At 69.7% G+C, this 55,085-nt stretch carries 59 protein-coding genes, 2 tRNA genes, 1 other RNA gene and 1 pseudogene (2 of these 63 only partly in view); 33 read left to right on the top strand and 30 right to left on the bottom strand.

The genetic code is table 11. The annotated features are described in order from the left end of the window. On the top strand, nt 1-414 hold the 3' portion of the coding sequence (locus tag ACH4U8_RS26705; RefSeq protein WP_020554920.1) for a Crp/Fnr family transcriptional regulator. Its footprint begins 261 nt before the window's first position; only the last 414 of its 675 coding nucleotides appear in the window; its start codon lies beyond the left edge, outside the window; its stop codon occupies nt 412-414. Between the two features lie 114 nt (nt 415-528). On the opposite strand, the gene ACH4U8_RS26700 is transcribed toward ACH4U8_RS26705, so the two are convergent. The 5 genes from ACH4U8_RS26700 to ACH4U8_RS26680 all read right to left on the bottom strand — a co-directional run bounded on the left by ACH4U8_RS26700 (nt 529) and on the right by ACH4U8_RS26680 (nt 3,532). After that, nucleotides 529-1,362 carry an MBL fold metallo-hydrolase gene (locus ACH4U8_RS26700; protein WP_360316016.1) on the bottom strand — a complete coding sequence of 278 codons (834 nt, stop codon included), beginning with the start codon at nt 1,360-1,362 and terminating at the stop codon, nt 529-531. Nucleotides 1,363-1,446: 84 nt separating this feature from the next. Then, nucleotides 1,447-2,322, bottom strand: a complete 876-nt coding sequence (locus ACH4U8_RS26695; protein WP_395780718.1) for an NUDIX hydrolase — start codon at nt 2,320-2,322, stop codon at nt 1,447-1,449. Between the two features lie 114 nt (nt 2,323-2,436). After that, nucleotides 2,437-2,904: a RidA family protein gene (locus ACH4U8_RS26690; RefSeq protein WP_360316013.1), complete on the bottom strand. Its 468-nt coding sequence runs from the start codon at nt 2,902-2,904 to the stop codon at nt 2,437-2,439. Then, nucleotides 2,901-3,068, bottom strand: coding sequence for a hypothetical protein (locus ACH4U8_RS26685; protein WP_360316010.1), 168 nt, complete (start codon nt 3,066-3,068; stop codon nt 2,901-2,903). The genes ACH4U8_RS26690 and ACH4U8_RS26685 overlap by 4 nt, the downstream gene beginning before the upstream one ends. Nucleotides 3,069-3,079: 11 nt before the next feature. Continuing rightward, nucleotides 3,080-3,532: an Lrp/AsnC family transcriptional regulator gene (locus ACH4U8_RS26680; protein WP_360316008.1), complete on the bottom strand. Its 453-nt coding sequence runs from the start codon at nt 3,530-3,532 to the stop codon at nt 3,080-3,082. A 181-nt stretch (nt 3,533-3,713) separates the two neighbouring features. Here ACH4U8_RS26680 and ACH4U8_RS26675 point away from each other — a divergent pair, with 181 nt between their 5' ends. The 4 genes from ACH4U8_RS26675 (at nt 3,714) to ACH4U8_RS26660 (ending at nt 8,296) form a co-directional block, all read left to right on the top strand. Beyond that, complete coding sequence (locus ACH4U8_RS26675) at nt 3,714-4,586, top strand: tryptophan 2,3-dioxygenase (RefSeq protein ID WP_395780716.1); 873 nt, start codon at nt 3,714-3,716, stop codon at nt 4,584-4,586. Nucleotides 4,587-4,609: 23 nt separating this feature from the next. Beyond that, complete coding sequence (gene kynU / locus ACH4U8_RS26670; RefSeq protein ID WP_395780714.1) at nt 4,610-5,905, top strand: kynureninase; 1,296 nt, start codon at nt 4,610-4,612, stop codon at nt 5,903-5,905. Nucleotides 5,906-6,116: 211 nt separating this feature from the next. Then, nucleotides 6,117-7,130 (top strand): ArsA-related P-loop ATPase, encoded by a 1,014-nt coding sequence (locus ACH4U8_RS26665; RefSeq protein ID WP_395780712.1) that lies wholly within the window; start codon nt 6,117-6,119, stop codon nt 7,128-7,130. Next, the gene (locus ACH4U8_RS26660) at nt 7,127-8,296 is read left to right on the top strand and encodes an ArsA family ATPase (RefSeq protein WP_360315997.1); all 1,170 of its coding nucleotides are present in this window, start codon (nt 7,127-7,129) and stop codon (nt 8,294-8,296) included. Before ACH4U8_RS26665 ends, ACH4U8_RS26660 begins: the two co-directional genes overlap by 4 nt. 201 nt (nt 8,297-8,497) lie before the next feature. Here ACH4U8_RS26660 and ACH4U8_RS26655 read toward each other — a convergent pair whose 3' ends face one another. Then, nucleotides 8,498-8,812 (bottom strand): WhiB family transcriptional regulator, encoded by a 315-nt coding sequence (locus ACH4U8_RS26655; RefSeq protein ID WP_020554910.1) that lies wholly within the window; start codon nt 8,810-8,812, stop codon nt 8,498-8,500. A gap of 369 nt (nt 8,813-9,181) precedes the next feature. On the opposite strand from ACH4U8_RS26655, the gene ACH4U8_RS26650 reads away from it, so the two are divergent. Beyond that, nucleotides 9,182-11,521, top strand: coding sequence for a transglycosylase domain-containing protein (locus ACH4U8_RS26650; protein ID WP_395780710.1), 2,340 nt, complete (start codon nt 9,182-9,184; stop codon nt 11,519-11,521). A gap of 158 nt (nt 11,522-11,679) precedes the next feature. On the opposite strand, the gene ACH4U8_RS26645 is transcribed toward ACH4U8_RS26650, so the two are convergent. Next, nucleotides 11,680-12,135: a GatB/YqeY domain-containing protein gene (locus ACH4U8_RS26645; RefSeq protein WP_395780709.1), complete on the bottom strand. Its 456-nt coding sequence runs from the start codon at nt 12,133-12,135 to the stop codon at nt 11,680-11,682. 269 nt (nt 12,136-12,404) lie between these two features. Here ACH4U8_RS26645 and ACH4U8_RS26640 point away from each other — a divergent pair, with 269 nt between their 5' ends. Together ACH4U8_RS26640 and ACH4U8_RS26635 are read left to right on the top strand one after the other, a co-directional pair. Next, on the top strand, nt 12,405-13,328 hold the full coding sequence (locus ACH4U8_RS26640; protein ID WP_360315988.1) for a metallophosphoesterase: 924 nt from the start codon (nt 12,405-12,407) through the stop codon (nt 13,326-13,328). A 49-nt stretch (nt 13,329-13,377) separates the two neighbouring features. Further along, nucleotides 13,378-13,454 (top strand) — tRNA-Pro (locus tag ACH4U8_RS26635). 275 nt (nt 13,455-13,729) lie between these two features. Here ACH4U8_RS26635 and ACH4U8_RS26630 read toward each other — a convergent pair. Together ACH4U8_RS26630 and ACH4U8_RS26625 are read right to left on the bottom strand one after the other, a co-directional pair. Beyond that, nucleotides 13,730-13,990, bottom strand: a complete 261-nt coding sequence (locus tag ACH4U8_RS26630; RefSeq protein ID WP_379989179.1) for a Txe/YoeB family addiction module toxin — start codon at nt 13,988-13,990, stop codon at nt 13,730-13,732. A gap of 10 nt (nt 13,991-14,000) precedes the next feature. Further along, a complete protein-coding gene (locus tag ACH4U8_RS26625) occupies nt 14,001-14,258 on the bottom strand; it encodes a type II toxin-antitoxin system prevent-host-death family antitoxin (RefSeq protein WP_360316068.1) in 258 nt (85 codons plus the stop codon). Between the two features lie 203 nt (nt 14,259-14,461). Here ACH4U8_RS26625 and ACH4U8_RS26620 point away from each other — a divergent pair, with 203 nt between their 5' ends. Next, on the top strand, nt 14,462-15,709 hold the full coding sequence (locus ACH4U8_RS26620) for a hypothetical protein (protein WP_395780707.1): 1,248 nt from the start codon (nt 14,462-14,464) through the stop codon (nt 15,707-15,709). 309 nt (nt 15,710-16,018) lie between these two features. On the opposite strand, the gene ACH4U8_RS26615 is transcribed toward ACH4U8_RS26620, so the two are convergent. After that, nucleotides 16,019-16,477 (bottom strand): ATP-binding protein, encoded by a 459-nt coding sequence (locus tag ACH4U8_RS26615; protein ID WP_395780705.1) that lies wholly within the window; start codon nt 16,475-16,477, stop codon nt 16,019-16,021. 147 nt (nt 16,478-16,624) lie between these two features. Here ACH4U8_RS26615 and ACH4U8_RS26610 point away from each other — a divergent pair, with 147 nt between their 5' ends. The 5 genes from ACH4U8_RS26610 to ACH4U8_RS26590 all read left to right on the top strand — a co-directional run bounded on the left by ACH4U8_RS26610 (nt 16,625) and on the right by ACH4U8_RS26590 (nt 21,509). Further along, complete coding sequence (locus ACH4U8_RS26610; RefSeq protein ID WP_395780703.1) at nt 16,625-17,467, top strand: helix-turn-helix domain-containing protein; 843 nt, start codon at nt 16,625-16,627, stop codon at nt 17,465-17,467. Beyond that, nucleotides 17,464-17,655, top strand: coding sequence for a DUF397 domain-containing protein (locus ACH4U8_RS26605; protein WP_395780701.1), 192 nt, complete (start codon nt 17,464-17,466; stop codon nt 17,653-17,655). Before ACH4U8_RS26610 ends, ACH4U8_RS26605 begins: the two co-directional genes overlap by 4 nt. A gap of 142 nt (nt 17,656-17,797) precedes the next feature. After that, on the top strand, nt 17,798-19,117 hold the full coding sequence (locus ACH4U8_RS26600; protein ID WP_395780699.1) for a CynX/NimT family MFS transporter: 1,320 nt from the start codon (nt 17,798-17,800) through the stop codon (nt 19,115-19,117). Then, nucleotides 19,101-19,616 (top strand): cell wall hydrolase, encoded by a 516-nt coding sequence (locus tag ACH4U8_RS26595; protein WP_395780697.1) that lies wholly within the window; start codon nt 19,101-19,103, stop codon nt 19,614-19,616. Before ACH4U8_RS26600 ends, ACH4U8_RS26595 begins: the two co-directional genes overlap by 17 nt. Before the next feature lie 12 nt (nt 19,617-19,628). Beyond that, nucleotides 19,629-21,509, top strand: coding sequence for a prolyl oligopeptidase family serine peptidase (locus tag ACH4U8_RS26590; protein ID WP_360315973.1), 1,881 nt, complete (start codon nt 19,629-19,631; stop codon nt 21,507-21,509). A 30-nt stretch (nt 21,510-21,539) separates the two neighbouring features. Here ACH4U8_RS26590 and ACH4U8_RS26585 read toward each other — a convergent pair whose 3' ends face one another. From ACH4U8_RS26585 to ACH4U8_RS26545, 9 genes are all read right to left on the bottom strand, one after another. Continuing rightward, the gene (locus ACH4U8_RS26585; RefSeq protein ID WP_360315970.1) at nt 21,540-22,331 is read right to left on the bottom strand and encodes an SURF1 family protein; all 792 of its coding nucleotides are present in this window, start codon (nt 22,329-22,331) and stop codon (nt 21,540-21,542) included. A gap of 43 nt (nt 22,332-22,374) precedes the next feature. Further along, nucleotides 22,375-23,364, bottom strand: a complete 990-nt coding sequence (locus tag ACH4U8_RS26580) for a DUF4232 domain-containing protein (protein ID WP_360315967.1) — start codon at nt 23,362-23,364, stop codon at nt 22,375-22,377. Continuing rightward, nucleotides 23,361-23,948, bottom strand: a complete 588-nt coding sequence (locus tag ACH4U8_RS26575) for a SigE family RNA polymerase sigma factor (protein ID WP_379989187.1) — start codon at nt 23,946-23,948, stop codon at nt 23,361-23,363. Before ACH4U8_RS26575 ends, ACH4U8_RS26580 begins: the two co-directional genes overlap by 4 nt. 220 nt (nt 23,949-24,168) lie before the next feature. Beyond that, a complete protein-coding gene (locus ACH4U8_RS26570; protein WP_360315964.1) occupies nt 24,169-25,236 on the bottom strand; it encodes an aspartate-semialdehyde dehydrogenase in 1,068 nt (355 codons plus the stop codon). Further along, nucleotides 25,233-26,501: an aspartate kinase gene (locus tag ACH4U8_RS26565; RefSeq protein WP_126639165.1), complete on the bottom strand. Its 1,269-nt coding sequence runs from the start codon at nt 26,499-26,501 to the stop codon at nt 25,233-25,235. Before ACH4U8_RS26565 ends, ACH4U8_RS26570 begins: the two co-directional genes overlap by 4 nt. A gap of 206 nt (nt 26,502-26,707) precedes the next feature. After that, nucleotides 26,708-27,328 (bottom strand): DUF5063 domain-containing protein, encoded by a 621-nt coding sequence (locus tag ACH4U8_RS26560; RefSeq protein WP_355530901.1) that lies wholly within the window; start codon nt 27,326-27,328, stop codon nt 26,708-26,710. Then, nucleotides 27,321-27,920 carry a recombination mediator RecR gene (gene recR, locus ACH4U8_RS26555; protein ID WP_020554882.1) on the bottom strand — a complete coding sequence of 200 codons (600 nt, stop codon included), beginning with the start codon at nt 27,918-27,920 and terminating at the stop codon, nt 27,321-27,323. Before recR ends, ACH4U8_RS26560 begins: the two co-directional genes overlap by 8 nt. 85 nt (nt 27,921-28,005) lie before the next feature. Beyond that, nucleotides 28,006-28,347 carry a YbaB/EbfC family nucleoid-associated protein gene (locus ACH4U8_RS26550; protein WP_360315959.1) on the bottom strand — a complete coding sequence of 114 codons (342 nt, stop codon included), beginning with the start codon at nt 28,345-28,347 and terminating at the stop codon, nt 28,006-28,008. A gap of 161 nt (nt 28,348-28,508) precedes the next feature. Beyond that, entirely contained in the window at nt 28,509-30,656 is a 2,148-nt protein-coding gene (locus tag ACH4U8_RS26545) for a DNA polymerase III subunit gamma and tau (RefSeq protein WP_395780695.1), read from the bottom strand. A gap of 91 nt (nt 30,657-30,747) precedes the next feature. Here ACH4U8_RS26545 and ffs point away from each other — a divergent pair. The 4 genes from ffs (at nt 30,748) to ACH4U8_RS26525 (ending at nt 32,261) form a co-directional block, all read left to right on the top strand. Then, nucleotides 30,748-30,846, top strand: an RNA gene (gene ffs, locus ACH4U8_RS26540) — signal recognition particle sRNA small type. Nucleotides 30,847-30,907: 61 nt separating this feature from the next. Further along, nucleotides 30,908-30,992 (top strand) — tRNA-Ser (locus ACH4U8_RS26535). Between the two features lie 136 nt (nt 30,993-31,128). Next, nucleotides 31,129-31,602 carry a hypothetical protein gene (locus ACH4U8_RS26530; protein ID WP_395780693.1) on the top strand — a complete coding sequence of 158 codons (474 nt, stop codon included), beginning with the start codon at nt 31,129-31,131 and terminating at the stop codon, nt 31,600-31,602. Then, entirely contained in the window at nt 31,599-32,261 is a 663-nt protein-coding gene (locus ACH4U8_RS26525; protein WP_395780691.1) for a hypothetical protein, read from the top strand. Before ACH4U8_RS26530 ends, ACH4U8_RS26525 begins: the two co-directional genes overlap by 4 nt. Nucleotides 32,262-32,351: 90 nt before the next feature. Here the strand turns inward: ACH4U8_RS26525 and ACH4U8_RS26520 are convergent, their stop codons facing one another. The 3 genes from ACH4U8_RS26520 to ACH4U8_RS26510 form a co-directional block, all read right to left on the bottom strand. After that, on the bottom strand, nt 32,352-33,569 hold the full coding sequence (locus tag ACH4U8_RS26520) for a tyrosine-type recombinase/integrase (protein WP_395780690.1): 1,218 nt from the start codon (nt 33,567-33,569) through the stop codon (nt 32,352-32,354). A 14-nt stretch (nt 33,570-33,583) separates the two neighbouring features. Then, nucleotides 33,584-33,826: a helix-turn-helix domain-containing protein gene (locus tag ACH4U8_RS26515; RefSeq protein WP_395780688.1), complete on the bottom strand. Its 243-nt coding sequence runs from the start codon at nt 33,824-33,826 to the stop codon at nt 33,584-33,586. 130 nt (nt 33,827-33,956) lie between these two features. Beyond that, nucleotides 33,957-34,514, bottom strand: a complete 558-nt coding sequence (locus ACH4U8_RS26510; protein WP_395780686.1) for a multiprotein-bridging factor 1 family protein — start codon at nt 34,512-34,514, stop codon at nt 33,957-33,959. Nucleotides 34,515-34,841: 327 nt separating this feature from the next. Here ACH4U8_RS26510 and ACH4U8_RS26505 point away from each other — a divergent pair, with 327 nt between their 5' ends. The 6 genes from ACH4U8_RS26505 (at nt 34,842) to ACH4U8_RS26480 (ending at nt 40,329) form a co-directional block, all read left to right on the top strand. Then, the gene (locus tag ACH4U8_RS26505; protein ID WP_395780684.1) at nt 34,842-35,735 is read left to right on the top strand and encodes a hypothetical protein; all 894 of its coding nucleotides are present in this window, start codon (nt 34,842-34,844) and stop codon (nt 35,733-35,735) included. Continuing rightward, complete coding sequence (locus ACH4U8_RS26500) at nt 35,732-36,439, top strand: ATP-binding protein (RefSeq protein ID WP_395780682.1); 708 nt, start codon at nt 35,732-35,734, stop codon at nt 36,437-36,439. The genes ACH4U8_RS26505 and ACH4U8_RS26500 overlap by 4 nt, the downstream gene beginning before the upstream one ends. Before the next feature lie 232 nt (nt 36,440-36,671). Beyond that, nucleotides 36,672-37,391 (top strand): DUF2637 domain-containing protein, encoded by a 720-nt coding sequence (locus tag ACH4U8_RS26495; RefSeq protein WP_395780680.1) that lies wholly within the window; start codon nt 36,672-36,674, stop codon nt 37,389-37,391. A gap of 90 nt (nt 37,392-37,481) precedes the next feature. Beyond that, nucleotides 37,482-38,117: a plasmid mobilization protein gene (locus tag ACH4U8_RS26490; RefSeq protein WP_395780678.1), complete on the top strand. Its 636-nt coding sequence runs from the start codon at nt 37,482-37,484 to the stop codon at nt 38,115-38,117. After that, nucleotides 38,114-39,838: a mobilization protein gene (locus ACH4U8_RS26485; protein ID WP_395780676.1), complete on the top strand. Its 1,725-nt coding sequence runs from the start codon at nt 38,114-38,116 to the stop codon at nt 39,836-39,838. The genes ACH4U8_RS26490 and ACH4U8_RS26485 overlap by 4 nt, the downstream gene beginning before the upstream one ends. Nucleotides 39,839-40,020: 182 nt before the next feature. Continuing rightward, complete coding sequence (locus tag ACH4U8_RS26480) at nt 40,021-40,329, top strand: hypothetical protein (RefSeq protein WP_395780675.1); 309 nt, start codon at nt 40,021-40,023, stop codon at nt 40,327-40,329. A gap of 81 nt (nt 40,330-40,410) precedes the next feature. On the opposite strand, the gene ACH4U8_RS26475 is transcribed toward ACH4U8_RS26480, so the two are convergent. The 7 genes from ACH4U8_RS26475 to ACH4U8_RS26445 form a co-directional block, all read right to left on the bottom strand. Continuing rightward, nucleotides 40,411-40,941 (bottom strand): hypothetical protein, encoded by a 531-nt coding sequence (locus ACH4U8_RS26475; protein WP_395780673.1) that lies wholly within the window; start codon nt 40,939-40,941, stop codon nt 40,411-40,413. 568 nt (nt 40,942-41,509) lie between these two features. Next, nucleotides 41,510-42,730 carry an endonuclease/exonuclease/phosphatase family protein gene (locus ACH4U8_RS26470; RefSeq protein WP_395780671.1) on the bottom strand — a complete coding sequence of 407 codons (1,221 nt, stop codon included), beginning with the start codon at nt 42,728-42,730 and terminating at the stop codon, nt 41,510-41,512. Then, on the bottom strand, nt 42,727-43,122 hold the full coding sequence (locus ACH4U8_RS26465) for an ATP-binding protein (protein ID WP_395780669.1): 396 nt from the start codon (nt 43,120-43,122) through the stop codon (nt 42,727-42,729). The genes ACH4U8_RS26470 and ACH4U8_RS26465 overlap by 4 nt, the downstream gene beginning before the upstream one ends. Before the next feature lie 251 nt (nt 43,123-43,373). Further along, nucleotides 43,374-44,213 (bottom strand): hypothetical protein, encoded by an 840-nt coding sequence (locus ACH4U8_RS26460; protein WP_395780667.1) that lies wholly within the window; start codon nt 44,211-44,213, stop codon nt 43,374-43,376. Continuing rightward, nucleotides 44,197-45,099 (bottom strand): aldo/keto reductase, encoded by a 903-nt coding sequence (locus ACH4U8_RS26455; protein WP_395780665.1) that lies wholly within the window; start codon nt 45,097-45,099, stop codon nt 44,197-44,199. Before ACH4U8_RS26455 ends, ACH4U8_RS26460 begins: the two co-directional genes overlap by 17 nt. Then, on the bottom strand, nt 45,096-46,286 hold the full coding sequence (locus ACH4U8_RS26450; RefSeq protein WP_395780664.1) for a JmjC domain-containing protein: 1,191 nt from the start codon (nt 46,284-46,286) through the stop codon (nt 45,096-45,098). The genes ACH4U8_RS26455 and ACH4U8_RS26450 overlap by 4 nt, the downstream gene beginning before the upstream one ends. 9 nt (nt 46,287-46,295) lie before the next feature. After that, a complete protein-coding gene (locus ACH4U8_RS26445; RefSeq protein WP_391586302.1) occupies nt 46,296-46,433 on the bottom strand; it encodes a hypothetical protein in 138 nt (45 codons plus the stop codon). 217 nt (nt 46,434-46,650) lie between these two features. Here ACH4U8_RS26445 and ACH4U8_RS26440 point away from each other — a divergent pair, with 217 nt between their 5' ends. The 5 genes from ACH4U8_RS26440 to ACH4U8_RS26420 all read left to right on the top strand — a co-directional run bounded on the left by ACH4U8_RS26440 (nt 46,651) and on the right by ACH4U8_RS26420 (nt 50,362). Then, nucleotides 46,651-47,796, top strand: coding sequence for a helix-turn-helix transcriptional regulator (locus ACH4U8_RS26440; protein WP_395780663.1), 1,146 nt, complete (start codon nt 46,651-46,653; stop codon nt 47,794-47,796). 17 nt (nt 47,797-47,813) lie between these two features. After that, the gene (locus ACH4U8_RS26435) at nt 47,814-48,563 is read left to right on the top strand and encodes a 5-formyltetrahydrofolate cyclo-ligase (RefSeq protein WP_395780661.1); all 750 of its coding nucleotides are present in this window, start codon (nt 47,814-47,816) and stop codon (nt 48,561-48,563) included. A 184-nt stretch (nt 48,564-48,747) separates the two neighbouring features. Next, entirely contained in the window at nt 48,748-49,104 is a 357-nt protein-coding gene (locus ACH4U8_RS26430; RefSeq protein WP_395780659.1) for a PadR family transcriptional regulator, read from the top strand. Then, on the top strand, nt 49,104-49,640 hold the full coding sequence (locus ACH4U8_RS26425) for a hypothetical protein (RefSeq protein ID WP_395780657.1): 537 nt from the start codon (nt 49,104-49,106) through the stop codon (nt 49,638-49,640). The genes ACH4U8_RS26430 and ACH4U8_RS26425 overlap by 1 nt, the downstream gene beginning before the upstream one ends. Before the next feature lie 2 nt (nt 49,641-49,642). Next, the gene (locus tag ACH4U8_RS26420; protein WP_395780655.1) at nt 49,643-50,362 is read left to right on the top strand and encodes a hypothetical protein; all 720 of its coding nucleotides are present in this window, start codon (nt 49,643-49,645) and stop codon (nt 50,360-50,362) included. Between the two features lie 274 nt (nt 50,363-50,636). On the opposite strand, the gene ACH4U8_RS26415 is transcribed toward ACH4U8_RS26420, so the two are convergent. After that, the gene (locus ACH4U8_RS26415) at nt 50,637-51,101 is read right to left on the bottom strand and encodes a hypothetical protein (RefSeq protein WP_395780653.1); all 465 of its coding nucleotides are present in this window, start codon (nt 51,099-51,101) and stop codon (nt 50,637-50,639) included. 213 nt (nt 51,102-51,314) lie between these two features. Here ACH4U8_RS26415 and ACH4U8_RS26410 point away from each other — a divergent pair. The 4 genes and pseudogenes from ACH4U8_RS26410 to ACH4U8_RS26395 all read left to right on the top strand — a co-directional run. Beyond that, nucleotides 51,315-51,642 (top strand): annotated as a pseudogene (locus ACH4U8_RS26410) (thiamine pyrophosphate-dependent enzyme); the annotation flags it as partial. Nucleotides 51,643-51,796: 154 nt separating this feature from the next. Next, nucleotides 51,797-53,059, top strand: a complete 1,263-nt coding sequence (locus ACH4U8_RS26405; RefSeq protein WP_395780651.1) for an ATP/GTP-binding protein — start codon at nt 51,797-51,799, stop codon at nt 53,057-53,059. 68 nt (nt 53,060-53,127) lie between these two features. Then, nucleotides 53,128-53,742 (top strand): RloB family protein, encoded by a 615-nt coding sequence (locus ACH4U8_RS26400; RefSeq protein WP_235618638.1) that lies wholly within the window; start codon nt 53,128-53,130, stop codon nt 53,740-53,742. A gap of 88 nt (nt 53,743-53,830) precedes the next feature. Beyond that, nucleotides 53,831-55,085, top strand: the 5' portion of a protein-coding gene (locus tag ACH4U8_RS26395) for an N-6 DNA methylase (protein ID WP_395780649.1). Its footprint extends 1,394 nt past the window's final position; 1,255 of the gene's 2,649 nt are visible here — the first part of the coding sequence; it begins with the start codon at nt 53,831-53,833; its stop codon lies beyond the right edge, outside the window.

Raw genomic sequence — 55,085 nt, 5'->3', positions numbered from 1 at the left:
CCGCGTACGGCGACCGCGACCGCGCTCACCGACGTGCGGCTGCTCGGCCTGGGCCACTCCGACCTGCAGCCCTGGCTGACCGGTCGGCCCAAGGTCGCCGCGGCACTGCTTCGGGCGATAGCCCGTCGGCTGCGGCGGACCAACGAGAGCCTGGGCGACCTGGTCTTCTCCGACGTCCCCGGCCGGGTGGCCAAGGCGCTGTTGGACCTGTCCCGCCGATTCGGGGTGCCGGCCGACGAGGGCATCCACGTCGCGCACGACCTCACCCAGGAGGAGTTGGCCCAGTTGGTCGGCGCCTCGCGGGAGACGGTCAACAAGGCGCTGGCCGACTTCGCCAGCCGGGGTTGGCTGCGGCTGGAGGCGCGTGCGGTGGTCCTGATGGACGTCGAGCGGTTGTCGCGCCGCTCGCGGTGACACGTCGCGAACGGATGAACCGATGATGCGGGGCCCGCCGGTCGGCGGGCCCCGCGTCATGTTCCGGCGAGGTTTTCCGGCGTCGGTCCCAGGCGTCCGGTTCCGACGTCGGTCTCAGGCGTCCGCGTGCTCGGCCAGGTATTCGAGCTGGGCTCGGACCGACATCTCGGCGGCCCACCACAGTCCTCGGTCCACGTGCGCGTAGACCCGCTCCACCACGTCCTGGGCGGTCTTGTCGCCGGCGGCGACCGCGGCCCGCACCTGGGCCAGTCGGTCCGCCCGGTGCGAGAGGTAGAAGTCGAGCACGCCGGCCGCGTCGTCCAGGATCGGGCCGTGCGCGGGCAGTACGGCGGTGATCTCGCCGGATTCGGCGAGCGCGCGCAACCGGCGCAGCGAGTCCAGGTAGTCGCCGAGTCGCCCGTCCGGGTGCGCGACCACCGTGGTGCCCCGGCCGAGCACGGTGTCGCCGGTGACCACGAAGCGGTCCTCGGCCACCAGGAAACACACCGAGTCACCCGAATGGCCGGGGGTGACCAGCACCCGCAGGTCCAGTCCGCCGTCGTCGATCACCTGGCCGTCGACCAGGCCCTCGCCGCCGTAGCGCCACTGTGGGTCGACCGAGTGCACGACGGCGTTGGTGAGCGCCTTGAGGCCGGCCACACCGGCCGAGTGGTCGAGGTGGCCGTGGGTGAGCAGGATCCGGCTCACCCGGCGGCCGTCCGCCTCGACCGCGGCAACGATCGCGCGCAGGTGACCCTCGTCGTCGGGCCCCGGGTCGATCACCACGGCGGTATCCGCGCCGGGCTCGGCCACGATCCAGGTGTTGGTGCCGTCCAACGACATCGCGCTCGGGTTCGGCGCGAGCAGACACGTCACCCGTGGGCTCGCGGGTCCGCCGATGCTCTCCCGGGGATTGCCGGGCAGGGGCTGTGTGTTCATGGTCGCCATCCTGTACCTCGGTGCCGGTGCCTCGATCGCCCGGGGCCGATCCGGGCCCTGTGCGCGGACCGTCCCCGAGTCGTGCGCGGGGTCTCAGCGCAAACCGAACGGGTCCGCGATACCGGGCCATTCGAGCACGAGGCGGTCTCCCTCGAATCGGCCCTGCGCCATGATCGGGGTGATCTTTCGGTCCTGCGCGGCGGCCAGCGCCGCCGCCGGGTCGGCGAGCTCCGCGAGGTGGCGCAACGTGTCGATGGTGGGCGGCAACATCGCCATGTCCTGCGCCCGGTGCTGTTCCAGCGCGTCGGCGGGGCGGGCCCAGGTGACCCGGTCGGCCTCGCCGGAGACGTCCCGGGTGCGCTGGCCGGTGGGCAGGGCCGCGACGAAGAACCAGGTGTCGTAGCGCCGGTCCTCGAACTCCGGGGTGATCCAGCGCGCCCACGCGCCCAGCAGATCGGAGCGCAGCACCAGGTCGCGGCGCTCCAGGAACTCGGTCAGCGTCTGCTCGCGCGCCACCAGTGCCGCACGGTCCGCCTCCCAGTCCGCGCCGGTGGTGTCGGAGACGATCGTGCTGGGGTCGGGCCCGGCGAGCAGCACGCCGGACTCCTCGAAGGTCTCGCGCACAGCCGCGCAGACGATCGCGCGGGCCTCGGCGACGCCGGTGCCCAGGCGTTCGGCCCACACCTCGGGTGCGGGTCCGGCCCAGGCCACCGAGTGGTCCGCGTCGCGCGGGTCGACGCCGCCGCCGGGGAACGCGTACATCCCGGCTGCGAACTTCATCGTGGTGTGCCGGCGGAGCAGATACGCCTCGACGCCACCGGGGCGATCGCGCAGCAGCACCACGGTCGCCGCGCGACGCGGGGCGACCGGCTGTGCCTCGCCGGCGATGATCGCGCGGGCCCGCCCGGCCCAGGACGCGGGCATGCCCGACTGGGCGTTTCCGGCTTGCGTACTCCCCGTTTCGACCATGCGCGGGATCGTACGCCTGACCGTGTCAAGTTCCACCCCTCACCCCCGAAAACGATCGGACCCGACCCGAAAGGGGCGGGTCCGATCATCCTGGTGGCCGAATCGGTGGTTTGCTCAGACCACCTCGACGAGGATCTCCACCTCGACCGGGGCGTCCAGCGGCAACACGGCCACGCCGACCGCGCTGCGGGCGTGCCGTCCGGCCTCGCCGAAGACCTCGCCGAGCAGTTCGCTGGCGCCGTTGATCACACCGGGCTGACCGGTGAAGTCCGGGGCGCTGGCCACGAAGCCGACCACCTTGACCACCCGGCGCACCAGCGACAGGTCGCCCAGCTCGGACTTGACCGCCGCGAGCGCGTTCAGCGCGCACTGCCGGGCGAGGTCCTTGGCCTCCTCGGCGGTGACCTCGGCGCCGACCTTGCCGGTCGCGGGCAGCTTGCCCTCGATCATCGGCAACTGGCCGGAGGTGTGGATGTAGTTGCCGGTGCGGATCGCCGGCACGTAGGCGGCGACCGGGGGCACCACGCCGGGCAGGGTCAGGCCCAGCTCGGTGAGCCGCTGTTCGGGGTGTACCTCGCTCACTGGGCAGCCCCTTGCTTCGCGCGCTTCATGTAGGCCACCAGGCTCTCCGGGTTGGGGCCCGGCACGACCTGCACCAGTTCCCAGCCGTCGTCGCCCCAGTTGTCCAGGATCTGCTTGGTCGCGTGCACCAGCAGGGGGACGGTCACGTATTCCCACTTCGTCATGTGTGCAGACTTTAGACGGACACGTCGGGCGGTTCGACGGGGCGCCACGCCACCGGCGAGGACAACACCATCGTGCTGGACGGTTTCCCGTGCTCGGCGAGCCGGTCGATCAGCACCTGGAAGTCGGCCATGCTGGCCACCGCGACCATCAGCAGGCAACACGCGTCACCGGTGACCCGGTGCACCTGGAGCACCTCGGGCCAGTCGCGCACGGTGTCCGCGTCGCGGCGCAGCAGGCAGCCCGGGCCGTAGCAATTCATCCGGACCAGCGCCACCACCCCACGCCCGGCCGCGGCCGGGTCCACGTGCGCGTGGTAGCCGGTGATCACGCCCGCGTGTTCGAGCCGGCGCACCCGGGTGGCCACCGCGGGCGCGGAGAGGTTGATCCGTCGGGACAGCTCGTTGAGCGACACCCGGGCGTCGAGCTGTAGTTCGGCGAGCAATCTGCGGTCGATCGCGTCCATGCGCAGCCTCCGTTGTCGATCGTGAGGAGATGCCCCCGGATACCTTGCGAGCGTAAACCGAACCGGCCCTTCCGATGCCCGACACCCATTCCCAACCGAATGGTCGAACGATTCCATATGGGCACTCCCCGACCGGCCCCTTCCGGCGCACCGGCGGGACGGGTCGGAGAGGTGCTCTGCGATGACGGTCGACGAACGAACGCCCCGAGCCGAACCGGCCGGCGGGTGCCCGATGGCCGGCCCGCACCAGGACTTCGGCGACGCGGTCGCGCCGCCGTACGCGGACTACGTACAACTCGACCGACTGCTGTCCCTCCAGCACACCCGCACCGACGTGCCCGCCGAGTTGTCCTTCCTGATCTCCTCCCAGGTGATGGAACTGCTGTTCGCGCTGCTGCGGCAGGAGTGGACGACCGCGGGCGAGCGGCTGGACGCGGACGACCTGCCCGGCGCGATCGGCACCCTGCGGCGCAGCAGCCGCGAGTTGGACGTGCTGGTGTCCACGTGGGACCTGCTCGCCACGCTCACCCCCGGCGAGTTCGGCGCGTTCCGAGAGGCGCTCGGCGAGGCGTCCGGCTTCCAGTCGCATCTGTACCGGCACCTGGAGTTCCTGCTCGGGATCAAGCGCGCCGGCGTGCTGCGGCCCTACACCGGCTCCCCGCGGGTGCACGCCGAACTGGCCCGCTCGTTGCGTGCGCCGAGCCTGTACGACCACGCGCTGGGCGTGCTCGCCCGCCGCAGTCTGTACACCCCGGAACGCGGCGCGGACCCGAGCCGGCCGTACCAACCGTCCGAGGATGTCGAGCGCGCGTGGGCGCGCGCGTACACCGATGCCCTGCCCGACCTGGTCGAACTCGGCGAGACGCTCACCGACATCTCCGAGCGCTGGACCCGCTGGCGTGAGCGGCATCTGGCCGCCACACTGCGAGCGCTGGGAAATCGGCCGGGCACGGGTGGCTCGGCCGGAGCGTCTTGGTTGGAGCAGACCGTACGCGTGCGCGTTTTTCCCGAATTGTGGACCATGCGCACCTTGGTCGAACCATCGAAGGTCTGAGTTCATCGAAAGATGGGTGAAGCATGTCCGATTCCATGTCGAACACGGCCGCCGGCGATTCGTCGGGCCACTTCCCGACCGGTCGCCTCGGGGCCGATCGGGTCACCGAAGCCGCCAAGCTGGACGCGGCGGACCCGCTGGCGCACGTGCGCGAGCGTTTCCTCCTGCCGGCCGGCGTGATCTACCTCGACGGCAACTCGCTCGGCGCGCTGCCGGCCGCCGTACCCGAGGCGCTGAACGACGCGGTGCACCGCCAATGGGGTACCGACCTGATCCGTTCCTGGAACGCCAACGACTGGTGGAGCGCGCCCGCGCGGATCGGCGACCGGATCGGCGCCCTGATCGGCGCCGCGCCCGGCCGGGTGGTGTGCGGCGACTCGACGTCGGTGCAGATCTTCAACGCGGTCGCCGGGGCGTTGCGGCTGCGTCCGGGACGGACCGTGGTGCTGGCCGACCCGGACAGCTTCCCCACCGACCTCTACCTGGCCGACTCGATCGCGAAGCTGCTCGGCGCCCAGGTGCGCCGGGTCCCGGTCGGCGAGGTCGAGCAGGTGCTGCGCACGGACGGCGCCACGATCGCGGTGATCGCGTACAACCACGTCGACTACCGCAGCGGCGAACTGCGCGACCTGCCCGGCCTGACCGCCGCCGCGCACGCCGCGGGCGCGCTGGCGCTGTGGGACCTGTGCCACTCGGCGGGCGCCTTCCCGATCGACCTGGACGCGCACGAGGTCGACCTCGCCGTCGGGTGCGGCTACAAGTACCTGTCCGGCGGGCCCGGCGCGCCGGCGTTCGTCTATGTGGCCGAGCGGCACATCGCCGACTTCGCGCCCGCGCTGACCGGCTGGCACGGGCACGCGAACCCGTTCGGGATGGAACCCGGCTACACACCCGCGGCGGGCATCGAGCGGGCCCGGATCGGCACCCCGCCGCTGTTGTCGATGCTTGCGCTGGAGGCCGCGCTGAGCGCCTACGACGGCGTGTCGATGGCGGACGTGCGGGCCAAGGGCCTGGCACTGACCGACCTGTTCATCGCCTGCGTCGGCGACCTGGGCCTGGAGACGCTGACCCCGATCGAGCACGCCCGGCGCGGCAGCCAGGTCGCGGTGCGCCATCCGGAGCCGCACGCGGTGATGGCGGCGCTGATCGACCGAGGCGTGATCGGCGACGTGCGACCGCCGGACGTGCTGCGCTTCGGCTTCAACCCGCTGTATGTCGGCTACGCCGATGTGGTCGAGTCCGTGCGCGTCCTCGGCGACATCCTGGAAACGGGGGCGTACCGGGACGCGCGCTACGCCGTTCGGGCGACGGTGACGTGACGCGGGTCACCACGGGGGGATCACCTCCGACCGGGCGGGGAGCGGGTGGTTAGGCTCGACTCGTGAGTTTGGGTGCGCGGTCACACGGATCCGGTAACGCCTCGGCTGCGGCCGGATGGCGCAAGCCTTCGAGGGCAGGGATCCGGGCATGCCGACCACCCGAGACGATCGTCGCGCCGCACGACCCGACCGCGACCGCCGGACGGACGCCATGAGCACCTCCACCACGGCGGGCGCACGCACGACCGACGGCGACGCCGATTGGGAAGGCGTGCGCCTGCACGTGGTCAGCGGCAAGGGCGGCACCGGCAAGACCACCGTGGCCGCCGCGCTCGCGCTGGCGCTGGCCTCGGGTGGGCGGCGCACCCTGCTGGTCGAGGTGGAGGGGCGGCAGGGCATCGCCCAGCTCTTCGACTGTCCGCATCTGCCCTACGAGGACCGCAAAATCGCGGTCGCGCCGGGCGGCGGCGAGGTGTACGCACTGGCGATCGACCCGGAAGAGGCGCTGCTCGAATACCTCGACATGTTCTACCACCTGGGCCGGGCCGGAAAGGGCCTGAAGAAGCTCGGGGCGATCGACTTCGCGACCACCATCGCGCCGGGCCTGCGCGACGTGTTGTTGACCGGCAAGGCGTGCGAGTCGGCCCGCCGGCGCGCACACGGGCAATTCGCCTACGACGCGGTGGTGATGGACGCGCCGCCCACCGGCCGCATCGCGCGGTTCCTCAACGTCAACACCGAGGTGGCCGGGCTGGCCCGATTCGGCCCGATCCACACCCAGGCCGAGGCGGTGATGGGGGTGATCCGCTCGCCGCAGACCGCGGTGCACCTGGTCACCCTGCTGGAGGAGATGCCGGTCCAGGAAACCGTGGACGGCGTCACCGAGTTGCGCGACTCGGGCCTGCCCACCGGCGGCGTGGTGATCAACATGGCCCGACCGCCGCTCCAGGCCGAGGACGAGAGCGACACCGGGCAACGGCTGACGCCCGAACTGCTGGAGGCCGGTCTGATCGCCGGCGGCATCAAGCCCACCCGGCCGCTGATCTCCTCGCTGCTGGCCGAGGCCGACGAGCACGCGAGTCGGATCGAGCTGGAGAGCACGGGCCGCGCCCTGGTCCGCGGCCTGGACCTGCCGGTCTACGAACTGCCGCTGTTGGCCGACGGGATGGATCTGGGCGGTCTGTACCGCCTCGCCGAGGCGCTGCGCGAGCAGGGGATGGCATGAACAGGCTGGAGATCGACGAGCTGATCGACGACCCGGGCACCCGCATCCTGGTGTGCTGCGGCTCCGGCGGCGTCGGCAAGACCACCACGGCCGCGGCGCTGGGACTGCGCGCGGCCGAACGCGGTCGGGACGTGGTGGTGCTGACCATCGACCCGGCGCGCCGGCTGGCCCAGTCGATGGGCCTGAGCGAGTTGGACAACACGCCCCGCCGGGTCGTCGACGTGGACGAGACCAAGGGCGGCAGCCTGCACGCGATGATGCTCGACATGAAGCGCACGTTCGACGAGATCGTCGAGCAACACGCCGACCCCGAGCGCGCGCAGCAGATCCTGGACAACCCCTTCTACCAGTCGTTGTCCTCCAGCTTCGCCGGCACGCAGGAATACATGGCGATGGAGAAGCTGGGCCAGTTGCACGCGACCGGCGAATGGGACCTGATCGTGGTGGACACCCCACCGAGCCGGTCCGCGCTCGACTTCCTCGACGCCCCCCAGCGGCTGGGCTCGTTCCTGGACGGCCGGCTGATCCGCATACTCTCGGCCCCCGCGAAGGTCGGCGGGCGCGGTGCGCTCAAGTTCCTGTCCGCGGGCATGGGTTTGATGACCGGCGCGCTGAGCAAGGTGGTCGGCACCCATCTGCTGACCGACATCCAGACCTTCGTGGCCGCGCTCGACACCACCTTCGGCGGCTTCCGCAAGCGCGCGGACGCGACCTACAAGCTGCTCCAGGCCCGCGGCACCTCGTTCCTGGTGGTCGCCGCGCCGGAGAAGGACGCGCTGCGCGAGGCCGCGTACTTCGTCGACCGGCTGGGCACCGAGCGCATGCCGCTGGCCGGGCTGGTGCTCAACCGCGTGCACGCCACGCGGGCGGGCCGACTGTCCGCGGAACGCAGCCTGGCCGCGGCCGAGGCGCTGACCGAACAGGCGGAGCAGGACGAGGTCGATCCGGTCGGGTCCGCGTCGCACCCCGCGGACCTGCGCCTGGTCGCGGGGCTGCTCACGCTGCACGCCGAACGGCTGCGGGTGATCGACCGGGAGGAGCGGATGCGTACCCGCTTCACCTCGATCCACCCCGAGGTGCGGGTGGCCGAGGTCCCGGCGTTGCCCGGTGACGTGCACGACCTGGCAGGTCTGCGGGTGATCGGCGAGAGCCTGGGCGCGGGCTGAGCGCGTGGTCGGATCGCGAGCCGCCGGTCGGCGGGACGCGTTCGGGACGGGTCCGGGACCCGCGCGACGGCGGGCGGCCGGCACCTGATCCCTCGCCGGCCCGCCGGGACCCGGGCCTGACTCCCGGCCCCGGCGGGTGATGACGACTCGAACGTGGTGGTGTTCGGCTGCCTGTCGACACGTGTTCAGCGCGCGGCGCGCTCAGCCGGCAACCCGAAACTCCTCGTCTCCGTGGATGTCGCGCTCGTACTCCTCGCGCGCGGTCTCCAACAGCCGACGCCAGGACGTGATCATCGGCCGGCGACGAAGCAGCGCGCGCCGCTCCCGCTCGGTCATGCCGCCCCAGACGCCGAACTCCACTCGATTGTCCAGCGCGTCCGCCAGGCACTCGGTGCGGACCGGACACCCGGTGCACACTGCCTTGGCGCGATTCTGCGCCGCCCCCTGCACGAACAGCTCATCCGGATCGGTACTCCGGCAGGCGGCCTGCGTGCTCCAGTCGGTAACCCAGCTCATGCTGGTGCCGTCCTCTCCCGATTTTCGAGGCTCCCCCAACGGCGGCGAAGGGAATTCCCGACGCCAAGCAGGACGGTACGAAACCCTGGGCACGCGCAACAGCCCCTGCGCGGGCAGTCATCGATGGCCCGGAAGGACTATGCGCAAATATGGACCCACCCGTCCGGGTGAATGCTCTTGCGTTTCCGGTCACGGCTTCACTCAGAAGGAGGCACGCTGGCGGCACGAAGCTCGGCAGCAAGACCCGACATCCGGCCTCATTCACTCTAAAGAGTGAAATGCCTACTGACACGGATCCCCCGGCTGCTCCGCCAGCTTAGGCGAAGTCCCTTCCCCGCGTAGGGTGTTTGGCCACGTAGGCTGTCGCCCATGGCCCGAACTTCCTCCGGCTCGGCCCGCCCGAAACGCGGCTCGTCCGGCCCACGATCCCCGCTGGGCTTCGTGGGCCGCTTCGCCGCCTTCGTGGGTGCGAGCATCCTCGCCGGTGCCCTGGTCGCGGGAATCGCGCTGCCGTTCGTGGGCGGCTTCGGCCTGTCCGCGAAGGCGGCGTCGGAAAACTTCGACGACCTGCCCGGTGACCTGGATCAACCGTTCCTGTCGCAGCCGTCGTACATCCTCGACTCCGAGGGCAACCAGCTCGCGATGGTCTACGACCGGTATCGCATCCTGGTGAACTACGACCAGATCTCACCGATCATGCGTCAGGCGATCGTGGCGATCGAGGACTCGCGCTTCTACGAGCACGGTCCGATCGACCTCAAGGGCACGCTGCGCGCCCTGATGCGCAACCAGCAGTCGGGTGGCAGCGGATCCAAGCAGGGCGGTTCCAGCCTGACCCAGCAGTACGTGAAGAACATCTTCGTGGAGGAGGCCGGCAACGACCCGGCCAAGGTGGCCAAGGCACAGGCCCAGGAGATCTCCCGCAAGATCAAGGAGCTGAAGTACGCGATCGGCCTGGAACAGCGGCTGTCCAAGGACGAGATCCTGACCAGGTATCTCAACATCACCTTCTTCGGCCGCCAGGCGTACGGCGTGGAAGCCGCGTCGCAGCGCTACTTCAGCAAGCACGCCAAGGATCTGACCCTGCCCGAGGCGGCCACCCTGGCCGGCGTGGTGCAGGCCCCTTCGGCGTTCGACCCGATCGGCTATCCGAAGGCCGCCCGGGAACGCCGCAACATCGTGTTGCAGCGCATGGCCGAGGTGAAGGTCATCTCGCAGGTCGAGGCCGACGCGGCCAAGGCCACCGAACTGAACCTGAAGACCCAGCCGCTGCCCAACGGCTGCATCACCGCCGACCAGATCGACGGTGCCGCGTTCTTCTGCGACTACGTCGAACGGGTGGTCAAGAACGATCCGGCCTTCGGCGCGAATCGGGAGGAACGCGACAAGATGTGGCGTGAGGGTGGCCTGCGGATCACCACCACGTTGGACCGAAAGGCCCAGAAGGCGGCCTACACCGCCGCAACCAAGGGTGTACTGCAAAAGGACCCGGTCGCCGACGCGGTCGTGATGGTCGAACCGGGCACCGGCCGGATCAAGGCGATGGCGCAGAGTCGGCCGTACGGCTTCGGCGACTACGAGACCACCCTGAACTACTCGGTCGACCACTCCATGGGCGGCTCGACGTACGGCTTCCAGACCGGGTCGACCTTCAAGCCGATCACCGCCGCGGCGGCGCTGGAGAACGGGATGAAGGTCGATCAGGAGTATTCGACCGAAGCCCAGATGGACATGCGGAAGGAGAAGTTCCGCACGTGTGACAAGCCGACTTCGCCGGACCCCTCGTTCAAGGTGAACAACGAGAGCACGAGCGAGGTCGGCACCTGGAACATGCAGACCGCGCTGGAGAAGTCGATCAACACGTACTTCGTCCTGTTGTCCAAGGACGTGGGGCTGTGTCCGATCGCGACGCTGGCGGATCAGCTCGGGGTGCACTCGGGCGACGGCAAGGCACTGCAGCAGGTGGGCAGCATGACGCTCGGCTCCAACACGGTGGCACCGCTGAACATGGCCGCCGCGTATGCCGCGTTCGCCAGCCGTGGCGTCTACTGCTCGCCGGTCGCGGTCACCGAGGTGGCCAAGCTCGACGGCACCAAGTTGTCCGTCCCCCAGGCGGGCTGCAAGCAGGTGATGAAGCAGAGCACCGCGGACACGATCAACGCCCTGCTGGAGGGTGTGGTCGAGGACGGCACCGGAACCCAGGCCGGCCTCAAGGATCGCGACAACGCGGGCAAGACCGGCACCACCGACTACCGCAAGGCCGCCTGGTTCGTCGGCTACACGCCGAACATGTCCACGGCGGTGTGGGTCGGCGGCGCCAAGGACGACGTCAAGATGTTCGACATCACCATCGCCGGCGTCACGCACGACAAGGTCTACGGCGGACAGGTACCGGGGCCGATCTGGAAGAGCGCCATGAACGGGGCGCTCAAGGGCCTGGACTCGCCGAGGTTCGTCGACCCGCCCTCGGGCACGATCCCCTCGAAGCCGGACCCGAACAAGAAGCCGACGGACGGCAAGCCGCGGGACCGGGACCAGAACCGGCCGCCGAACGGCGGCAGCACCACACGACCGCAGTGGCCGCCGGTGACCACGCCGCCGCGCACCACGCCGCCGCCGGGCGGCGGCACCACCAAGCCGCCGGAGACTCCGCGACCGGGTCATTCGTGGCCGCCGATCGGGGGCTGGCCCGGGGGTGATGACGGGTGACGGGTGACGGGGTCGTGCGGATCTCGTCGATCTCGTCGACCCTGCCTACCCCGTGACGAATGACTGTGGCGGTGCCCCCTGTTTCTTGGGGAGCACCGCCACAGTCATTCGTGGAGCGAGGTCGGGCCGGGTGGGCCCGAGGGCACCAGGGGTGGGCGTCAGACGCCGAGCTGGCTCTTGATCTCGGCGGCGATCCGGCCGCCCTCGGCCTTGTCGCCGACCTTGGGGCGAACCACCTTCATCACCTGGCCCATCGCCTGCGGACCGCTCGCCCTGGTCTGCGCGATGGCGTCCGCGACGATCACCTTGAGCTCGTCGTCGGACAGTTGCGCCGGCAGGTAGGCCGCGAGGACCTCGCCCTCGGCACGCTCGCGCGCGGCGGACTCGGTCCGGCCGCCGTTCTCGAAGGCTTCGGCGGCCTCCCGGCGCTTCTTCGCCTCGCGCACGATGACCTTGACGACCTCGTCGTCGGACAGCTCGCGGGCGGTCTTGCCCGCGACCTCCTCGTTGGTGATCGCGGTCAGGGTGAGGCGCAGCGTCGAGGAGACCAGTTCGTCACGGGACCGGATGGCCTCGGTGAGGTCGCTCTGCAAACGGCTCTTGAAGGTGCTCATGCGCTCAAGTGTCGCAGCCGCGGGTGTGCGGCCGTACCGAATTACCCGGGCGTGCGGCGCACCGGTCCGGCGGCGGCCGGGTAATTCGGGCGGATCCGGGCGGTCCGGCCGCGCCGTCGCACGAAGTCCCGCGCGGCACCGGGCAGGACCCGCCGTACCGCCTCCAGGAGTCCGCCCGCCGGCCTCGCGGAGTCCGGTGCACCCGCCCCGCGGGGTCGTCCGCGACACCGAGACTGCCGACGACCGGCCGGTTCTGCCAGCATGGAGGGATGCGACCGCGTTCAGCCTTCCCCCTTGCCGTTGCCGTCACCGGGGCCGCCTGCCTCACCTATGCGGCGGCCTACGAGGCCCGTTCGTTCCGTCTGCGCCGGGTGGAGGTGCCGGTATTGCCACGCGGGGCGCGGCCGGTACGGATCCTTCAGGTGTCCGACATCCACATGGTCTCCGGCCAACGCCGCAAACAGGAGTGGCTGCGTCGACTCGACGCGCTGCACCCCGACTTCGTGCTGAACACCGGCGACAACCTCTCCGATCCGGACGCCGTACCCGAGACGCTGGACGCGCTGGGCCCGCTGCTCGGCCGCCCGGGGGCGTACGTATTCGGATCCAACGACTACTACGGCCCGCGCCCCAAGGACCCCACCGGCTACCTCCGCCGCGACGACGGCACCCGCCGACTCGGCCCCGAGAACCCGTGGACCGACCTGCGCGACGGCTTCGCCACGGCCGGCTGGGAAAACCTCAACAACGCCCGAGGCCGACTCAAGGTGGACGGCCTGGAGATCGAGCTGGTCGGCCTGGACGACCCGCACATCGACCGCGACCGCTACGAACAGGTGGCCGGCGGCCCCGACCCGGCCGCGGACATCTCCCTCGCCGTCGTACACGCCCCGTACCTGCGCGCCCTCGACGCCTTCACCGCCGAGGGCTACCCCCTGGTGATCGCCGGCCACACCCACGGCGGCCAGGTCTGCGTCCCCTTCTACGGCGCCCTCACCACGAACTGCGACCTCGACCGCAAACGCGCCAAGGGCCTGTCCAGGCACACCTCCGCCGACCGCGAGTCCTACCTCCACGTCTCCGCCGGCTGCGGCACCTCCCGCTACGCCCGCTTCCGCTTCGCCTGCCCCCCCGAGGCCACCCTCCTCACCCTGACCCCCCGCCAGTCCACCGCCGCCCCCACCCCCCGCTAAACCGGATTTCGCCTCAGGCCCCCGACCCGCTAAGCTGAACGCGCAGCATCGGGGTGTGGCGCAGCTTGGTAGCGCGCTTCGTTCGGGACGAAGAGGCCGTGGGTTCAAATCCCGCCACCCCGACCAGCAGTACAGAGGCTCTATCGGAGAGATCCGATAGAGCCTCTGTCGCGTTGCCGGCACGAAAGTACAGCAACCACACCGGTTGCCGGCGGTGTTCATCAACCGGCGGCTGCGCCTGCCCGCCGATCTTCCCCGCCGCGAACGGCGGATCGGGAACCGTCTACGGCTGCCCCAAGCGGTCACGGTGGGGATGCGCCAACCTGATCGCCCGCTGGGAGAAGAGCCGTGAGCCAATGAAACCGACTACGGGGCCGCGCTCGATCCGCTTGGGTCGCGCGTCAGCTCTCGTAATGGTAGCGGCACTGTGCGATCAGGACCGTGTCCTCGGTGGCCTTGTAGATCAATCGGTGCTCGTCGTTGATACGGCGTGACCAGTAGCCCTGGAACCCGTGCTTGAGCGGTTCCGGTTTGCCGATCCCCTCGTTGCCGTTCCGGGAGATGTCCGCGATAAGCGTATTGATGCGCTTCAGAACCTTCCGGTCCTGAAGCTGCCACCAGAGGTAGTCCTCCCAGGCGCGGGAGGAGAAGGTGATCTTCATCCGCCGGCCCTCATTCGTCGGTCGTCAGCTCGCGTACGGTGCCGCCGCCGTTTTCCAACTCGTCGATGGACGCAAGCAGACGCCGGGCGTTCGCAGGGCTTCGCAACAGGTATGCCGTCTCCTTCAGGGACTCGTAGTCCTCAAGGGAGACGATGACGACCGGGTCGTGTCCGGCTCGGGTGATGACAACCTCTTCGCGGTCGTCGTTGACGGAGTTGAGCACCTCGGCATACCGCGCGCGAGACTCGGAGTACGTCATGGTCTTCATAGCCAACCCTTCCTCATCGTACAAGAAATTGTACGTCGACCTTCATGGTGCGGCAATCGCTTGGCCGACTGTCGCGGACGGGTAGCAGGAGGGCCGTGCTGCTCGGCGCCTTGACGCTGCCATCAGTCTGCCCACAGCAGCACGGCGACCACCCGGGCCCAGCTCGCGGACGACCGTGCCGGCGCACCACAGAAACTCTGCGCGTGGAGGGGTTCGACCCCGCCGCCTTCGACCCCGACGCCTTGGACCGGCAACTGGCCGCGCTGGAGCCGCGTCGGCCCACAGCCACCGCAGCATCCGCGTCCGCCGAGGCCACCCTCGGCAGGCAGCACTGCTCCTGCGGGAAGTTCCAGGACGACGATCTCGACATGGAATTCGTCCCGGTGCGCCCTGTCTCCCTGGCACCGAGCGCGGACCTGGCCGCCGCCGCACGGCAGGTGCCGCTGATCGACTCCGCGCTCCGTCTGGCCCACTGGTGCCGGGCGGGACGAGCCGTCACGTCCCGGGACGTACTCAAACCCGCACTCGGCCGCCGGGCCGTCCAGGAACTCGACCTGTGGTCCCAGGACGACGAGCTGAGCGCACTCCAGCCGGCGGAGCGTGGCCAGCGGCTGGGGCGCCTACGCAGTTCCGGCGACCTGCCCTGCCTGGACAACCCCTGGCGGCTCGCCCTGTACGCGGACTTGGTGGAGATCCGTGCAGGCACCGCACGGCCCGGCGCCGGCCTGCCCGCCACGGCAGGAGACGAAGGAGTCGTGGAGCTCTGGTGCGAGTCGCTCCTGGACGAACTCGACGCCCTGAACGACCTCGAAAACCTCGGCCTGCCCCCAGTGTTGTTGACGGCGCTCGACATGCGGAGCGAGGACGGCGAAGCCTTGGCGACAGCCGTCCTGCGGGCTCTGTACGAGGTTCCCGAAGGCGAATGGCTGGACACGGCGCTGCTCCTCGGCGCCCTCCGCGACGGCCTCCCCGATCAGGAGGCGCGACTGGTCGAACTGCTCCTCGTGCAAACCCTCGAGTACGCGGCCGTGGTCCAAGTGAGCCCACCATGCGTCGTCGCGGGCCGCAGGAGAGAAGTACGTCCGGTACACCCAGCGGGTCCGCTCGCCGCCGACGGACTCACGGACTCGGCGCAGGTGGCCGGCCGTCGACAGCGCGGTGAGCGCGGAGCGGACGGCTTGTTGTCCGTAGCGGGGAAGGGATTTGGCAAGCGTCTTGACGTCCATCGCGGCGCCGTTCGGCAGGCGGTCGACGTAGGCGGCGATATGGGCCTCGCGCTCGGGCAGATGTACGAAATCCGGCCTGCGGCGCGAGGGTTGGTCGGAGATTGCGCGTTTGCCGTAGCCCGGATTGGCCATTGGGTGCGCGGATTGGCCCGGGGCGGCGTTAAGGTTTTCGGAAGCCATGGGATCGCCTTTCACGATCGTTGTGGTCAGACCCCGGTTCGGTGATATTGCACCCTGCCGGGGTCGTTCGTTGTCGCGAACCTATGGCGGCGCAACGCTGTGCGGCAAGCCGGTCACAAATAGTCATACATGCAGATCGCGTTCGATCCGCGCGCGCGTCAAGCGGGCATGGGGAGGGCGGGTGGGTGGGTTCTATCAGCCACCCAATCGATAGGAAGGCGCTCGGGTCTCGACGCTCGCCGCCCGACGCCCGTGCTTCGAGCCTCGGCGCCCGGCGAAGCGGACCCGCCGACCGCCCGTTCGCGGACCGGCGGCGGTCGAACAGACGGCACGCGGGACCACACAGCCACCAAATCATCCAGGCCCGGGAGCTTCCTCTTCGCGAGTATCCATTTCCGCGAAGACGACTTTGCCCGGCCCTGATCGCTCAGCCACGCCCCAACAGGCCGCGACGGAACTGATGAGAAGCAGACCACGACCGTTCTCGGCGTCTCCGGTCGTAGTGGGCGCACACACCGGTCGGGCGGGGTGAGCGTCGGCCACCTCGACCCGAACCACACCGGTCGCCCTGTCGTAGGCGAGTCGCAGCGCGAAATCGGTGTCCGGAACGCGCCCGTGCAGCACGGCATTCGCGGCGAGTTCTCCAACCACCAGGGCCACCGTTTCGGATGCGTTGCTGCCGTACGGAATGCCCCAGGTCGCCAGCTGGTATGTGGCGAGACGACGTGCCTGGCGCGCACCGCTCCCGGTGGCCGCGAAGCACTGTGTGAACACGCTTGCGGTGGAGCCGACTTGCTTCAGCGGAAAGGTCATCCCCCAGATTTCGCAGCTCGGCAGGGCCAAGAACAGGGATTGCGCCAGTACAACCCGATCTGTACTGGTTGACCATATGGACTGGGTGGGTAACCCACCGTGACAATGAACCACGTTGCCGGGGCTCGGGAACGGAGGGTGGCGGGGATGACGGCGGAGAATGGTGGCAGATGCGGTGAGCCGGAGTTGTCGGACAGTCTCAAGACGTTCGGCGTGGTTCTCAAGGCACTGAGAGACGAAGCCGGCCTGACACAAGAGGAGTTCGCGCCACTCGTGGGCTACTCGGGTCACTACGTCGCCAAGATCGAGCAGGGCAAGCGCTTCCCTCCCAAGGACTTGGTGACACGCTCCGAAGCGGCGCTCGGACCGACCGCGGGGCGCGTGCTGAAGGCGGCGGCGCAGACCTTGTCGCGTAAGGCGGGGTTGGCGTCGTGGTTCCGGCAATGGGCGGGGATCGAGGAGGACGCGGTATCGCTGTGCACTTATGAGTGCCGGGCGGTCCCAGGACTACTGCAACCAGAGACATATGTCCGAACCATCTTCGAGCGTAGGCTGCCTCCGCTGTCCGAAGAACAGATCGAACAGCAGGTGATCGCTCGGCTCGAACGACAGCGCCTACTGACCGAACGACCAAACACGGCGTTCAGCTTCATCATCGAACAGGCCCTGCTGGAAAGGCGCTTGGGAGGCATGGAGGTCACCCGCGCCCTGCTCGACCAGCTCCTCGCACACACCAGGCTGCGCAATGTGGAGATCCAGGTCATGCCTCTGCGCCAAGAGGACCACGCGGGGATCGACGGCCTCATCTATCTGGCCGAGACCGCCGAGCACAACTGGGTCGGATATTCCGAGGGCCAACAGTCCAGCGTTCTGATCACAAGTCCGAAAGACGTGAGCGCGATGCTCCAGCGCTATGGCAGGCTGCGCTCGCAGGCCCTCGGCCACGATGCCACGGTGAGCCTGTTGGAGGAAATGCGAGGAGCGCCATGAATACCCGAGAGTCGCCATGGTTCAAGAGCAGCTACAGCGGCAGCTCCGGCGACAATTGCGTCGAGGTTGCCGTGCTCCCCAGGATGATCCGTATCCGGGACTCCAAGGACGTACGCATCCAGCCTCTCGCCGTCTCGCCCACCGCTTGGACCCGCTTCACCGCGCACACGGCGGGCAACCCGGGCTGAGTGCCGCGACGCCGGCCGAGCCGGGCGAGGGCCGGTAAAGCGACGGCCGGTGTCTATGGTGGTTCGGTTGGTCGGCTTCCGCTCGCCCCGCCGGGGGCGGCGAGCGCAGCCGTTGTCGTCTTGTGAACGAGGTAGTACCACCATGCCCTCAGCCCGTGCGCGGACGCACCGTGATCCCGTCGCCCAGTCGGCGCCGAGCGGGCGAACCGGTCGGGCGCCCGGGGCCGTGCTGACGCTGGTCGCGCTGTTCCTGGTGGCGATCAATCTGCGGGCCGCGATCACCGATGTGCCACCGCTGCTCACTTCCATTCGGGACGACCTCGGGCTGTCGGGGGCCGCCGCCGGGGTGTTGACGGCGATTCCGGTGGTGTCGATGGGGGTGTTCGCGCCGCTCGCGCATCGTGGGGCCGCGCGGTACGGGTATGAGCGCACCGTGGCCGCGTCGGTGGTCGTGCTGCTGGTGGGGGTGCTGATCCGGCTGGGTGGGGCCTCGGTCGTGCCGCTGTTTTCGGGCACGCTGGTTGCCGGCGCCGGGATCGCGGTGCTGGGCGCGGCGCTGCCGGGGGTGGTCAAGACGCACTTCGCCGAGCGGGCGGGGGCGGTCACCGGGTTGTACAGCGCGGCGGTCGGGGTCGGCGCGGCGGGTGCGAGTGCGCTCGCCGTACCGCTGTCCGACGCGTTCGGATCCTGGCAGCTCTCCCTCGGTGTGGTCGCGGTCCCTGCCGTGCTGGGGCTGTTCGCCTGGCTGCCGGTGATCCGACGCGCGAAGCCGGTACGGACCGACCCGAGCCGCGCGGGCACCACCGACGCGACCGCGGCCCGACCCACAGGGCGCACGCCCGGGAGTACGAAGCCCACGCCCGCACCGGCCACCGCGGCGCCCGACACCTCCCCCTGGCGACGCCCCGTGGCCTGGATCCTCGCGGTCTTCCTGGTCATGCAGACCAGCGCGTACTACGGCGTGGTCGGCTGGGTTCCCGCCGCCTACGAGGAGCAGGGCTGGAGTGCCGAGCGCGCGGGCCTGCTGCTGTCCGTGTTCGGCCTCACCGGCATCGTCTCCGGCCTGGTGATCCCGTTGCTCGCGGACCGCTTCGCCGACCCCCGGCCGCTGTTCGCGGTCACCGTCGCGGGTGCGGTGGTCGGCATGGGCCTGCTCGCGTTCGCGCCGAATCTGGCGCCGTGGCCCACCATCGCACTGCTCGGCCTGACCCTCGGCGGCGCGTTCCCGTTGATGTTGGTGATGCTCGTCCGGTTCGCGCCGAGCCCGGCGGCGGCCGGCCGGCTGTCCGCGATGACATTCCTGATCGGTTATCCGATCGCCGCGGCCCTACAGATCGTGTTCGGCACGATCCACGACGCGACCGGCGACTACACGGCGGTGTTCGGCGTGCTGTTCGCGATGACACTGGTGGAACTCGTGGTCTGCCTCGGTTTGAATCCCAAGCATGCCCGGCACACCTGACCACCCGTCACCGCGGACCGACGCCTCCGAGCACCCCTCGCTGTCCGTCCTCCCGCCACCGCTCCTCCCGCCGCGCTTTCGGGCCGTCCCCTACGTCTACGCCCGTCACCCGCAGGCGGCCCCGGCCGGTGACCTGTCGGCCGGGGCCAACTGTCAGCTCTACGCGTACGCCTTCCTCGCCCATCACGGTCTGCGCGTCCCACCGCTGCGCTCGTCCGACCTGTGGACCGACGACGCCGCGACCGTCCGCGTGGTGGGCGAACCCGAGCCGTTGGACCTGGTCCTGTTCGACGGCGGCCCGCGCCCGGACCGGGATCCCGGCTACGCCGCGCACATCGGCGTGCACCTGGGCCCGGATCGGGTGCTGCACCTGTGTCGGGAGGTCGGCCGGCCGGCGATCTGGTCGTACACCGAGTTCGCCGCCCGTCCGCACTACGCCCGCCTGCTCGGAGTCAAGCGGTGCCGGAGAGTAACGGAACACAAGCGCACCCTCGCGTAGTTGAATTGCGACATGCCCGCACGTGAGAACGCCGCCGCCAACACCACCGTGAACCCGGCCGTGAACACCGCCGAGTCCCAGTCGCCGACCGCACCCGCCCAAGCCGTCCCGGCTTGGGAACGCCGCTACCGCGCGGCCCGGATCAGCCTGCCGCGCTGGGCCGACCACGCACCGGCGAAGTCCGTCTTCGTCTCCAACGCCTCCGGCACCTTCGAGGTGTACGCGTGGGATCGGGTCAGCGGCGCCCAGCGCCAGGTGACCGACCGACCCAACGGCACCTCGTCGTCCCGGATCAGCCCGGACGGGCGGTGGATCTGGTGGTTCGCGGACACCGACGGCGACGAACTGGGCGTCTGGATGCGCCAGCCGTTCGAAGGCGGCCCGGACGAGGTCGCGATCCCCGGCCTCGCACCGTCCTACCCCGGCGGCCTCGGCCTGGCCGTCGACGGCACCGTGGTGGTCGGCCGGATGACCGACGACGAAGGCTCCACGATCCATGTCGTCCGCCCCGGCGCCGAACCGGTGACCGTGTACAGCCACGTCGAGTCGGCCTGGTTGTCCGGGCTCTCCGAGGACGGCACCCACCTGGTCATCGCGCACAACGAGCACGGCGACGCGATGCACGGGTCGCTGCGCGTACTGCGCCTGGACGGCACAACGGTGGCCGACCTGCACGACGGGCCCGAGGGCGGGCAGCCCGACTCCGACCTGTCCGCGATGGACTTCTCCCCCGTCGCCGGCGACCAGCGCGTGCTGGTCGTGCACCAGCGCCGCGGCCGGGACGAGCCGCTGCTGTGGGAGCCGCTGACCGGCGTCGAGACCGAGCTCGACCTCGGGTTGCCCGGCGACCTGTCCGCCGACTGGTATCCCGACGGCCGGGCGCTGCTGGTCGAGCACGAGCAGCACGGGCGTTCCGAGTTGTACCGCTACGACCTGGCGAACAAGGAGCTCACCCGGATCGACACCCCGCCGGGCACCATCGGCAGCGCCGGCGCCCGGCCCGACGGCAGCGTCGAGTACCACTGGTCGAGCGGCTCCACGCCCTCCGAGCTGCGCTCGACCGCGGGCGACGTGTTGCTCACCCCGCCCGGCGAGCGCCCGCCCGGTTCGGTCCCGGTCACCGACGCGTGGGTCGAGGGGCCGGGCGGCAGGGTGCACGCGCTGGTGTCCAAGCCGGCCGGCGAGGGGCCGTTCCCGACCGTGTTCAGCATCCACGGCGGGCCCACCGCGCACGACGGCGACCACTTCGCGGCGGACGTCGCGGCCTGGGTCGACCACGGCTTCGCGGTGGTCCGGGTCAACTACCGGGGCTCGACCGGCTACGGCAAGGACTGGACCGACGCGCTGCGGGTGCGGATCGGTCTGATCGAGCTGGAGGACATCGGCGCGGTGCGCGAATGGGCGGTCGAGTCCGGCCTGGCCGACCCCGACCGGATCGTGCTCTCCGGCGGCTCGTGGGGCGGCTACCTGACCCTGCTCGGCCTGGGCGTGCAGCCCGACGCGTGGGCACTGGGCCTGGCCGCGGTGCCGGTCGCGGACTACGTCACGGCGTACCACGACGAGATGGACGTGCTCAAGGCGATGGACCGCACGCTGCTCGGCGGCACGCCCGAGGAGGTGCCCGAGCGCTGGGCCGCGTCCTCGCCGCTGACCTACGTCGAGAAGGTGCGCGTACCGGTGTACATCAGCGCCGGCGAGAACGACCCGCGCTGCCCGATCAAGCAGATCGAGAACTACGTCGCGCGGCTGGCCGAACTCGGCAAGCCGCACGAGGTCTACCGCTACGACGCGGGCCACGGCTCGCTGGTCGTCGAGGAGCGCATCCGGCAACTGCGGATGGAGTTCGCGTTCGTCGACCAGGTGATCGGCCTGCCGATCCCGAACCCGGCGTAATACCGCCGACGCGCGAGGCGGGGCCGGGTGTCAGCTCTTGACGCCCAGCTCCGCGAGCAGCTCCGCCTCCCGCTCCTCGGCCCGATCGTCCGCCTCCCGGCGGACCACGCGCCACCACACGAAGACGGCGGCGCCCGCGAAGACGAACCACTGCGCGGTATAGCCGAGGTTCTGCCACGCGCGGCCGGAAATCCCGCCGCCCTCGGCCGCCTTGGCCGGCGGCATCGGCGTCAGCGCGGCCGAATCCGCGGCCGGGGTCTGCCCGGTCAGCGCGACGAACCCGTCGGTGAGCGGATAGGGCAGCAGGTTGACCAGCTCGGGGGTGCTGATCATGGAGAGTTGCCCGGGCCGCAGGTCGGTGGCGCGTTCCGCGTCCGAGGTGTGCTCGGCCTCCGACCACTCCAGCCGACCGGTGACGGTGACCGGCCCGGCGGGCGGCACCGGCACGCCGCTGCCCTCGACCCAACCCCGGTTGACCACGACCGCCGGCGCTCCCGCGACCAGCAGCGGGGTGACCACGTACGACCCCGTGCGCCCGTCCAGTCGGCGCCCCGGCACCACGAGTTGGCGGGTCGCGTCGTAGGTGCCGCTCACCGTGACCGAGCGGCCGCGATCGGACCCCTCGACCCGGTCGCCGAGCGGCACGAGTTCACCGATGGGCACCGCGGGCGCCGAGGACACCTTCTCCCCGGTGCTCCCGCCGCCCTTGTGCTCGCCGTAGCGGTGGAACTGCCACAACCCCAGCGCCGCACACACCGGGACCGCGACGAGCACGATCATGTGGAAGGCCAGCCAGCGCGGCTGGAGCAGGAACCGGTACACCCCCCAACGGTAACCGCCGGTCCACGGCGGCCGAGCGCGGGTGTCACCTGGCGCGCGGGTACTCCCCCGTCCGATAGATGTCGGTGCGGAACACCGTGCCGCCACACGTGGGCGTCAGGGTCACCTTGGCCACGTTGAAGTCGTTGGCGACGAGTGCGTAGGCGAGCGCGGGCACCGCCGCCTTGGGCGCGTCCGGCGCGCACTTGCCGTCCGCGCCCGGCGCCTGCGGTTGCCACGCGAACTGGAACTCGTACGCCTGGCCCGGCCGAAGCGTGATCACCGTGCCGGCCGTCTCCGGCAGCAGCGGCAACCCGGTCGCGCCGTCGCCGGCCGTGTGCTGGTGCACGGTGACCTGCACTATCGGATTGCCCGGCGGGGAACCCACCGAGACCACTCCGGGCCCGGTCACCTGGCACTCCTTGGCGGCGTTGCTGCGCACCTGGAGCACGCCGTACGCCAATCCGTCGGCGCCGACCGGTCCGAGCCGGGCGTCCTCCCCGGACAGGTCGGTGGTCAGACACGCGGGCGTCGGCTTGACCGGCGGCGCGGTCTCGGACGGCGGCGCGCTGCTCGCGGGCGGCGCGGTCTGCCCCGCACCCGCGCTCATCCCGCTCGTCGGCGAACTCGACGCGCCGGACCCGTTGGTCGGGGTAGTGCCTCGGGTCGCCGGATGCGACTGACCGGCCCCGCCCGGAATCCCGGCGCTCATCCCCTCGCTCGGGCCCGGCAACGGCTGGGTGACGTTGACCGAGGACGACGAGGACTGGATCCCGCTGACATTCGACTTCGAGTCGCCGCCACCGTCCACCGCGGTCCGCAGCACCGGTGTGCCGACCAGCAACGCCCCCACGAGCCCGGCGGCGGCGAGCGTGGCCACCCGCCGCTGTCGGCGCCGCGCCGGCACGGCCACGCGCAACCGGTCCAGCGCGTCCGACGAGGGCTGCACGTCGGCGACCGCCGCGTGCAGTCGCCGGCGTACCTCTGCCGCGAGGTCGTCGGGGTCGGGACCAAGGGTCCCCGGGTCGTTCGTCACGGCGTCTCCATCCGGGCCCGGAGGGCTTCCAGTCCGCGTGAGGCGTACGCCTTCACCGAGCCGACCGACAGTCCGAGCAGATCGGCCACCTGAGCCTCTGTCAGATCAGCGTAATAGCGCAGCACGATCACTTCTCGCTGCCGCCGTTGCAATTCGCGCAACGCCCTTACCAGCACGTCGCGTTCCAAAACGTGCCGCGAGCCGTCCTCGGTACTGGTCGAGTCCGGCTCGGGCTTGGACAGCAGGCGCATGCCCATGATTCGCCGCCGCAGCGTCGATCGGGACAGGTTGACCACGGTCTGCCGCAGGTAGGCCAGCGTCTTGTCGGCCTCGCGCAACCGATGCCGGGCGGTGTGCACGCGCACGAACGACTCCTGCACCACGTCCTCACACGAATCGGTGTCGTCGAGCAACAGGGAAGCCAAGCGCAACAACGAACCATAGTGGGCGCGATAGGTCTCGGTGAGGACGTCGATCGAGACGCCCGCGTCAGAGGACACGGAAACTCCCGAAACGCCCTGATCCAGCGCGCCGACCACAGGCATCCGAACCGGGCGCAGCGCCGGTTCCACCCTCACGACCATTTCTGCCACGACTGTTGGACACTCGACCCCCCGGGAAGGTTGTATGCGCCTGCGATCCGGGGACGGTCGTCGGCTCAGCCACACCTCCGCCCACCGTAGTGGCCCGGGTGACGTGCAGTCAGCAACTCATGGTCGGGAAGCGGTCCGAGCACGCACGACAGCCGGTGTCCCCCGTGGGAGACACCGGCTGCCGCGACGGTCCGCAGTCCTGGGTTCGCGGCTAGTCGCGCTCGACCAGCTCGGCGGCGACGACCTCGGCGATCTGGGCGGTGTTCAGCGCCGCGCCCTTGCGCAGGTTGTCCCCGCACATGAACATGTCGAGCGCGAACGGGTCGTCGATCGAACGGCGCACCCGGCCGACCCAGGTCGGGTCGGTACCGACCACATCGGCCGGCGTCGGGAACTCGCCGTTCTCCGGGTCGTCGCACAGCACGACGCCGGGGGCACCGTCCAGGATCTCGTGCGCGCGAGCGACCGAGACCTCGTTCTCGAACACGGCGTGCACCGCGAGCGAGTGCGTGGTGATCACCGGGACGCGCACGCAGGTGGTGTGCACCTTCAGGTCGGGCAGCCCCAGGATCTTGCGCGACTCGTTGCGGACCTTGAGCTCCTCGGACGACCAGCCGTCGTCCTTGAGCGAACCGGCCCACGGCACCACGTTGAGCGCGAGCGGCGCCGGGAACGGACCGAAGTCGCCCACCGCGCGGCGCACGTCGCCGGGCTGGGTGCCCAGCGTCTGGCTGCCCGCGACCTTGCCGATCTGCTCGCGCAGCGCGTCGACACCGGGCTGCCCGGCGCCGGACGCGGCCTGGTACGACGCGACGACCAGTTCCTTGAGGCCCAGCTCGGCGTGCAGCGCGCCCAAGGCGACGACCATGGTCAGCGTCGTGCAGTTGGGGTTGGAGATGATGCCGCGCGGCCGCACCCGCGCCGCGGCGGCGTTGACCTCGGGCACCACGAGCGGGACCTCGGGGTCCATCCGGAACGCGCCGGAGTTGTCCACCGCGACCGCGCCCTTGCTCGCGGCGATCGGCGCCCAGTGCGCGGAGACCTCGTCGGGCACGTCGAACATCGCGACGTCCACGCCGTCGAAGCATTCCTCGGTGAGCGCGATGACCTCGACCTCTTCGCCGCGCACGACGAGCTTCTTGCCCGCGCTGCGCGCCGAGGCGATCAGCCGGATCTCGCCCCACACGTCCTGGCGGGTGGAGAGCAGTTCGAGCATCACCGTGCCGACCGCGCCGGTGGCGCCGACCACGGCCAGGGTGGGCTTGTCCTTGCGGGTCATCGGCCGGTACCTCCGTAGACGACGGCTTCGCCGGACTGGTCGTCCAGGCCGAACGCGGTGTGCACGGCCTGTACGGCGGCCGGAACGCCGTCGGCGCGGCAGACCACCGAGATCCGAATCTCCGAGGTCGAGATCAGCTCGATGTTCACCCCCGCGCCGGTGAGGGATTCGAAGAACTTGGCGGTCACGCCCGGGTGCGAGCGCATGCCGGCGCCGACGAGCGAGATCTTGCCGATCTGGTCGTCGTAGCGCAGCGACTCGAAGCCGATCTCGGCCTGGGCCTTGGTCAGCGCGGTCATCGCGTTCTGGCCGTCGGACATCGGCAGCGTGAAGGAGATGTCCGTGCGGCCGGTGGAGGCCGCGGAGACGTTCTGCACGATCATGTCGATGTTGATCTCGTTGTCCGCCACCAGGCGGAAGATCTTGGCCGCCTCGCCCGGCTTGTCCGGGACCCCGACCACCGTGATCTTCGCTTCGCTGGTGTCGTGGGCGACCCCGGAGATGATCGCGTGCTCCATGTCGTCCCCTTCGGGTTCATCCGTCACCCAAGTGCCGACGAGTCCCGAGAAGGACGACCGCACGTGCACGGGCATGTCGTAGCGGCGGGCGTACTCCACGCACCGCAGGTGCAGCACCTTGGATCCGCTCGCGGCCAGCTCCAGCATCTCCTGGTAGCTGATCCGGGAGATCTTCCGGGCCTTCTTCACCACGCGGGGGTCGGCGGTGAAGATGCCGTCCACGTCCGTGTAGATCTCGCAGACCTCGGCGTCCAGCGCGGCGGCGAGCGCGACGGCGGTGGTGTCCGAGCCGCCGCGGCCGAGCGTGGTGATGTCCTTCGTGTCCTGGGACACGCCCTGGAAGCCGGCCACGATCGCGATCGCGCCCTCGTCGAGCGCGGAGCGGATCCGTCCCGGCGTCACATCGATGATGCGCGCTTTGTTGTGGACCGCGTCGGTGATCACACCGGCTTGACTGCCGGTGAACGACCGTGCGTCGACGCCCAGGTTTTTGATCGCCATCGCCAACAGCGCCATCGACATTCGCTCACCCGCGGTGAGCAACATGTCGAGCTCGCGCCCGGAAGGGATGGGACTCACCTGCTGCGCCAGATCGATCAGCTCGTCCGTCGTGTCGCCCATCGCGGACACCACCACGACCACTTCGTGGCCCTGCTTCTTGGTGTCGACGATTCGCTTGGCCACGCGCTTGATGCCTTCGGCATCGGCGACGGAGGAGCCGCCGTACTTCTGCACGACAAGGCCCACGTGCGCTCCTCGCTTGATATCTGTGCGGTCGGCACAGTCTAACTAGGCCGCACAGTGGTCAAAGCTTTATTCACATTGTGAGACGTACGTATCACTAGGCGGGATTGTGCGACGTACGCATCACTAAGCGGTCATTCGGTGACGAAGACCCGGTTTCCACGCCGGACTCCGCTCCGAAAAGATCCGAATCACCCGCTTTCGAGTGGTCAGGTGTGCGGGCCGCCCAGGACCACGGCCTCGTCCAGTTGCTCGGCGAGTTCGTCGACCAACTCGTCGGCGAGCGCCTGTCCGGCCGGATCCAGGCTCTCCATGATCGGATCGTCCAGGCGAGCGTGCGACACCACCGACTGCAGCGCGCGCAACACGGCGCTCGCGGTCGCGCCCCAGTTGGACAGGTACGAGAACTGCCACCACCACAGGGCCTCACGACTGCGTCCGGCCCGATGATGGGCCAGCCCGTGCGCGAGGTCGGCCACCACGTCGGCGACGTCGTCCGACAGCCGCGCGGCGACCGGCTTGGACTTCGGCACGTACGGGTCGAAGACCTCGTAGTACACGTCGATCGGCTCCAGCAGCCGGGACAACGCCGAACGCAACGCGTCGACGTCCGGGTCCGGACCCGAGTCGGGCTCGAAGCGGTCGTCGGGCACCACGTCGGCGATCGCGCCGAGTCGGCCGCCCGCGAGCATCAATTGCGAGACCTCCAGGAGCAGCATCGACACCGCCTGCTCCGGCTCCTCGCCCTTGGCCACCTCGGTGACGGCCAGGACGAAGCTGTCGATCTGGTCGGCGATCTCACTGGTGAATTCGTTCAGGTCGTCAGACATCGAGCAGTCGTCTCCCCTCGAAGGCACGCCCGAGCGTGACCTCGTCGGCGTACTCCAGGTCGCCCCCCACCGGCAGCCCGCTGGCCAACCGGGTCACCCGCAGACCCATCGGCTTGCACAGGCGAGCCAGATACGTCGCGGTCGCCTCTCCTTCCAGGTTCGGGTCGGTGGCCAGGATCAACTCGGTCACCACACCATCCGCGAGCCGGGTCATCAGCTCACGAATCCGCAGGTCGTCGGGGCCCACGCCCTCGATCGGGCTGATCGCGCCACCGAGCACGTGATACCGGCCCCGGAACTCGCGGGTCTTCTCGATCGCCACGACATCCTTGGACTCCTCGACCACGCAGATCACCGCGACGTCGCGTCGCGGGTCGAGACAGATTCGGCACTGCTCCGATTCCGCCACGTTGCCGCATGTGGCGCAGAACCGCACCTTGTCCTTGACCTCGACGAGCGCGTGCACGAGTCGCCGGACGTCGGCCGGGTCGGCCGCCAGGAGGTGGAAGGCGATGCGTTGCGCGCTCTTCGGCCCTACACCGGGCAGTCGGCCCAGCTCGTCGATGAGGTCCTGTACGACGCCTTCGTACACCTACCGTCTCCCTGCTTGGTCTGATTCCTGGTGGAACTGTGTGCGGGTGTTGCGTGGGCTCGGCTTTCGGTCGTGGGGGCTCGGCTCACATGCCGGGCAGTCCGAGTGGACCGCCGCCCATGCCCTGGGCCAGCGGGCCCATCAACTGGGACTGCATCTCCAGAGCGGCGCGGTTGGCGTCGCGCACCGCGGCGACGATGAGGTCGCCGAGGGTCTCCGTGTCTTCAGGATCCACCGCGGACGGCGAGATCTCCAGAGCCAGCAGCTCGCCCGCGCCGGACACGGTCGCGGTCACCAGGCCGCCACCGGCGCTTCCGGTCACCTGGGTGCGGGCGAGTTCGTCCTGCGCCGCCATGAGGTCCTGCTGCATCTTCTGCGCCTGCTGCAACAACTGCTGCATGTCGGGCTGGCCACCACCGGGAAACACCTGGACACCCTTCGTCGCTCGGACGCGGCTTCGCACCGCCTCGGGACGGCGCCCGTTCGGCGGTCGTCCTGCGGTCGAGCCTACGGCTCCGGGCGGGGCGGATGCGCGGCGACGGGAGGCTTGGGGCAGGTCGGTGGTGGGGCCGGCGGGTCGGGTGGGGCTCAGGTGGTGGGCGACTCGTCGATGATCGTCGCGCCGAGCTCGCGGGCGAGCAGTTCGTGGGTGGACAGGCCGCCGTCGTCCGCCAGGTCCTCGTCGTCGTACCGGCCGATGTCCTCGGGGATGCCGTAGTCCGGCTCGGGCGGGGGCGGGGGTTGCTGTGGCTGGGGACGGGTGGGCGGTGTCTGTGGGGCGCCCGAGCCTGCGCCCGGTGTGGGGCGGGGCGGGGCGGGGGGCGGGGTGGGCGCGACCGCAGGGGTGGGGGCGCCCGGCCAGGCGCCGGGGGGTGGGGTGGCGGGGGCGCGATCCGCGGGCGGGGTCGTGGCCGGGGGTGCCTGGGGCGGGGCCTGGGGGGCCTGGCTGCCGGGGCGGCGGGCGGGGGCGGCTCCGGATTCGCCGGTGACGACGCAGTCGATTCGCCAGTCGAAGCCGAAGGCGTCCTGGACGGACTGCCGGACGATCTCGTCCCGGCCGCTGCTGCGGAAGCCCTCGCGGGCGCCGGCCTGCTCGAAGGCGAGGGTCAGGGTGGTGCCGTCGAAACCGGCCACGGTCACGGTCTGCAGCATCATCCAGGCGACCCGGTTGCGGCCGCGTACGGCGTCCAGGATCTGCGGCCACATCTCGTGCACCCGGGCCAGGTCGCCGGTGGGCTGGGAGTGGACGGCGGTGGGGGGTGTTTGGGTGGGCTGGTACTGCTGCTGCGGGGGCTGGGGCTGGTGGGGCGCCGCGGCGGGGGGTGGGCCGGAGCCGGCGGTGCGGGCCTGGGGCCAGGCGCCGGGGGCCGTGGGGGGTTGCTGGGATTGCTGGGGCTGGTGGTGTTGCGGCTGCGGCTGGGCTTGTTGTGGTTGTGGTTGCTGCGGCTGCGGCTGGGTTGCGGGAGCCGATACAGGGGCCTGGGGCGGGGGGGCCTGCGGCGGGCGGGTCGGCGCGGGGGCCGGGGCCTCGGCGCGGGCGTGGTCCGGGGTGGCGGGCCCGGCGGGGAGGCCGCCGACCGACACGCGGCGTTCCAGCCGTTCCAGGCGCGTCTGCAGGCCCTGCTCGCCGGCGTCGACGGCGGGCAGCAGTACCCGAGCGCAGATCAGCTCCAACTGGAGCCGCGGCGCGGTGGCGCCACGCATCTCGGTGAGGCCGGTGTTGACGATGTCGGCGGCACGGGTCAGCCCGGCCCGGCCGAACTCGGCGGCGTGCCGAACCATGCGCTCCAACTGATCGGCCGGCACGTCGATCAGGCCCTTGTCGGCCGCGTCCGGCACCGCGGCCAGGATCACCAGGTCGCGCAGCCGCTCCAGCAGGTCGGCCACGAACCGGCGCGGGTCGTACCCGCCCTCGATCACCCGGTCGACCAGCTCGAAGGCGGCCCCACCGTCCTGCGCGACGAACGCCTCGACCACGTCGTCCAGCAGCGACCGGTCGGTGAACCCGAGCAGCGAGGTGGCCATCGCATAGGTGACGCCGTCGTCGGTGGCGCCCGCGAGCAACTGGTCCATCACCGACATCGAGTCCCGCACCGACCCGGCACCGGCCCGCACGACCAAGGGCAGCACGGTCGGCTCGACCTTGATGCCCTCCGTCTCGCACACCGACGCGAGGTGGTCGCGCAGCACGCCGGGCGGCACCAACCGGAACGGATAGTGGTGCGTCCGGGACCGAATGGTCCCGATCACCTTCTCCGGTTCGGTGGTGGCGAAGATGAACTTCAGGTGCTCCGGCGGCTCCTCGACCACCTTGAGCAACGCGTTGAAGCCCGCCGACGTGACCATGTGGGCCTCGTCGATGATGTAGATCTTGTAGCGCGAACTCACCGGCGAGAAGTGCGCCTTCTCGCGCAGATCACGAGCGTCGTCCACACCACCGTGCGACGCCGCGTCGATCTCGATCACGTCGATACTGCCGGGCCCGCCGAGACCCAGGTCCCGACACGACTGACACTCGCCGCACGGCGTGGGCGTCGGCCCCTGCTCACAGTTGAGACACCGGGCGAGAATGCGCGCACTGGTGGTCTTGCCACACCCTCGCGGCCCACTGAACAGATAGGCGTGATTGACGCGGTTGTTCCGCAGGGCCTGCATCAGGGGTTCCGTCACGTGCTCCTGCCCGATGACCTCTGCGTAGGTCTCGGGGCGGTAGCGACGGTAGAGGGCGAGCGACACGCCCCCGACGATAGCCGGGCCGAAGGACACACGCGGACCCCTCACCCACCCGCCCGTGCCCGAACACCGACCCGGGTCGGGTACTGTAGGCGCCGGACCCCCCGTGCGGCGGTATCCTCCTGAACCTCCCCAGGGCCGGAAGGCAGCAAGGATAGGGAGGCTCTGCCGGGTGCACGGGGGGTTCACTGCGTCCCCACCCCCTTCGAATAGGGGTGCGCGAGCACACACCGACCTCCTGTAAGCTTCCGCACGGAGGATTCGCCTAGTGGCCTAGGGCGCACGCTTGGAAAGCGTGTTGGGTTCACACCCTCACGAGTTCGAATCTCGTATCCTCCGCCTTCGCCCACCAGGGCAAACGATGGCCCGGACCGCTCAGCGGCCCGGGCCATCGTCGTCTCCTGGTTGCAGTTTTGGTTGCAGTTGTCGCCGTCGTCGCACAGCCCACGCACAACCAAGCAAGCAAAGGGGGAACGTGGCCGCCATAGACCAGCAGTACACGAACGTCATGGAACTGCTGAGGGCCAAGTTGCCGAGCCTGGCCGAGCAGCTCGACCAAGAGTTCAGGCAGGGCCGAGCTGTCTCAGGTGAGCAGCTCCAGCGGGAAGGGATGTTCGACGAGCGGGCCAGCCGACTCGCGAACACGGATCTGCCCGCTCTTCGGAAGTCGGATATCGCGATGGTTCCCTATAGCAGTGAGGAGCGGATCGAATTGATCCGCGAGGCTCTCCTCACTCTCGCGGAGACCATGCATGCCTCGCGGGCCGTCCTACTGAAGACCGCCAAGGAGCATCAGATGGACGTGAGCATTGAGTTCGTCGACCCCGAACTCGAACCGGTCGTCCGTGTCGACCTCGTGAGAGAGACCGAGCGGGCTTCGGCAGCGCTCCATACAACACGCGAGCTGCTACTGCCACAAGCGCAAACGCGGTCGGAGGACGGCCGATGAGTGCAGACGACCTGATTCAGGCCATCGAGCACGCGATCGGCGCTCTCGAGCCTGTCTACCGCAGGAAAGCAACCGAGTCAGACCTATACGAGGCTTCGCTGCTCGTCCTGTGCATCGAGGCGGCAGGTGCGGCCGGCGGAACCACCGTTCTGACGCAGAACGGGCAGACTGCCACTTCTTCGTTGAGGTTCCGTACTCAGCCGGGCAACCTCTGGTCCGGATCGTTTACCTACGCGCTGGTCAGCTTCCCTGACCTGCAGAAGCAACTTGAGATCCACTTGGGCGTCTACGTGATGGCAACCAACTCAAAGGTTGCCCATGAGTGTGACGTCGCGATCATTGACCACCAAGAGGCAGAGCGAAGCCGCCAGGCCAGGGTGTACCCACGCAGCCGAAACCTCGTGGCCGCGATCGAGGCCAAGGACTACGCAGCTTCGCCGCCGCTCGGAGTCGGCCGTGGCTTCCTCGGGCTCGCCCACGAACTGGGCGAGAAGAAGTGCTCGTTGGTCTTCCCAAGTCGAAGCTCCACCAACCTGGGCGCACTGATTGCCAAACGCTCCAGCGAGGCGTACGCGGAACTATGGCCAGGCACAGTGGCAGCGGAGCGGCTACGTTCACGGCTCGATCAGGCCATCCGCAACTGGAAGGCGAGCTTGTAGAAGCACAGCAGGGCCCAGCTCCAAAGCCGGGCCCTGCTGTTGTTCAGCGCCTGCCCTACTTCTCACCAGCAGCCGCCTCTCGGAGGCGTCCTACATTCGATCCGTTCCCCAAAGCAGATTGCCGAGCTTGTCGGCAGTGTCGCGCAGCAGGGGGTCGGTGACGTGCTGGTAGCGCTTGGCCATCGTGGTCGAGGACCAGCCCATGATCGCCATGACGATGCGCTCGGGGACGCCGAGCAGCAGGAGGACGGTCGCGGCGGTGTGGCGGGCGTCGTGGAGGCGGGCGTCCCGGACGCCGGCCTCTTGGAGGAGTTCCTTCCAGTGGTGGTAGTCGGTATTGGGGTTGAGGATCGTGCCGGTGGCCGAGGTGAACACGTAGCCGGTCTCGGTCCAGAGCTGGCGGGCCTGGGCGCGTTCGGCGTCCTGGAGTTCGCGGTGGCGGCGGAGGATCTTGGTCAGTTCGTCGGGCAGGCCGATGGTGCGGCGGCCCGCTCGGGACTTGGTGTCCTTGGTCTCGCGGCGGATCTGCTCGCGGGAGGGGCAGTAGCCGGCCTTGCGACCGCAGGTGTCGCCGCAGCCGTGCGCGTACTTGGGGCGCAGTCGGCCGCGCCGGACGCACATGAAGCCCGAGTCGAGGTCGACGTCCGACCACTTCAGGCCGAGGACTTCGCCCTGTCGTAGGCCGAGAGCGAGTGCGACGACCCAGCGGGCCTGGTTCCGCCGTTGCACGGCGGCGAGGAGGATCCGCTGGACCTCCTCGACCGAGTAGGGCTCGACCTCTTCCTCGTCCAGGCGCGGGGCCTTGGCGATCTTGGCGACGTTGACCGTGAGGTGCCCGCGACGGACCGCCTCGCCGAGGGCGACGCTCAGGGTGCGGTGGGCGTGGTGGGCGGTGGCGGGCTTGCTGCCAGCGGCCTGCATCTTCGCGTAGAAGCGTTCCAGGTGTTCGGGCTCCAGCTTGGTCAGACGGTGCGCGCCGAGGCCCGGGGTGAGGTGCACACGGACGTCGACCTCGTAGCCGGCGAGGGAGTTCTCGGTGACCGCAAGCGGGGCGATGTTGTCGATCCAGTGCCGGAGCCACGCGGTGAGCGTCCACGCCTGGCCGGCCTTGCGGACGGTACCCGCGTCGCGGGCGCGCTCCAGGGCTCGGACCTTCCTGGTGGTCTCGGCGCGGGTCTTGGCGGAGACGTGGCGGCGGTCGGGTCGGCCGTTGTCCTTGACGCCGACGGTGACATAGCCGTGCCAGCGGCCGTCGTTGCCCTGGAAGATGGACGAGGCGCCGTTGGGCTGCCGGGTGTTGTCGGCCATTCGATCGCCCCCGCTCAGGCCGCGAGCGGCAGGTCGGCGACGAGCAGATCGGCGACGTACGCGCCCAGGGCTTCGGCCGGGACGCGGCGCAGGCGGCCGATGGTGACCGAGGGGATGTCGCCGGAGGCGATCAGGGCGTACATCGTGGTGCGGCCGATGCCGAGGCGGCGGGCGGCTTCCTCGACGGTGAGGGCGACGAGGGTGGGGTCGCCGGTCGGTTCGGCGGACACGGCGGTGTTCGGGCGGATCTGGGACAAGGCAGGTCCTTACTCGGCGGCGCCTTGGGCAAAAGGCCGCCGGGTCGTTCCGTTCAGGGATGGGCGGAGCGTGGTGCGGGCCGCAGCCTCGGTGTTCGTAGCACCGGGGCGGCGGGTTTCGGGCGGGCGGTTACTCGCCCGATGGGCTGGTGGGGCCGTCGTCCTCCTCGTCCGTGTTCGGTGGATGGCCGAAGTGGACGAGGGGTGGGCCGGAGAAGGGGCCCGGGGTGACCAGTTCCTCCGCGATGACCTGGCTCACGGCTTCGCCGACCTCGTCCTCGATCTCGGGGTGGGCGTCGATGTAGGTCTCAAGGGCCTGTTGGGCGGCGGCGAGCTGGTCGTTGGCCGCGCGGATGGCGCGGTAGGACGTGCGGACGTCGTCGATCAGTTGGACGGCGCGTTCGTGCATCGCGAGTTGGGGCGGGCCGAGGAGGTTGTCGAGGTCGATGCCGAAGACCTGGGCGAAGCCGATGGCCTCGTCGAGGTTGATCCGCCGCCGGGGCTCGGCGCTCTCGATCCGCCAGATCGCGGACTGGTTGATGGGAAAGCCCGCGTCCGACATGCGCTCGGCCAGTGTCGCGGTGCTCCACTTGCGCGCCTCGCGCTCCAGGCGCACGCGCTCGGCGACGTTGTCCTCGCTCCACATCGACTGCGGGCCGCCCGGCGGGCCGGGCACCGATCCGCTCATCCGATCCTCCTTGCAATGCGATCAAGCCCTGTTGCATCGACCGCCGTTGGAGAGTAGCCTGATGCAAGACAGAATGCAAACGATCCTCCAGGGATTAACGGAGGGTCGGCCCGGGTAGCACCGGGAACGCAAAAGCTCCCGGCGCTACGAACGCCGGGAGCCCCACAACACACCTCGCGACCGCCCATCCCTGAACGCTCGACCACGGTGGAACCGGGTTGCCCCCCGGACCGCCGAGTGAGGAAATGCCTTGACCAAGCGTACGACGACAGCCCTCCGGGGTGCATCCGCCACGCGTCGCGCCGCCCGGATCGGGGTGCGATAGCGATGGCGCGCATCCGTACGATCAAGCCGGAGCTGTTCACCTCCGAGAGCCTCGCCTCGGTCAGCCTGACCGCCGAGCGGACCTTCGTCGGCCTCTTCACCCAGGCCGACGACCACGGACGGCACCGCGACCACCCCGCGATCATCGCCGGGCTGCTGTGGCCGCTGCGTCCCGAACACACGCCGCTCGACGTCGAGAACGACCTCCAGCAGCTCGCCGAGGCCGGACTCCTCTGCCGCTACACGACCCCGGACGGCAAGCGGTACCTGCACATCGTGACCTGGCACGAGCACCAGAAGATCAACCGGCCGAGCCCTTCTCGGCTGCCCGCCTGCCCGGATCACGACGCCTCGCGCAAGAAGGCCGGAGGACGCTTCGGGGACGACTCACCGAGCCCTCACGGAGGGCTCAGTGAGGGCTCCGTGAAGGTGCACCGCACCCTCACGGATGACTCCGTGAATCGCGAATCCGCAGGTCGCACGGCATTCAGTGAGGGTTCAGTGAACCCTCACGGAGATGTCGGTGAGGGCTCAACGCCCGGATCTAGGATCTTGGATCTAGGACCTAGGATCTTCCCTCCGGGGGGCGCGAGCGCGCCCGCGCCCGACACCGTCCCCGCACTCGTCGCCGAATACGTGAACGCCTGCCGCACCCGCCCGCCGGAGAGCGTCCTGGGCAGGATCGGCCGGGAGACGAAGACTCTCGTGGACGAGGGCGTGCCCGCCGGGCACATCCGGGCCGGCCTGGAACTGCTGCGGGCCAAGGGGCTCAACCCGAGCGCACTGCCAGGGCTGGTCAACGAGGTCATGAACGCCGACCGACCCGGCGCCCCGACGACGTACCGACCGTGGACCAACCCCGAGGACCCCGAAGCGGCCTACGGCGGTGACCTGTGACCACCGGCCTCCGCCGACACGCCGACCCGCTACAGGTGGGCGCCGGTTCCGAGCAGCGCGTCCTGCGCATCCTCGCCGAACGCGGCCTCGACCCCGCACGCCCCCTTAACGCCGACGACGACATCGACCGCATCGCCGACGCCCTGGCCTTGGCGGAACAGCGCATCCCACCGCGCTACCGCTCCGCCGTCGCCGACCACCCCGGCATCACCGCGTGGATGCGGCAGATCGTCGACGACGCATGTCCCGGACCGGGTGGGACGTTCGGGATCGCGACCGGGCCCTCGCTGCTGATCGCCGGGACGACCGGCACCGGCAAGACCCACCAGGCGTACGGAGCCGTCCGCGGCCTCCTCCGGGCCGGGGTACGCCTGCGCTGGAACAAGATCACCACCGCCGCGCTGTACGCCGCCATGAGACCCCGTCAGGGCCACGACACGGAAGGCGAGATGCGCGAACTGAGCCGCTGCCCGCTGCTCATCCTCGACGACCTCGGCGCCGCCAAGACCTCCGAGTGGACCGAGGAACTGACCTACCGCCTCGTCGACCACCGCTACGAGTACATGCTGCCGACCCTGTTCACCACCAACCTGCCGATCCCCCGCATCCGCGACGTCCTCGGCGACCGGGTCGCCTCCCGCCTCGCCGAGATGACCGACCGCGTCATCCTCACCGGACCCGACCGCCGCCGACCGACGGACTGACCACCGTCGGGGGCTGCCCCGGCGCTCGGAACGTCACGGCACGGAGACGCCCGCAGACGCCCGCAGACGCTGCCCCTCGGTATCGAGGCGGACGAGTGCAACGCCACCGCGCCTGGACCTTGCCCAAACCCTTGCCTACCCCATCGACACTCCGCAGGAGGCGACTCTGACCACCACCATCCACGCCCCCGGTTCCGCACGAGCGACAACCTGGGACCGCGCGGCGATCGCCGTGCTCGGCCTCGCCGGGTTTGCCCTCTCGTACGACGCGCTGCGACAGATGGCCGTGGCCGTCCACGTGCGCGGCGCGCTGAGCTTCCTGTTCCCGCTGCTGATCGACGGGTTCATCGCCTACGGCATCCGCGCGCTCCTGGTCCTGCGGACCGCGCCACCGGCCGCCCGGGTGTACGTGTGGGCGCTGTTCGGATCGGCGACCGGTGCGAGCATCTGGGCCAACGTCCTGCACGCGGTCCGCATCAACCAGCAGACCGACCCGGACGATCCCGGCCTGCGGCTCGGCGACACCACGGTCGGCGTCCTGTCGACGCTCGCCCCGCTCGCCCTCGCCGGGGCGGTCCACCTGTACATCCTCATCGCCCGCCAACCCGCACCCACGACCGCTGCGACCGACCGGCGGACCACGGCCGGACACCCGTCCCGGACCGGTGATCTGGTAACTGACCGAGTGCCCACAGCGACGGTCACCCCGGACACCCGGCGGACCGAACTCCCCCTCGCCGGAGGGGAGGCGACCGTGGTCACCGCCGGGCCGGAGCCCCTCCCGGCCGAGGACGACCTGCTGTCGCCGGCTCGCCGCGCCGTCGCGGACAGCGGCCGGATCACCCGGGCAATCGTGGCCAACGCCCTGCGCGACCAGGGCCGGCGCGTCTCCAACGAACGCCTCACCGACCTGATGCGGACCCTGCGCGACGAGGCCAACGCCGCCACGTAGACGCCCGCCGGTACCTGATCACCCGTCATCGGCCCTCGCCCGCCCGGCTGTTCGGGCGGGCGACCTCTTTCCCAGTCTGGAGTCGGAACCTTGAGCGACGAACTCCCCTTCGCCACAACGCAAAACCTCCTCGACGGGGCGGGCAAGCAAGGCGTGGGACCGTCCGTCGGCCGGGCCCACGCGTGTGCGCCGATCCCCGAGGGCGGGGACGGCGCACACGGCCCGCAGCGCCGGGGGGCGCGACGGGAGGGGGAACCGCCTCACACCGTCGCCGACACGCCGCCGCACGCGCCCGTCGACGCCTCCGCCACCGCTCCCGCCAAGCCGCGTATCCGCAAGCGCAAGAAGATCCAGCGCAAGCCCGTGAGCGTGCGCCTGTCCGTCTCCGAGCGTGCCGACCTCCAAGAGGCCGCCACCTCCGAGCGCCACACTCTCGCCCGGTACATCGCCGACGCCGCCCTCGCCCGTGCCCGGGCCACCGGCTTCCGGGTCGACGGCGCGGACGACGCCCTCCTCGACGAACTCGTCCGCACCCGAACCGCCCTGGTCCGTGCGGGCACCTTGTTCAACCAGGTCGCCCACCGCCTCAACGCGGGCGGGCCGACCCGCCCCGAGGACACCGCGCTGGCCACTGCGGTCACCGACGGGATCGACCACTGCCGTCGGGTCGTCGAGCAGGTCGAGGCAGCGACCGACCTGCGCCTGGGGCGGACGGCCACCCGATGATCGTCAAGATCGTCAACAGGACCAGGACCCGCGGAACGCTGCACTACCTGTTCGGCCCCGGCAAGAGCAGCAGCCCGCACACCGATCAGCACATCGTCGCCGCGTGGGAGGGCTTCCTCCCCGACCCCGGACACCTCGCCCCCGACACCCCCGAGTACACCGCCGCCATGACCCGACTCGCGCGCCTGTTGGACGTGCGCGTGGACCAGGCCGGAGCCAACGCCCCCGACAAGCACGTATGGCACTGCTCGCTGCGCAACCACCCCGACGACCCGATCCTCACCGACGAGCAATGGGCCCAGGCCGCACGCCGCGTCGTCGCCGCCGCCGGCATCGCCGCCGAGGGCGACCCCAACGGGTGCCGCTGGATCGCGGTCCGCCACGCCGACGACCACATCCACATCCTCGCCACCCTCGTCCAGGCCGACCTGCGTCGCCCCGACAACTACCGGGACGTCTTCCGCGCCGGGGCCGAATGCGCCCGCATGGAGGAGGAATGGGGCCTGGTCCGGGTCGACCGCCCCGACCGCACCGCCGCCCGACGACCCACCGACGCGGAACGCCGCAAGGCCGAACGCCGAGGGCGAACCACCACCCCGCGCGAACAGCTGCGGGAAATGGTCCGCACCGCGGTCGCGGCGGCCTCGAACGAGACGGAGTTCTTCGCCGCTCTCGATCGGCTCGGGGTCCAGATCAGGAAACGAGTCCTGCCCTCCGGCGACGTCGGCGGCTACAACGTCGCGCTCCCCGACGACACCAACGCGCACGGCGAACCCATCTGGTTCAGCGGCACCAGACTCGCCCCGGACCTGTCCCTGCCCAAGATCCGCGCCCGCTTCCACCCCGACCCCGACCGCGGCACCCCCACCACCGAAACCTGGTACCGGGCCGCCGCCACCCTCGACGCCGTCCCCGGGCACCTCCGCCAAAGCGAGGACGAAGCGGCGGCCGGGCAACTCTGCGCGCTGGGCGAGGCGTTCGCCGCCATGGTCGTCGTCACCACCGGCCCCACCCGCATCGAGGTCCGCCGAGCCTCGATCGCGTTCGAACGCGCCACCCGCTCGCGCATCAAGGCCGACCAACGCGCCGGAGACGCACTGCGTTCGGCGGCCCGCGACCTCCTGTGGGCCGGCCGCGGCGAACAGGACGGCGGAGCAACCGCCATGATCCTGTGCACCCTCGTCCTGGCCGCGATCGCCGCCGCCCACTGGCACCGAGCCCGCAACCACCACCAGCAGGCAGCCGCAGCCCACCAGGCGCTCCAGCACCTCCAGTTCGCCTACCGCCACACCACCACCCCGCGAGCCACGGCCACCCGCCCGACGCGACCCGACACTTCGCCCCAAGCACGCCGCCAGGAGGCACCACCGGCCACGCCCGAACTCCTCGACGCCCTGTGGCAGGTACTGCCCGAGCACGCCGAACACATCCTGACCGACCCCGCCTGGCCCGCCCTCAACACCGCGCTCGCCCAAGCCGCCCGCACCGGCAAAGCACCGACCACCGTCCTGCTCGAAGCCGTAGGACAGCGCGAACTCGACACCGCCGCTTCACCCGCCGAAGTCCTCACCTGGCGCATCCGCCGCCAACTCCACCAACCCACCGCCCAAGCACGAGCCGCCACCACCCGCAGCACCACACGCACGGCCACCGCACCGGCCCGGCCCGTCGCCCCCACCCCGATGCGCCCCACCACGGAGGAGCGTCGCCGCAGACGCTGACCACAGAACCCGCCATGACTTCTGTGACCTGCGCGAACGCGGCTCCAAAGGGCCGCCGAACACGGTGGACTTGTAGAGCCGGTCGGGGGCATGGTGTGTCGTCCCCGACCGGAGAGGACCCCATGCCCGAACCCCACCCCGACGACCGACCCGTGCTCCCGCCCGTTCCGAACCTGCACCCCATGCCCGAACCCGGGAGTTACGACCAGGCCGCCCTGGTGACGTGCACCGAGCACCCGGACGAGCTCCGTGTCACCGGCATCCCGGTGCGCTGTCCGGCCTGCGGCGCCGGCCGCGACTGGCTCCTCGTCCACCACCGGGGCCACACGTTCATCCGCTGCCGCTGCGCACACCAATGGCACGAACCCAACCTCGGCGCCGCTGACTTCGAGACCCTCGCCGCCGGACCACCGGACCGCTACTGGCCCACCTACACCGAAGCCCTCGTCAGTCTCGGCTTCGACGGGCTGCTCGCCGGTACGTACGTCTGATCCGCATGAGCGGCGCCGGGCAGCGTTCCCACACGGCGCCGCCGCCGCCGGTTCGTGGGCCGGCAAGCTCCGCCTCGTGGGTCAAGGTGTGCGGGCGTCGATGCCATACACGTTGCGCAAGATGTTCAGGGCGATGTGTGCCTCGGTGAACACCGCCGACGGGTCTTCGCCGTCCGTCACCCGGCGCATGGCCTCCCCGCGCCACCCGTGCGGCAGCGCCACCATCGTGCGGCCGAGGTCCTCGGCACGGCGTGCGTCACACGCATGTTTCCCGTGTGCCCAGCCGTCACACAGGTCGGCGACGTGGCTGGCGGTTTCGGCGAGTCGATGCAGACGAGTGCCGTCCTCGTCCGGGTTCCGATGGCGCTGCGGGTTGGTCACGTGCACGTGGCCGGTGGTCATCGCCCAGTGCACGGCGGCCTGTTCGCCTGCGGGGAGCGCCTCCCACCGTCCGCCTGCGACCAGACGGTCCCGCATGAGCGTTCCGGCGGTACGGGCCGCCTCGGCGATCTCCACCCAGGGTTCCATCCGCCACCGCTCCAGCAACGCGGACAGCTCCCGCAGGTCCGGCCAGCGTTCGGGTTCCGGGCTCGTTCCGTCGGCGGGCTTCACGGGCACACCGTCGCGACCCGCAGATCGCAGTCGCCCTTGAGCACGTGCGGTGCCGCGGCCGGGTGTGCTCGTCGGTGACGCTCCGCCTCCCGGAGATACGGCCGCACCGTCGGAGCCTCATGGTCCGAGGGGAAGGTCTTGAGCCCCTTGCCTTCCGGGTGGCCTGTTGCCGACCCGCACTCGCGCATGTGGGCCAGCGTCCGCCCGCCTGCGGCCGGCTTCCGAGGGCCAGCGGCAGGAGGTAAGCGGTGGGCCGTCGGCGCGTGCTGGCGGACGTGGTTACCATCCGGCGGTCCGAACAACAGCCGCCCAACCCAGGCCAGAACGGCAGCACAGAAGTACGTCACGTCACCAGGTCCTTCTCATGGAATGACCGACGGCCACACCCGGAACCGTCAACGCCGGTCGCCGGAGCCGTCTTGCGGGAACCCCGCCCCCGCGCCGGGGGTGTACGCGCGAGGGCGGGGCGCTGGCGCTCGGCGCGGGCCTGCGCCGAGAGGTGGCGATTTCGGTCGCGGACGTTTCACGCGACCGGAGCGGAGCTCACAGCCATGGACGGGTGTCGGTCTCAGACCTCGACGACCGCGTAGACGGGCAGGTGGTCCGAGAGTCGGCGCACGGCCGGGTCGTCGATGACGCCCGCGGTGCGGAAGGCGAGTCCGCTGCCGAGGATGTGGTCGCTCCGGCGGCGGATGCCGTCCTCCTTCTCGTCCCAGTGACCGACCGTCTCGCGCCCTGATCGCACGTTCGCGAAGGGGTCGACGAACCCGGCCGTGTCGAGCAGGCGGATCGCCCGCCGGTCGGTCAGGCCGAGGGTCCCGTCCTCGCGGCACAGCCGGTGCCGCGAGTGGAGGTGGGCGGGCAGGGTCGACCAGTCGGGTTCGGGGTCGAACGCCCCGATCGTGTTTAGGTCACCCAGCAGCAGCGTGCGCCGACCGGGCGCGGCGTACTCCGTGAGCCACCGGGCCTCGCTCTCGCGGTCGTCGCCCGAGAACGGGTCCAGATGCGTGTGCAGGACGGTGAGGGGCGCGCCGCTGTCGGGGACGACGAACTCGACGCGCTGGAGCGTGTGGTGGAACTTCCCCTCGGCGGCATCGGGGGTGTAGCCGACGCGCCGAAGTTTGGCGGGGTTCCACGCGAGCACCAGATGGCACCCGTGACTCCCGGACGGAGCCAACATCGTCTGCAGGCCCAACTCGTTCGCGATCGCGCACTCCAGCGCGTGATCGTTTCGAGTACCGTGCTGCACCTCCTGCAGGGCGACGAGATCCAGGTCCATCGCCCGCAGGACCGCCATCTGCGAGGGGAAGCGATCGCCCCCTCCGTCCAAGAGGTTGTAGGTGCCCACACGCCTGACCGAACCCGGCATCGCCCTCTCCTTCTCGGCCATCCCGTCACGGCGGAACACCTGGAACGCTGCGTACTCCCGGGCGAAGCCTTCGAAGGACGCCTCCATGTCGCACCAGTCCTCATCGGACGCTTTGGTCGCCGTGTGGGGCGCGTCGCCCGCGAGCCGTGGGTCAAGGCTCGTTCGGAGCGAGTTCGCGTAGGTGGCGAAGCCCCGGGAGTCGAGGCGGCCCACGCCGATCAGGTCCGCACGCACGCCGTCGAGCCGGCGGTGCAGGTCGCGGTGACGCACGTGCACGTCCCACCACTCCACGGCAGCCCAGCAACCAGCGCGGACCCGCTCGAAGGTGGAGAGCCGCAATGGGTGCGGAACGTTGTCGATGTCCTGGTCGACACCCTGGGGGACCCTGGCGTCCGCCCGTTGGACGAATCGGCCGATCACGGGTGCACCGCGAATCCGGCGATGAACGCCTGGTAGCCGTTCTGTCGACGCTCGCATCGGAAGGCGGTCGTCAGGGCGTGGGTCAGGAGCAGTCCCCGTCCGGATTCGGCGTCCGGCTCCTCGACGGGTTGCGGCAGGGTCACCGCACGTTGGCGGGCCAGCACCGTTACCCAGAACAGGCCGTCGGACGCGTGGGTGGTCACCAGTACGGCGCTCGTCGGGTGGCCGTGGACGAAGACGTTCGTGGTCAGTTCGCTGACTACCTCGGCGACGTCGTCCTCGTGGGCGCCGGCGACTCGTGCCTTGGCTGCGGCGTGCTCACGCGCGGTCCGTACGGGCCGAGGGCCTTGTAACCGCAGGACGGAAGGAAGTTCGAGAGTATCGCTGGGCACAGTAGTCCTCAGACTTCTCGGGATTCGTGGTGAAAACCATTCGTGTGTGCGCATGAGTGAGCGCGCGATCAGCCCGGGTCGGAATCACAACACCGGTACGCGAACCGTGGTCCGCTGTAGGGCGGAGTTCCGGGCTGAGAGCTGCGGAACAGGCGGAGCCTCGTTCAGGGTTCTCCAGGTACGGAGCCAACGCGCCGCCCCCACATCCAAAGCCGATCCCGTCGGCTTGGCTCCTGGGAGGAATCGAAGGGTCAGCTGCCGAGAATTCGGCCAGCTCGGGCGCGCAGGGGTTGTTCCAGGTCGAGGTTGTCGCCGCGGGTGGTGGTCTGGAGGAGCTGGGTGATGACGGCGAGTTCGGAGAATCGGCCTGCGGGGGTGTTCAGGACGTGCGCGAGTTCGTTTCGGATTCGGGCTGCGACGTCCGGGACGAGGAGGCTGTAGGTGTGGAGCATGGCGGCGTCGTAGCCGGCCGGGGCGGTGCCCCAGCCTTCCCAGTCGAGGATGGCGAGCCGGGGTGCGGTCAGGTTGGCCCAGTGCAGGTCGCCGTGGGCGGTGGTCCAGGTGGGCACGGTCGTGTCGATCGGACGTCCGAGGTATTCGGGCATGGCGCGGTCGACGTATGCCTGACGCAGGGCGACGCGGTCGGTGGTCACGGGGGCAATGTGGTCGAGTGCCCGGCGCAGGTCGTGCCACCACGTGTCGTCAAGTCCGGGGTCCTCGCGGAGTACGGGACCGGCAGTGGTGATCGGGCGGGTCGTGACGCGTTCGTGGAGTTCGGCTCGGAAGGCGTGGTCGCCGTCGGCCCAGTCCTCGACGCCGCGCAACCGGGGCCTCGGCACGGAGTCCGGGATGGCCTTCTCGGCGTCCTCCGGCCCGAGCCACAACCGGCCGCCGGCCTTGTCGGCGGGTGCGCGGACGAGTCGCAGCCACCCGAGGCCGTGGTCACCGGTGACGGGCCCGCTCAGGGTCCTGCCGCGCCATCCCCACACTTCGGTGCCGTCGTCGGGAAGGACCGTGAGAACGGTGGCGGAACGCCGGTAGGCGTCGCGCATCAAGGCGACTTCGCGCGGGTCGTCAGGCGGCGAAAACATCGCTGATCCTTCGGAGTCGACTCGGTTCGAGCGGCGGACGCGCACAGGCTTTCATGGCGTCGCTCCAGTGTTGCGGGTCGCTGCTGGAGAGCAGGACACGACACACTCCCGGCGCGGAGGCCGCAACGATCAGGGCGGCCTGCGCGGCCGTCAGTCCGTCGCCGACGAGTTCAACGGCCTCGGGTGTGAGCATCGCGGGCAGCTCGCCCCCGTGCAGCGGAGCCGATGCGAAGACCTCGATGCCCGCGGCGAGGGCGTCTCGAAGCACGCCGCCGCCCGCCATGGCGGCGACTACCGGTTCGAGGCGGACCAGGGAAACGGGGAGTTGCACTGCCCGCAGGTGGTGTCTCTCACCGGCGACGGTCCGCGCCATGGACAGTAGTGTCTCGACGTCGAACCGGCCGGTGGAGAAGCCGGTCCAGGTCGCGATGCCGTAGCCGCCGATCGTGCCCTCGGCAGCCGCTTCTTCGAGGGCCGCGATCGCCGACAGCAGTCGCGCGGCTTGGGCCTCGGGGCTGCCCTCGGGGGCGTGTTCGGGATTGTGCAGGAAGACGATGTCGGGTCGTCGCCCAAGTTCGAATCGGCTGCGGTGGATCTGCCAACATACGAACTCGGGCGCCAGGCTGTGCCGGATACCCGCTTCGCGTCGGTGAAGTACCCCTGCGGTGAATGCTTCGGCGGCGGTCTCCCGGGTCATGAAGCCGACCTTCGTGGACACCCGGATTCGAGGGTGTGCCGCGAGCATCGGTGCCAGAGCGCGCTCGGCCGTCCCGTCGCCGTAGTTGGGCGCAGTGTCGATCCACTCGACCCCGGCGGCCACCGCGACCGTCGCCGCGAGTGTCACGTCGGGGCAGCGATAGGTGCCCAACGCGGGCTTGGCCGTCACGTGGTCACCGTCCCGACGTGCGCAACTTGGCCTGCCACCAGCTCGGTGACGGCGGCGGCGGCCTGTTCGACGCGCACCCCCGACGTCTGGGCGAGCTCGCCGAGCCGGTGGGAACGGCAGTCCAGGAGAAGGGTGAGCATCGCGTGTACCTGCGGAGCGAAGATCCACTCCTCGCCCCCTGCCGTGAGTACGACCCGGCCGTCCGGGTCACGGGTCACCGAGGCCCGTGAGACGAGCAATCTCACCGGCAACCCGGGCGACGCGGGCACACCGTCGACATAGGGCAGCGAAGGTGCCTGCCGAGGCTGCTCGGTCGCGTCCCGGAACTCGGCGTATCGATCGACCACGCCCTCGGCTTCGAGTTCGGCTGTGACGAGCTTGAGCAGGGTCTCGGCGAAGTCCCGCTTCTGTTGTGCTGTTCCGAGCCGCGGCACGTCGGCGCGTACCGCCTGATGAGTGCGCAGGGTGTCGGCGAGCCAGCCGATCAGGTCGGCGCCGGTCGTGCTTTGCAAGCCGAAGGTCAGGTGCAGGGACCGCCCACCGTTCTCGGCGGCAACGGCGTGCCACCAGCCGCGCGGCACGTACAGCGTGTCGCCCGGGGTGAGTACGAGGTCCGCGATCGGTTCGGCGGGTGGTGGTTCTGGGGCTTCGACGTCGCGGTGCATCGGCGCGACGCGGGTGGGACCGTACAGGCGCCACCGCTTGGCGCCGTCGACCTGGACGACAACGACGTCATGGTCGTCCCAGTGGGTCCCGAAGCCTTCGTTCGCGGTCCACGACGCGTACAGGTTGGCCTGCACCGCGGTGCGAAAGTCGCGTTCCAGCTGCGCGGCGAGGTCGCCGATGCGGGCATGGAGTTCGTCGGCGGCGTCCAGGACGAGGGTGGCGCCAGCCGCCAACCGTTCGTGCAGGGCAGCCGGTTGGATGCGGTTCCACACGGTGTTGCGGCGGGTGGTCACCGGTCGCGTGTACAGGTGCTGCGGCAGCATCTCGCCGCCCGAGCACAGGCGAAGGCGCGGCGGTTCGAGGCGGTGCCGGGCCAGGATGGCGTTCACGTCCTCCCAGCCGAGCAGGCCGGCGACGGTGGTGGCGTCCCCGCGTGCGATACGGAACTCTCGGCCGAACGCCCGGGCGAGGAAGGTCTCCCCGCCCAGGCGCGCGACCACCGAGGTGTCGGCGGTCGTCATGTCGGGCCGTCAGTCGTTCGTGTCGCTGACGCCGGTCGAGCCGCCGTCGGACGGCTGCTCGGCGCGGGAGCGGGCGGCGACGATACGGCGGCGGGCGACCAGCAGGCCGTCCTCCGCCTTGGCCGTGGTGGGCACGATCTCAGGCATGGCATTCCTCCCTTTCGGTTGCGAGGGCGGGTTGCCACCGCCCCCGACGCGTCGCGGTGAGCGGGACTTCACGTCCCGGTCCGTTCGCGTGGACCCACCGAACCGCGTCGTGCGGCTGGGGAACAGGGCGCCAAAGCCGCACACATGCTGCATCCATGCGGCACTGTGGGTGATGACCTGGGGAATCGGCGGACCATGGCAATCGGGAGGCCACGCCATGACGTTCAAACGCCATCGACTCGTACAGCGCCGCGAGTCCCAGGGCTACACCCAAGAATCACTCGCCGAAAGGCTCGGCGTAGACCGCACCACCATCGCCCGCTGGGAAAACGGCAAAGGCCCCCAGCCGTGGATGCGTCCGAATCTGGCGAGAGCACTGAGCCTGTCCCATGAGGAGCTCGACACCCTGCTGCGCAATGTCGGCGATTGCGATCGGTCGCCGGTGGTCGGAAGCCTGGGCCATGGTGACCCGGCCACAGGAGCCGCGTTGCGTGCGGACCTCTCGGATGTCGCCGAGCGCTACGACAACTCGCCTTCTGCGGGACTACTCGCCGACGCAGGCCAGCTCCTGACTCGCGTCACCATGGCCGCCGACCAGGCCCGCACCGGGCGAGCCCAACGCGAACTTCGCTGCCTGCAGGCCGAGGCGGCGACCCTGATGGGCCAACTCGTCTGGGACGCCTCACAACGCTCGGACCACACCACAGCCCACACCTACTACGCACAGGGCATCGATCTTGCCCGCCACCTGCACGACCGCACCCTGGAAGGCCGAGCCCTCCTACGCACCGGATACCTCGCGCTCTACGGCACCTGCCAACCGCAAGAGGGCCTCGACTACTCGCTGCGGGCAGCCGAAGCCGCCAAGACCACCAGCCCCGCGCTGCTGGCCGTCGCCCTCCTCCACGTCGGAGAAGCACACGCGATGCTCGGGCACGTCAGCGATTGCGAACGAGCCCTCGCCCAGGCCGAACGCCATCTCGACCGGGTCAGCGCCGTCGACGCCGCAGCCGACCTCGTCTCCCCCACGCAGTTCGGACGCCTGGCCGGATCGTGTTATCTGAACCTCGGACAGAACCAGCGCGCCCAGCAGCAACTGCAGTCGACTGCCGAGCAATTGCCCGCCAGGCGGAAGTCGCGCACCATCGTCCTCGGAAACCTGACACTCGCCCTCATCAGGCAAGGCGAGCTCGACAACGCCGTATCCGTGCTCGGCCAGGCCATCGACGAGCTGGAACAAACCCGAGGAGGCGGGGGCATGAACGTCATCTTCGCCGCAGGCCGCGAACTACGCCCATGGCATCGCAGAGTCGACGTACAAGACGTACAAGACCGCCTCTTCACCCTGATGACAGCCACCTGAACACCAAGGAGCGCGCGGTGCCCACCGAGCACGACCAGGCCAAACAACGTGTCCGCGAACGAGTATGGGACGCACTCGACGCCGCGGACGCCGTCCACGACACAACCAGCCACGGCAGAATCCCGGACTTCCACGGCAAGGACCAAGCCGCCGAACGCCTCGCCGCACTCGCCCGGTGGAAAACCGCGGGCGTCATCAAATCCGTGCCGGACAAGGCCCAGCTACCCGTCCGCGTGCAAGCCTTGGCCGAGGGCAAGATCGTGTACATGGCGGTCCCCAAACTCGCCACGCCGAAGCCGTTCTACGTCCTCGACCCCGCGACACTCACCGCCCCGCCCGAGCAGGCGGCAACCAGTCACATCGCGGCAACCATCGCCCCGACCGCCGACGCCGACACCCTTCAACCGATCGACATCGTCGTTCTCGGCAGCGTCGCAGTGAACCGCACCGGCGTCCGCATCGGCAAGGGCGCCGGATACTCCGACATCGAGTTCGCCCTCCTCACCGAGGCTGGCCTCATCAGCCCCGACACCCTCATCGTCACCACGGTCCACGCGCTCCAAGTGATCGACGAGCCGATCCCGTGGACCGAACACGACGTCACCGTGGACCTGATCATCACCCCAGACGAAGTCATCAGGACGACCGAAACGCATCGCCCCTCGGGCATCCTCTGGGGTCACCTCACATCGGAGAAAATCGCTGGGATCCCCGCACTCACCCTGCGGGCCTCCCAGTCCGGCATCGGGTTGAAAAGGCACGTCTGAGGCGCACAGAGTGGGCCACCGACGGCCGAGGCTCCTGCGGGAAGCTGGCGGCGAAGCTGAGACGCACCATCCAGCCCAGGGATCAGTGCATCTGTAGCGTGGCAGTCGAAGCCACTGGACCCGCACGCGCTGCCCTAACTCTAGTCATGCAGAACTCTAAATCTAGTTATGCTAGGTTGAGCCTATGAAGGCACCATTCAAGATCACTGGGGCGACCCTGGACGTGCTTGAAGCACTCCTCGCCCACCGTGATGAGCTGCATGGGTTCGCCATCGCGCGGGCCGCTGGCAAGGCAACTGGCAGCGTCTATCCGATTCTTCTTCGCCTGGAGAACGCGGGCTGGGTCGAGAGTCACTGGGAGACGGAACACCCCCAAGAGGGACGCCCGAGGCGTCGCTTCTATCGGTTGTCCGGCGTGGGCTTGCCTCACGCGCAAGCCATCGTCATGGAGCGCCGAGGCCAGCTCCCGAACCCTCTTCCAGATACTGACCTTCGCCCGAACCCCGTCCTGGGATTAAACGCCGGGGGCGGAGCCAGCTGATGGCCAGCATGCTGATCGGCGCCATCGTGGCGCTTCTCTTCACCGAGGCCGTCGACATCTGCCCATGGCTAGCGGCCAGAATGGTTCGCGCTTCGGCCCGTCGAATCCCCAACCCGAAACTAGCTCTGCGCTTCGAGGAAGAGTGGCTCGGAGTGGTGGAGCGGCGCCCCGGCAAACTCCTCAAGCTCGTAAGCGCGCTGGGCATCGTCATCCTGGGGGGCCGGAAGGTCAGGGCCTCGATGCGATCCGCGCCGAAGGCCCTCCGAATGCAACGCTGGCGAACGACTCGCCACGTCTTTGCAGAGAACCCCTTGGCCGCCTGGGGCTGGGCACTGATCTTGGGTTGCAGCGCCAGCCTGGGCGGATTCATTGCAACTTTGGACGTCGGGCTGGCCGCACGAGCCGTCGCCTTGTCATTGACGACGTTCGCCGTCGTCGTCGTCCTCCTGATCGTCGCACTGGCGCGAAAGAGGCGACGTAGGGTCACCGCCTCCAGTGCGGGCACCTTGGCGAGCCTCGAGACAGAGCGGACCTGACCGTGTTCCAGACGCCGTGGACCATCGCGCTGATCGTGACCTGCGCGGTAGTCGCCTTGGAGTGTTCGTCGTTGCCGGGTCGTGTGGCAGCGTGGGTCGTGTATTGGTCAGCGGCCCGCCTGCCGGGCGAAGACAACGTGGAACGTTATCGGGAGGAGTGGCTTGCCGACGTATCCGGTCGCAGATTCGAGTGGAAGAAGTTGGCCACTGCCTTGTCGATCCTGTTCTTCGGTGTCGCCAGAATCCGAGCGCTGTGTGTAACTACTACTGCCAACCGACCCGAAGATTCAGTCGCGTGCGCCAGCCCGAACACAATGTCCGATGCCGCCCGCGAAACGTCGAAGATGGATCTCGAACGCAAGAAACGGCCTCCCTCGTGGATTCGCGAGGAGATGATCCTCGTGTGCGCCCTCCACGTCGAGCACGGATGGAAACGGCTCGACCACAACCACCCGGCCGTCATCGAGTTGTCCAGACTGCTGAGGTCCGCGCCGTACCATGGCGTGCAGCAATACGGAGAGGGCTTCCGCAACACCTACAGCGTGTCGCGTAAGACGAGCGACCTCAAAACCGCTCACCCCGACTACGACCCTCACCACCGGCGCCTGAATGGCGGAGCCCTCACGACCCTCATCGTGCATGAGTTCATCGCGGACACCTCTGGCATGCTCGCGAAAGATGCCCGAATCCGCGCATCACTGGAAACTCCTCGAACACGTTAGCCTCGGGCTTTCACGAGACGGGTGTCTGACACGCGGTTAGAAAAGCGAGAAGTGCCCCTGTCCTGCAACGATAGGGCATGTCTAAGGTCCAAATCATGGCGTGGAAAAAAAGCACTTCTCGAGTCAAGAAAGGATAGCGGGTCAACTTGGCCTGGCAGTCATCTGGAAACCACATCCGGTGGGTGACCTGGAACCAAGCCCATCCTCGGCGGGGAACCACAGCTACCTAGGACAGCGCTAAGTGGCTGCTGACAGGTCCCTCTGAGTCCCGACGTCAACCTCGTGTGCGTCGGCTTTCTCGGACGCGACTGATGAGATTCGCGTCCTTCTGGCACGCGCATCCGGAGGAGGGAACCCGATGGTCGATCATCTCGTCGGGCCGGGGGCCGAAGCGGGTGTCGTACTCGATGCGTCGCGGGAACCCTCTCACCAGGCCCGTGCTACGCGCGATCCAGGCACCGACGACCAGGCACGCGGCCTGCTGTGCCACGAACGCGGCCGAGGGCCGGAACCCGTCGTCCGTTCCGCCGGTCAGCTCCGCCGAGTTGATCAGCCCGCAGAGCGCCTGGCCGAGGAACTGTCCCACGATTTCCTGTTGCTGAACGTCCAGGCCTTCCAGATCCTGTTCGGCCAGCGGTTCCTGGCCGCGGGCGATTCGTGCCAGAGGGAGCCCGGTCAGTTCGTGCAGCCGTTGCTCCGCGCTCTTCTCGCTGTGGTTGACCTTGAAGTAGCAGCGCATGCAGGGGCCGGTTGGCAGCGCCTCGTGCAGGGCGACGGTGGTGCCGAACGGGCCGCCGGTGCTGCCGTCCAGGGTGAGATCGGCCTGCAGGCGTTGCAGGTCGTGCCGGGCGTAGCGAGGTCGTCCTGGCCAGTACCGTGCATGCGGTCAGGGCGAGTACGACGGCCAGTGCGTGGCGCACGCCACGCGGATCGCACGGGTCCGGCACCCGGGCCAGCCGCTCCAGGAGACCAGGCAGCCGACAGTCCACTACGCCGAAGCCCTGGCCCTCCCCTCATCGACTGTTCGGGTGATCTGTGGGTCGACGACGGCGGCTACGGGATCCTGCGCGAGTGCATGACCAACACGTTCGGCGCCACCACCCACACTGAACTTGCCCGCCCCGACTTCACCGCCGTGGCCAAGTCCTTCGGCATCCCGGCCACCCTGTTGTCCCCCGCCGCCCTGCTGGCCGACCTCGCGCAGTCCCTCGCCGCCCCCCGGCCGCTCCGTCGTCATCCTCCCGGCGGTCCTGAAGCTCTTCGCCCCGACTCGCCTCTGAGCACAGCCGACCAAGATCTCCCGACGCCCCCGCCGGGCCGCCCCGGACGGTATGTTCCGGTCCGGCGGGGGCGGCACGCCACCGCAGGCCAGGTGCCAATCGCCGGGCCGATGTCAGTGGCCGCGACTACGCTGAGCGCGGAGAGGAGGACAGTGTGCTGCTGAGATTCCGCGTGGCGAACGTGCGGTCCCTGCGCGACGAACAGGAACTGTCCTTCATCGCGCCCGAGGGCGAGAGCGGGGGCGACGGGTCGGCGAACCCGGTGGAGCTGGCGGGCGGCGGAACCGTGGCCGTCTTCCCGCTCCTCGCCGTCTTCGGTGCGAACGCCTCCGGCAAGTCGAACGTGCTCAGCGCTCTCGGCGACATGCGGCATGCGGTGCTCAACTCCTACGCTCGCTGGGCGTCCTACGAGGGCGTCCCCCGCCACGTCTTCGCGCTGCACCCGAAGAGCGAAAACGAACCATCCTTCTTCGAGGTCGACATCCTGATCGACTCCGTCCGCTGGACGTACGGCTTCGAGCTTGGCTCGGACCGGGTCGAATCTGAGTGGTTGCACAGTTACCCGCACGGCCGCCGTCAGGAGTGGATGGACCGCGACGCCTCCCGGACCGAGGTCTACAAGTGGCCGGGCAGCCGGATCCGCGATCGGTCCCAACTCGTGCGCCGCACCCGGCCGAACGCCCTGCTGCTCTCCACGGCCGGCACGGACAACCATGCGCAGCTCTCCCCGCTCTTCCACTGGTTCCGGCGCAACCTGTGGTCGATCGACCCGGAGGCCGAACGCCCTCAGCGCGAGGCCTTCACCACCCGGGAGCTCGCCGGGGACCGCGCCCAGCGGATCCAGGAGCTGCTCAGGGTCGCGGACCTCGGCATCACCGGGGCCTCCGTCGTGCGGGAGGGCCCGGGGAAGAGCTCGGTGAAACTGACTCACAGGTCGGCGGGCGGGGACGTGGCCTTCGACTGGTCGGAGGAGTCCTACGGCACCCGCTCCTGGTTCGCCCTCCTCGGCCCGCTGCTGCTGGCCATCGACGAGGGCGCGGTGCTGCTCATCGACGAGCTCGACGCGAGCCTGCACTCCCGGTTCGCCGCCGAAGTCGTGCGGCTCTTCCACGACCCCCTCGCGAACCCCAATGGTGCGCAGCTCGTCTTCACCTCCCATGACGCGACGATGCTGACCACCCCCAGCGGGGGGCGACTGCTGGAACCCGGACAGGTGTGGCTGACGCAGAAGGATAAGGACGGGGCGACCGAGCTCTACCCGCTGACGGACGCGGACCCGGGCGAGGAGGAGGATCTCACCCAGTCCTACCTCGCGGGAGCGTTCGGCGGCGTTCCGTCCCTGCTCGAGGGGCAGATCGCGCGGCGGCTGGCGACGGCGCGGGAGACCGGGGCGTACGGAGGGGCGGGACAGGGCTGATGGCACGGCCGCAGCGGGGAAACGACGCGTTGGGGCGGTCCTCGAGGGGGGCGGGACAGCGGAGACGGGTGGTCTTCGTTTTCACCGAGGGCGAGGTGACCGAGCCCTCGTACTTCGACATCATCACTGAGGTGGGGGTACTGAAGAACCCGGCCGCCAAGGTCGAGCTGCGCATCGCCAACCGGAAGAAGAAGGTAGACCGTAAGCCGATCGACCTCGTCGAGATGGCGGCTGACTTCCTGCGCGAGAAGACCCGCGAAGCCAAGCGCGCGAAGCTGAAGGGCGCTGCCGCCCAGCCGCAGGTCTGGTGCGTCTTCGACCACGACAACCATCCGCGGGTCCCCGAGGCGATGAAACTGGCCAAGGAGGCCGGTGTTCATGTCGCCTTCTCGCATCCGTGCTTCGAGGTGTGGCGGCTTGCCCACTACAAAGCGGTCACCGGTTCGTTCGAGGGGGTGTGCGATCTCGTGGCCGACCGGCTGCCCTTCCAGCGTGGCAGTGAGGACGCCGCCAATCCGAAGCTCGTCCTTCCCGGCCAGGTTCTCGGCAGGTTCGCAGAGGCCCGGGACAACGCGCGACGCATGAACGACCAGCACGGTGACCATGTGCCCAAGTTCAACCGCGACCCGTACACGGACATGCACACCTTCGTCGAGGACGTACTCGGCATCGCCTCCTACTGACGTCCCCGGCAGACCGGCCCGCTGATTTCGGGATGGGGCGGGGCGGCCATAGGGTCGGACCGCCATCTCAGGTCGTAGGGAGTCGTACGTGGCCAAGCTCACGCTCGCCCAGTTGGAGCGGCACCTGTTCGCCGCAGCCGACATCCTCCGGGGGACGATGGACGCCTCCGAGTACAAGGACTACATCTTCGGGCTGCTCTTCCTGAAGCGCGCCAACGACGAGTTCGAGGCGGCCCGGGAACGGATCGGGGAGCAGGCGAGGAGGGACTGGGGCTTCGACGGCGAAGAGCTCGACGCCTTTCTGGAGCAAGAGGCCCCGTACCGCGAACGCGACGTGCTGTTCGTGCCCGAGAAGGCCAGGTGGCACGAGCTCTCGGGCGTCAAGCACAACATCAACGAGAGCGTGCTGCGCCCCGCCCTGCAACTGCTCGAAGGGCAGAACGAGAAGCTGACGGGTCTCTTCGACCACCTGGACTTCAACCGTATCGGCGGCTCCGGCGCCGCCGCAGGCACGGCGACGCTGGCCGACAAGCGCCTGGAACTTCTCATCGCGCACTTCGGCCGGGTCCGGCTGCGCACGGACGACTTCGAGTTCCCCGACCTAATCGGCGCCGCCTATGAGTACCTGATCAAGGAGTTCGCCGACTCGGCCGGCCGCAAGGGCGGCGAGTTCTACACCCCGCGCGCCGTGGTCCGCATGATGGTCGAACTCCTCGCCCCCACCCAGGGTATGCGGATCTACGACCCGTGCGTGGGTTCGGGCGGCATGCTCATTCACGCCGCGGAGTACGTGGAGGAGCACGGCGGGGACACCTCCGACATGTTTTTCGCCGGCCAGGATGCCAACAGCGGCTCCTGGATCATGTCCACGATGAACATGGTCCTGCACGGCGTACGCCGCTTTGACCTGACCACCGGCGACACCCTGGCAAGGCCGACCCATGTCCCGACCTCGGATGCGGACCGCTTCGACGGGGTGCTCAGCAATCCGCCGTTCTCGATGGACTACATGGCCACGGACCTGGCGCACAGGACCGAGCGGACCTCCTACGGCCTGACCGGCGAGCGAGGCAAGGCCGACCTGATGTTCCTCCAGCACATGCTCTGGGAGACCAAGAAGGAGGGGCGCGGCGGCATGGTCATCACCGTCATGCCCCACGGCGTGCTGTTCCGGGGCGGCGGCGAGCAGCAGATCCGTACGAAGCTGCTGGACGAGGACGCCGTGGAGGCGGTCATCGGCCTCGCTCCGAACCTCTTCTACGGCACCGGCATCCCGGCCTGCATCCTGGTGCTGCGCCCGCCTGGCTGCAAGGACCGGGACAGGGGGGAGGACGAGCCGGAGC

Origin of the sequence: Embleya sp. NPDC020886, from assembly GCF_044333915.1 — a bacterium.
Classification (GTDB): Bacteria; Actinomycetota; Actinomycetes; order Streptomycetales; family Streptomycetaceae; genus Embleya.
The sequence above is the reverse complement of the archived record's forward strand: the minus strand, read 5'-3'. Positions and strand labels throughout refer to the sequence as shown.

Coding starts and splice junctions, on each gene's coding strand:
- ACH4U8_RS26480 (WP_395780675.1), top strand. CDS start 40,021: ATGCCCGAACCCGGGAGTTACGACCAGGCCGCCCTGGTGACGTGCACC.
- ACH4U8_RS26575 (WP_379989187.1), bottom strand. CDS start 23,948: ATGGTCGTGAGGGTGGAACCGGCGCTGCGCCCGGTTCGGATGCCTGTG.
- kynU (WP_395780714.1), top strand. CDS start 4,610: ATGTCCGATTCCATGTCGAACACGGCCGCCGGCGATTCGTCGGGCCAC.
- ACH4U8_RS26645 (WP_395780709.1), bottom strand. CDS start 12,135: ATGAGCACCTTCAAGAGCCGTTTGCAGAGCGACCTCACCGAGGCCATC.
- ACH4U8_RS26685 (WP_360316010.1), bottom strand. CDS start 3,068: ATGACGAAGTGGGAATACGTGACCGTCCCCCTGCTGGTGCACGCGACC.
- ACH4U8_RS26485 (WP_395780676.1), top strand. CDS start 38,114: ATGATCGTCAAGATCGTCAACAGGACCAGGACCCGCGGAACGCTGCAC.
- ACH4U8_RS26415 (WP_395780653.1), bottom strand. CDS start 51,101: ATGCGCTGCTACTTCAAGGTCAACCACAGCGAGAAGAGCGCGGAGCAA.
- ACH4U8_RS26520 (WP_395780690.1), bottom strand. CDS start 33,569: ATGGCCGACAACACCCGGCAGCCCAACGGCGCCTCGTCCATCTTCCAG.
- ACH4U8_RS26695 (WP_395780718.1), bottom strand. CDS start 2,322: ATGGTCGAAACGGGGAGTACGCAAGCCGGAAACGCCCAGTCGGGCATG.
- ACH4U8_RS26560 (WP_355530901.1), bottom strand. CDS start 27,328: ATGTCTGACGACCTGAACGAATTCACCAGTGAGATCGCCGACCAGATC.
- ACH4U8_RS26615 (WP_395780705.1), bottom strand. CDS start 16,477: ATGACCTTTCCGCTGAAGCAAGTCGGCTCCACCGCAAGCGTGTTCACA.
- ACH4U8_RS26630 (WP_379989179.1), bottom strand. CDS start 13,990: ATGAAGATCACCTTCTCCTCCCGCGCCTGGGAGGACTACCTCTGGTGG.
- ACH4U8_RS26590 (WP_360315973.1), top strand. CDS start 19,629: ATGCCCGCACGTGAGAACGCCGCCGCCAACACCACCGTGAACCCGGCC.
- ACH4U8_RS26505 (WP_395780684.1), top strand. CDS start 34,842: ATGGCGCGCATCCGTACGATCAAGCCGGAGCTGTTCACCTCCGAGAGC.
- ACH4U8_RS26595 (WP_395780697.1), top strand. CDS start 19,101: ATGCCCGGCACACCTGACCACCCGTCACCGCGGACCGACGCCTCCGAG.
- ACH4U8_RS26660 (WP_360315997.1), top strand. CDS start 7,127: ATGAACAGGCTGGAGATCGACGAGCTGATCGACGACCCGGGCACCCGC.
- ACH4U8_RS26425 (WP_395780657.1), top strand. CDS start 49,104: ATGGCCAGCATGCTGATCGGCGCCATCGTGGCGCTTCTCTTCACCGAG.
- ACH4U8_RS26570 (WP_360315964.1), bottom strand. CDS start 25,236: ATGACCCGCAAGGACAAGCCCACCCTGGCCGTGGTCGGCGCCACCGGC.
- ACH4U8_RS26460 (WP_395780667.1), bottom strand. CDS start 44,213: ATGTTTTCGCCGCCTGACGACCCGCGCGAAGTCGCCTTGATGCGCGAC.
- ACH4U8_RS26450 (WP_395780664.1), bottom strand. CDS start 46,286: ATGACGACCGCCGACACCTCGGTGGTCGCGCGCCTGGGCGGGGAGACC.
- ACH4U8_RS26675 (WP_395780716.1), top strand. CDS start 3,714: ATGACGGTCGACGAACGAACGCCCCGAGCCGAACCGGCCGGCGGGTGC.
- ACH4U8_RS26610 (WP_395780703.1), top strand. CDS start 16,625: ATGACGGCGGAGAATGGTGGCAGATGCGGTGAGCCGGAGTTGTCGGAC.
- ACH4U8_RS26510 (WP_395780686.1), bottom strand. CDS start 34,514: ATGAGCGGATCGGTGCCCGGCCCGCCGGGCGGCCCGCAGTCGATGTGG.
- ACH4U8_RS26640 (WP_360315988.1), top strand. CDS start 12,405: ATGCGACCGCGTTCAGCCTTCCCCCTTGCCGTTGCCGTCACCGGGGCC.
- ACH4U8_RS26600 (WP_395780699.1), top strand. CDS start 17,798: ATGCCCTCAGCCCGTGCGCGGACGCACCGTGATCCCGTCGCCCAGTCG.
- ACH4U8_RS26650 (WP_395780710.1), top strand. CDS start 9,182: ATGGCCCGAACTTCCTCCGGCTCGGCCCGCCCGAAACGCGGCTCGTCC.
- ACH4U8_RS26680 (WP_360316008.1), bottom strand. CDS start 3,532: ATGGACGCGATCGACCGCAGATTGCTCGCCGAACTACAGCTCGACGCC.
- ACH4U8_RS26655 (WP_020554910.1), bottom strand. CDS start 8,812: ATGAGCTGGGTTACCGACTGGAGCACGCAGGCCGCCTGCCGGAGTACC.
- ACH4U8_RS26605 (WP_395780701.1), top strand. CDS start 17,464: ATGAATACCCGAGAGTCGCCATGGTTCAAGAGCAGCTACAGCGGCAGC.
- ACH4U8_RS26525 (WP_395780691.1), top strand. CDS start 31,599: ATGAGTGCAGACGACCTGATTCAGGCCATCGAGCACGCGATCGGCGCT.
- ACH4U8_RS26700 (WP_360316016.1), bottom strand. CDS start 1,362: ATGGCGACCATGAACACACAGCCCCTGCCCGGCAATCCCCGGGAGAGC.
- ACH4U8_RS26445 (WP_391586302.1), bottom strand. CDS start 46,433: ATGCCTGAGATCGTGCCCACCACGGCCAAGGCGGAGGACGGCCTGCTG.
- ACH4U8_RS26430 (WP_395780659.1), top strand. CDS start 48,748: ATGAAGGCACCATTCAAGATCACTGGGGCGACCCTGGACGTGCTTGAA.
- ACH4U8_RS26665 (WP_395780712.1), top strand. CDS start 6,117: ATGAGCACCTCCACCACGGCGGGCGCACGCACGACCGACGGCGACGCC.
- ACH4U8_RS26440 (WP_395780663.1), top strand. CDS start 46,651: ATGACGTTCAAACGCCATCGACTCGTACAGCGCCGCGAGTCCCAGGGC.
- ACH4U8_RS26625 (WP_360316068.1), bottom strand. CDS start 14,258: ATGAAGACCATGACGTACTCCGAGTCTCGCGCGCGGTATGCCGAGGTG.